Here is a 55,212-nt window from a genome sequence, read left to right on the forward strand (position 1 = left end):
CACCTGAGGGGCACCATGACAACTTGCGGGCGGCCGCAGGGTTATCCCGAATTTGCGCTACAGCAAAGAACGCGATCGCTCGCGGTTCTTCAATGGAGGTGCCGACAGACTCGGCTTTGAAGAAACCGAAAGAGGAGTAGCACATGAACGCGTTGCGCCCCACCTTGCTTGCCGCCGCCCTGATGTTCTCGATGGCGGGTGGCCTGGCTTCCGCCCAGAACGCAGACACGCTGCCGCGCGCCAAGGTCACGCTGGTCGCCCCGCCGTTGGTTCACCCGCATGAGCAGGTGGCCAAGTCGGGACCCAAGGTTGTCGAATTCACCATGACCATCGAAGAAAAGAAGATGGTCATCGACAGCAAGGGCACCACGCTGCAGGCCATGACATTCAACGGATCCATGCCCGGCCCCACGATGGTCGTGCACGAGGGCGATTACGTGGAATTGACCCTGGTCAATCCCAAGTCCAATGCGATGCCGCACAACGTCGACTTCCACGCCGCCACGGGCGCCTTGGGCGGCGCCAAGCTCACCAACGTGAACCCCGGCGAACAAGCCACCATGCGTTTCAAGGCCGACCGCGCCGGCACCTTCGTCTATCACTGCGCGCCGGAAGGCATGGTGCCGTGGCATGTGGTGTCCGGCATGAGCGGCACGATCATGGTGTTGCCGCGCGAAGGCCTGAAGGACCCGCAAGGCAAACCGCTCAAGTACGACCGCGTCTACACCATCGGCGAGTTCGACCTGTACATCCCCAAGGACGCCAACGGCAAGTACAAAGACTACGCGACCCTCGCTGAAAGTTATGGCGACACCGTGGAAGTCATGCGCAAGCTGACTCCGTCGCACATCGTCTTCAACGGCAAGGTTGGCGCCCTGACCGGCGACAACGCGCTTACCGCCAAGGTCGGCGAAACCGTGCTGCTGATCCATTCGCAAGCCAATCGCGACACGCGGCCCCACCTGATCGGCGGCCACGGCGACTGGGTCTGGGAAACCGGCAAGTTCAACAATCCGCCCGAAAAGGACCTGGAAACCTGGTTCATCCGTGGCGGTTCGGCGGGCGCGGCGCTGTACACGTTCAAGCAGCCGGGCGTGTATGCCTACCTGAACCACAACCTGATCGAAGCCTTCGAACTGGGCGCGGCCGGGCACATCAAGGTCGAGGGCAAGTGGAACGACGACCTGATGAAGCAGATCAAGGCGCCGGGCCCCATCCCGCAGTAATGCCCAGACGGCAGGGCGCGCGCCGCGCGTCCTGCCGGTTTGCTATCAACCCCACGCCTGGAATTGCTGCCATGCCTCTTATTGCTCGAATCGCCTTTGCCCTTGCGCTGACGGGACTGCCCGTCCAGCATGCCGCGGCCGACACGCTTGCCGCCGTCAATCCCGCCGGAGAAAAGCTCTACAAATCCGCCTGTGTGGTGTGTCATGCCAGCGGCGTGGCCAATGCCCCCAAGCTGGGCGACAAAAAAGCCTGGACGCCTTTTCTGGCGCAAGGCGCCGATGCGCTGATGGTCACCGTGCTGAAAGGCAAGGGCGCCATGCCGCCGCGCGGCGGCTCGGCGGCTGACGAGGCCACGCTGCGCGCCGCCGTGGAATACATGATGGCGGCAGCGAAGTAGCGCTCAATGGCTGGCGGCGCGCGCCGCTACAAGCGGCTGGCCGCCCGCCCTGCTACACGCGGCGGGCCAGCAAGGCCCACACGCCGGCGGCCGACATCAGCGCGCCGCCGCCCAGGTTGAAGCCGCGCTGCGCGCGCGGCGACACCAGCATCCGCCGGGCCGAGCCCGCAAAGATGGCGTAGGCCGCGGCATTGATGCCCGCGCAGGCCACAAAGGTGGCCGACAGCATCCACAACTGCCGCGTCACATCGCCCGCCGGATCGATGAACTGCGGCAGGAAGGCCACGAAGAAGATCATGCCCTTGGGGTTCAGCGCGGTCACCAGATACGTGTTGGCAAAGAGCTTCCAGCGCGAACCCACCGGCTTGGCGGCGGGCAGCGTGGCCGGCGACACGCCGGCGCGCAGCAGCCGGTAACCCAGATACAGCAGATACAGGCCGCCGACGGTCTTGACCACCGTGAACCAGAAGGCGGACGCGGCCAGCAGCGCGCCCAGGCCCAGCAGCGACAGCACCAGGGCGGTCGAATCGCCCAGCGCCACGGCCAGCACCAGCGGCAGGCGGGCGCGCTTGCCGTGGGTAAGCGAATAGCTGATCACGGTCAGGATGGTGGGGCCGGGCAGCATGACAAGCAGGGCCGACGCGCCCAGGAAGGCCAGCCAGGTTTCGAGAGACATGGAAGGAACTCCGCAAGAGGGACCGGCGCGTGGGGCCGGCTGCGGCCAATGTATCCCAACCGGGGCGGCCTGAGAACCAGGGCGGCCGGCATCCAAGACCCGGCAGTCCGCGACGCGGTGGTGTTAAATACAGCTTTCCCGGACAGTGAACGCCGGCCGCCAGGCCGCGCGAAGGAAACTCCATGGCATTTGACTTTGACCTGTTTGTGATCGGCGCGGGCTCGGGCGGCGTGCGCGCGGCCCGTTTTTCGGCCAGCTTTGGTGCGCGCGTGGCCGTGGCCGAAAGCCGCTACCTGGGCGGCACGTGTGTCAACGTGGGCTGCGTGCCCAAGAAGCTGCTGGTCTACGGTGCGCACTACAGCGAAGACTTCGAACAGGCGCATGGCTTTGGCTGGACCGCGGATGCGCCAAAGTTCGACTGGCCCACGCTGATCGCCAACAAGAACCGCGAGATCGAACGCCTGAACGGCATCTACCGCAATCTGCTGGTCAACAGCGGCGTGTCGCTGCTCGAAGGCCACGCGCGCATCGTCGACCCGAACACGGTCGACATCAACGGCAAGACATACAGCGCCGCGCACATCCTGGTCGCGACCGGCGGATGGCCGCAGGTGCCCGACATTCCGGGCAAGGAACACGCCATCACGTCCAACGAGGCCTTCTTCCTGAAAGACCTGCCGCGCCGCGTGCTGGTCGTGGGCGGCGGCTACATCGCCGTGGAATTTGCGTCCATCTTCAATGGCATGGGCGCGCAGACCATCCAGTCCTACCGCGGTCCGCTGTTCCTGCGCGGCTTTGACCTGGGCGTGCGCGAACACCTGCGCGACGAACTGGTCAAGAAGGGCATCGATCTGCGCATGAACACCGAGGTCGCCCGCATCGACAAGCGCGCGGACGGCTCGCTGGCCGCCACCTGCAAGGACGGCGCCGTCATCGAGACCGATTGCGTGTTCTACGCCACGGGCCGCCGTCCGATGCTGGACAACCTGGGGCTGGAGAACACCGGCGTGAAGCTGCGCGAGGACGGCTTCATTGACGTGGATGACGAATACCGCACCGCGGAACCTTCCATCCTGGCCATCGGCGACGTGATCGGCCGCGTGCCGCTTACCCCGGTGGCGCTGGCCGAAGGCATGGCCGTAGCGCGCCGGCTGTTCCGCCCGCAGGAGTATCGCAAGGTCGACTACAAGCTGATTCCCACCGCCGTGTTCAGCCTGCCGAACATCGGCACCGTGGGCCTGACCACCGAAGAGGCGCGTGACGCCGGGTACGAGCTGCGGCTTTTCGAAAGCCGCTTCCGGCCCATGAAGCTGACGCTGACCGAGTCGCAGGAACGCACGCTGATGAAGGTGATCGTCGACGCGCAGACCGATCGCGTGCTGGGCGTGCACATGGTGGGCCCGGAGGCCGGCGAGATCGTGCAGGGGCTTGCCGTGGCGCTGAAGGCGGGCGCAACCAAGGCCGTCTTCGACGACACCATCGGCATCCATCCCACGGCGGCCGAAGAGTTCGTCACGATGCGCACGCCCGTCGCGCAGTAAGACGCGCGAACGCCTGACGCTACAGGCGTTCGATCATGACGCGCGCCGCCGCCGGCGCGCGTTCTTTTGCCCCATTGATGAAGTACGCAAAGACGTCCTGAACCTTGGCAGCCTTGGCAAGTTTGGCAGGTTTGGCCGGCGCGCCGATGCGCGGCAGGTCGTCCGGATGGGCGCCGCGCGACCAGGCCTGCAGGCGCTCTGCCCAGGCGTCCAGCGCCTTGGGCGCATACCCGGCCTTGTACCGGGTGCTGGCGCGCATCAGCCGCGCGTAGACAAAGTCGCCCGTCCGGTCGGCAATGGCGGGAAACTCGTCGCTGTCGGTGTAGACGGTCGCTGCGCGATGGCGGCGCGCCAGGTCCAGATATTCCTCGCAGGCAAAGCTGGCATGACGCACGTCCAGCGCATGCCGCAAGGGCAGTCCGTCCACCTTGTCCGGCAGCAATTCCAGGAAGGCCCCGAAGTCCTTTGGATCGAACTGCTTGGTCGGGGCAAACTGCCACACGATGGGGCCGAGCTTCGCGCCCAATTCGGCGATGCCGCTTTTGATGAAGCGATTGATCGAGTCCCCCGCGCCCGACAGCTCGCGCCGGTTGGTGCAATAGCGCGACGCCTTGAGCGAGAACACAAAATCCTCGGGCGTTTCGTCGCGCCACTTGGCAAACGTGGCAGGCTTTTGCGTGCCGTAGTAGGTGCCGTTGATCTCGATGGCCGTGACCTGCCGGCTGGCGTATTCCAGTTCGCGCGCGTGCGGCAGGTCGTCGGGATAGAAGACGCCGCCGCGCCACGGCTCGAAGGTCCAGCCGCCGATGCCAACGCGGATCGCGGCGGCCCGGCCCGCCGGGGACGGATGACGTTTCGGCATGGACTGCGCTCCACAAAAGGGGTCGAGCGGTCCACTGTATCGCCGGCGCGACTAGCCGCCAACCCCATCGGAAAATTCCGCTGTTCCGGTACAGTTTTCGGCTAAGGTGTGCATTCACGATCCGACTTTTGTCCGGCGCACGCCGGCTTCCCATGCCCGACCTGACACATCTGCTGACTTTCGCCCTGGTAGCGCTGGGCATGGTGCTCACACCCGGCCCCAACATGATCTACCTGGTGTCCCGCTCCATCTCGCAAGGGCCGCAGGCTGGCCTGATTTCGCTGGGCGGCGTGGCGGTCGGGTTCATCTTCTACGTCGCCTGTGCGGCGTTCGGCATCACCGCCTTGCTGATGGCCGTGCCCTACGCCTACGACGCGCTGCGCATCGGCGGGGCGCTCTACCTGCTCTACATGGCGTGGCAGGCGATCCGCCCGGGCGGCCGGTCACCGTTTCAGGTGCATGACCTGCCCAAAAGCAGCCCGCGGCAATTGTTCACGATGGGTCTCCTGACCAATTTGCTCAATCCCAAGATCGCGGTCATGTACGTGTCGCTGCTACCGCAATTCATTCAGCCCGATCACGGCAGCGTCTTCACCCAGTCGCTGGCGCTGGGCATGACGCAGGTCGTGATCAGCCTGTCCGTGAACGCGCTGATCGCGATCATGGCGGGTTCCATTGCCGGTTTCCTGGCGGGCCGCCCGCTGTGGATGGTGGTGCAGCGCTGGCTGATGGGCACGGTGCTGGCCGGCCTGGCGGTGCGCATGCTTGTGGATACGCGACGCTGATGCCGGCCCAGGACGGATTTTTCGCGACGCTGGGCGGCATGCTCGGCGAGGGCCTGCGCGCCATCGTTGCAGGAATCAAATGGCTCTTGGGCGGCCTGGGCGGCGCGCTGGCGGACTTCTACGCCGGCCTGGCCGGCGCGATGGGCATGAGCCCGTCGATCTTCAATCTGGTGCTGCTGGCGCTGGGCCTCATGTTCCTGTGGGGCGCGGTCAAGGCGCTGCTGCGGCGCTCGATTCTGGGGTTCCTTTTCTGGCTGTTCATGACGCTGCTGGTGCTCGGTGGGCTGGTGGACTAGCGGGCCCGCGGCACCGCCTTTGCCACCGCTTGGGCAACCTCTCGCAACCGCCGCACCATCGCTGGAAAGCGTTCCGCGCCGGTGTTGCCATAGCCGATCACCAGACCATTGTCCTCGGGGCGCGGCGTGAGCGCGAACGAAGACAGCGCGCCGGGATTCATGCCCAGCTTGCGCGCTTCGGCCACGATGGCCGTATCCGCATATTCGGACGGCAGCCGCACGGTCAGATGCAATCCGCAGTGTCCGCCCAGCACCTCGTGTTCGATCCCCAGATGCTGCGCCAGCGCTTCGCGCAGCGCCGACTGGCGTTCGCGGTACAGGCGCCGCATGCGGCCCAGGTGGCGTGAGAACTGGCCGTTTTCGATGAAGGCCGCCATGGTGAGCTGCTCCAGCCGGTGGCCGCCGCGCTGCATCTCGATGATGGACGGCATGGCCTCGCGCGCGATGGCCTCGGGCAGCACCAGAAAGCCCAGGCGCAGGGCGGGGAACATGGTCTTGCTGAATGTGCCCACGTATAGCACCGGGGCGTCCGGCAGCAGGCCCTGCATGGCGGCGATCGGTTCGCCCTGATGGCGGAATTCGCTGTCGTAGTCGTCTTCGATGATCCACGCGTGCGCGCGCCGCGCGCGTTCCAGCAGGTCGAGCCGGCGCGTCAGCGACAGCACCGCGCCGGTGGGGTACTGATGCGACGGGGTCGTCTGGATCAGGCGGGGCGGCTGGCGCGCCCAGGCGCTTTCGGGGATCACGATGCCGTCGGCATCCACACGCATCGCCACGACATTCAGATCGCCCGCATGAAAGGCGGCCTTGGCGCCGCGATAGCCCGGGTCTTCCAGCCAGGCCGTGTCGCCGGGATTGGTCAGCAGTTGCACGCATAGCGCCAGCCCGCCTTGCGCGCCTTCCGTGATGACGATGCGCGAGGCGTCGCAATGCACGCCGCGCGATACGCGCAGGTATTGGGCGATGGCCTCGCGCAGCGCGGGTTCGCCGGCCGGATCGCCATAGCCCAGCGCGGCGGCGGGGGCGGCCTGCAGCGCGCGGTCCTGCGCGCGGCGCCAGGCATTCAGCGGGAATTGGGTCAGCGCGGGCGTGCCGGGCGTCATCGGCAGCGTGGCGTCCACGGCATGGCGTGTGGAGACGATGCGGGCCAGGCGCCGGGCGGTCGCCGGGGCCTGCGTGGGGCTGGGCACGGCCTGGCGGGCGGCGTGGCGGGCCGCGGCCGACAGCGGCGCCACGCGCGTGCCCTGGCGGTCGGCGATCACGTAGCCCTCGGCCGTCAGTTGCTCGTAGGCGATCAGCACCGTGTTGCGCGAGATGGCCAGGTCCTCGGACAGCGCGCGGGACGACGGCAGCTTGCCGCCTGCCGGAAGCTGGCCCGCCAGGATGGCCTGCTTGAGCCGCTGGATGAGCTGGCGCTGGCGCGGCAGCGAACCGGGGCCGCGTGCAAGCGGACTGGACAGCAGTGAAGCGTTGGCGGCGTCGCCCAAGGCAGATTCGGTCATGGCCCTATTAAATTCCCAGTTCGTGGCGCTTTTTATGATGCCACGGTTCCGATATCGTGAGGCCCTGGGTGTTGCGCCCGCCACCGTCGGCGGCGCGCCCTGAACCGATCGCCGAGGCACCGCCCGCATGCAACCGCGCACCAACGATTTCCAGCAACCCATCGGCCCGGCGCTGCCCGGCTGGACGACGCGTCCGCGTCCGCCGCTCACGCCCGCCGTCGGCCGCTATTGCCGTCTGGAGCCGCTGTCGGCCGAGCGCCACGCGGCAGACCTGTACCAGGCCTTCAGCCAGGCGCCCGACGACAGCGACTGGACCTACATGGGCGTCGGCCCCTTCGCGGACGAGGCCGCCTACCGGACGTTCGCCGAAGCCGCGCAGTCCAGCCCGGACCCCATGCATCACGCCATCATCGACCTGGCCACGGGCCGCGCCGTCGGCACGCTGGCGCTGATGCGCATCGACGCGCCCAATGGCGTCATCGAGGTCGGCTTCGTGTCCTATTCGCGGCAGCTCAAACGCACCCGAATTGCCACCGAAGCGCAGTTCCTGCTGATGCGCCGCGCCTTCGACGAACTGGGCTACCGCCGTTATGAATGGAAGTGCGACAGCCTGAATGCGCCGTCGCGCGCTGCCGCGCTGCGACTGGGCTTCACCTTTGAAGGGATCTTCCGGCAGGCCACCGTCTACAAGGGCCGTAGCCGCGACACGGCGTGGTTCTCGATCATCGACAGCGAATGGCCCGCGCGGCGCGCGGCGTACGAGCGCTGGCTCAGCCCGGACAACTTCGACGCCGATGGCAAGCAACGCCAGGGCCTGGCGGCGTTGATCGCGGCCGAAGCGGCCGACGGCGCGGGCAACGATGTGGCCGGCAATCGGCGGGGCAACGGCGCAGGAGACCCGGCCGCGTGCGCCTGATTCCGGTGGCACTGGCCCTTTTCTGGGGGCTGAACTGGCCGGCGGTGAAGATCATCCTGTCCATCTTCCCGCCGTTCACCTTGCGCGTGCTCGGCCTGGGCAGCGGCGCGCTGCTGCTATTGCTGCTGGCGGGCGCGAAGCGCTTGCCGCTGTTGCCGCCGCGCAGCGCGTGGCCCGGAATCGTGGTGGGCGGCGTCCTGGCTGTGGCTGTCTTCAACCTCGCCGTGGCCTGGGCGCAACTCAGCACCAGCACGTCACGCGCGGCGGTGCTGACCTTCACGATGCCGATGATGTCGGCGCTGCTTGCGTGGCTGGTGCTGGGCGAACGCCTGGATCGCCGACGGGGGCTGGCGCTGCTGCTGGGTGCTTGCGGGGTGGCGGTGCTGGCCTGGCCGGTGCTGCAGGCGGTGTTTGCCGGCAACGACGTGGCCGCTGCCAAGGGGCTGGTGTTTCCGCTGGTGGCGGCGTTCGGGTGGGCGGCCGGCACCGTGTATCTCAAGCGCTGGCCGGTCGCGGGCGACCGCATCGTCATCACGGCGTGGCAGCTTGTCGTCGGCGCCAGTTGCGCATTGGCCGGCGCGCTGATTGCCGGCGAGTCCTTCCCCACGCGCGGCTGGACCGCCAGCGTCGCGGGCGCGCTCTCGTTTCACATCATCCTGGGCACCGCGGTCGCGTACTGGCTGTGGTTCGTGCTGAGCGAACGCGTCAGCGCCACCGTCGCCGCGTTGACCACGCTGATGGTGCCGGTCGTGGGCGTGCTGGGCGCGATGGCGCTGGTGGGCGACCGGCCGGCCCCGGCGGACTGGTGGGGCTTCGCCTTCGTCATGGCCGGGGCTGGGCTGATCGTCCTGAACCTGGGTCAGCGGCGCGCCTGACCGGCGCCCTCGGGCGGCGACGGCATCCACGTGCCGTGCAGCCCGGCGGGCACGCGGCGCGGCAGTCGAACCTGCGCAATAGGGCCCGCTGCCAGGTCGCGGGCGTCCAGCACGATGAACCGGCCCCCGGTGTCGTTTTCCGCATGCACGAAGCTCAGGATGTAGCCGTCCGCTTCGCCCGCGCCGGCCGGGTCGGCCGCAAACACCGGTTCACAGGCGGTCTGCCCGGCGGGCAGCCGGAACACGGACTTTTCACCCGTCTGCAGGTCGTAGCGGGCAAAGGCTTCGAAGGCGCCGGGCTGGGGCGTTTCACCCGGACGCGGGTCGCGCAGGCCGGCATAGCAGAAGCGGGCGCGCCGCCCGAGCCACGCATCGTTGACCCGGCCGAACTCGCAGGGCTGATCGTCCAGCATCTGATCGTCCACGCGTCCGCTGTCCAGGTCGATGCGCAGACGGTGCATCTCCAGCCGCTTGCGCGCGTTGGGTCCGTAGCCGTCGTGCCAGGGCAGCACCGCCTCGATCACGTTGCCGTCCACGCAGGCATTGGCGATGTGCCAGTTGAAGAAGGGGGCGGCTTCGATCCACCGGATCTGCGCCGCGTCGTTGCAGTCGCGCGGCACGAGCAGCACGTGCGTGCCGCGTTGCGGCTCCCAGGCCGGCGCCGCGGGTCCGCGGCTGAAGTCGAACACCAGCGGGCAGACGAACGCGACCACGTGGGTGGCGGTCAGGCCGATGTCGTGGACCAGCGCCGGCCAGGGGGACGAGAAGGACACCTGGCGGTCCACCCGGCCGGTGGCGTCCAGCCGCATGTATTGCAGCGTGCCGGCCATGAGGTCGTAGTTGATCGCCAGCATTTCCCCGGTCAGCGGATCGACCTTGGGATGCGCCGAGAACGCGCCCGCGAGCTTGCCGTGGAACGTATTGGGACCCAGCGTGCCCAGCGCGTCGTTCACTTCGTAGGGGCATCCGCCTTCGTACAGCGCGTGGATCCGCCCGGCGTGACGCAGCACGTTGGTGTTGGCCAGGTTGGCTTGCGGGGGCGGGCCGAACGTCGGGTTGTAAATGCGGTGGCCCGCGTCCCGTTCTTCCTGAAGTTCGGCGGTCAGCACCCAGCGGTTGCGGTAACGCACGCGGCCGCTTTCCAGGTAGAGCGCGTGGATCATGCCCGTGCCGTCGTAGGGATAGGCGTAGCCCGGTCCCGGTTCGAATTGCGGGTTGGGGCCGTTGCGCATGAAGACGCCGGACAGGCCGGCGGGCAGGTCGCCTTCAATGGGCAGGTTCGCGTCGTCGCGTTCGTCAAAGACCGGCGCGAACGCACGGGTCAGGGCGGGGTTGTCGCTGTGCCAGGGTTGCATGAGGACTCCAGGCCGTGGCCGCGCGCCGGGAGGGGGGCGGCAAACGTCCGTTATATCCGCCCGGACCGCAGGGTGAAAGCCGAGTTAACCATGATGGCCGGTTCAACCATGAGGCCTGAGTCAACCATGAGACGCGCCGCCGCGCCGCCTGCGCAGCCGTTCCCGCACCATTTCCGCGCCGCTGACCAGCGTGATCCCGGCCAGCACCATCACCGCGCCGATCACGAATCCCGCATCCAGCGGCTCATCCAGGATCAGCACGCCAAAGCTCACGCCAAAGAGGGGTGTCATGAAGGACAGGATGGACAGGCGCGAGGCGAGATACCGGCGCAGCAGCCAGAACCAGACCAGATAACTGGACAGCGCCACCACCACCGACTGGAAGGCGACGCTCAGCACGGCGGCCTGGGTGTAGCGGATGCCGTGGTGGCCGGTCGCCACGGCGAAGGCCAGCAGCCCCACTGCGGCCACGGCCATCTGATAGAACAGCGTCTTGGCGGGGGCGGCCTCGGACAGCGCCGTCTTGCGGATCGCGACCGTGGTGGCGCCCCACAGCAACCCGGCCGCCAGCCCCATCGCGTCGCCCAGCAGTATGTTGCGGGCGCCCTCGTGGACGGCGGGTTCGCCGCCCTTGACCAGGAACGCGACCGCGATGCCGCAGAAGGCCAGCGCCACGCCTGCCCATTGCAGCGGTTTGAGGCGCTCTTCGGGCAGCAGCCAGTGCAAGCCGAGCGCCGCGAAGATGGGCGCGGTGTATAGAAACACCGCCATGTGCGAGGCCGTGGTGTAGACCAGACCCTGCGCGACGAACAGGAATTCGCCCGCGAACAGCAACCCCACGATCAGGCCGGGCAGGATGGTGCCGTCCGTGAACGCGCGCCCGCGCTCTGAACGCCACACCACCACCGCCAGTACCAGGGCCGCGAACGTCGAGCGCAGCCCGATCTGCATGATGGGGGCGATGTCATCGGCCACCAGCTTGATGGCAATCTGCTGAAAGCCCCAGCACACGCACAGCGCCAGCATGGCGCTTGTGGCCAGCGTGTCCAGGGGAAGGCGTTGCGGCCTTGCGGCGGCGACGCTCACGGCAGTTCGGCGGGGTAGCTGTCCAGCGCCAGCCCGATCTGCTGGCGCAGGTCCCATTCGGCCAGCGTGGATTGCACCGGTCCGTAGAAGGCGCCGTCGCGGGCGACGAACATGGCCGGCAGATGAAAGACCTCGTAGCGCTCGACCAGCCCGCGGTTGTCGCCGGCATCGATCCAGCAGATGCGCTCGACCGGCAGTTCAACGGCCGGAAGCTGCTCGCGCGCCACGCGGCAGGTGCCGCAGGTGCGGCTGTGAAAGACGATAAGCGATAGGCCGCGCGCGTCCAGCAGATAGCGGTCGGCGGTGCTGTCGTTGAGGGTTATCTGTTCCATGGTGTAGGGCTCTCAAGCGCCGCGCAGCACGCGATCCAGTTCCAGCACCGACTGATACAGCACGCGGGTGCCGTCCAGGAGTTGCGCCGGTTCGATCCATTCTTCGGGGCAGTGGCTGCGGCCGTTCAGGCAGGGGATGAAGATCATGCCGATGGGGCCGGTGGGCGCCATGTAGACGGCGTCGTGGCCGGCGCCGCTGGGCAGGCGCATCGACGCGTAGCCCAACTGGTCGGCGGCAGCCTTGACGGCGTCCATCACCAGGGGCGAACAGTCCGTGGGCTGCGCGCGGCTGAGCTGCGTGAAGCCGGCGGTCAGGCGCAGCGCCTTCAGGTCGTCCGCCACGCCGGCCATCAGGGTTTCCGGAAAGGCGTCCAGCACGGCGTTGCTGTCGCTGCGCATTTCCAGCGTCATCTCGACCCGGCCGGGCACCGCATTGGCCGCATTGGGCGTCATGGCCAGCCGGCCCACCGTGGCGACGACGTAATGCGGATTGCCGCTGGCGGCGCTGGCCTGGCGGTGGGCGGCGTCGATGATGCGGGCCGCACCCACCAGCGCGTCGCGCCGGATATCCATGGGCGTGGTGCCTGCGTGATCGGGTTGGCCCTCGACCACGATCTGCACGCGGCGGATGCCGACGATGTTGGTGACCACGCCGATCGGCAGGTTGCGGCTCTCGAGCACGGGGCCCTGTTCGATGTGCAGTTCGACGAAGGCGGCGGTCTCGCCCGCGCGGCGCAGCGGCGCATTCAGCGCCGCCGGATCGCCGCCGATGCGGGCGATGCCCTGCGCCAGCGTCTCGCCCTGCGGATTGCGCGCGGCCAGCATGTCGGCGCTGAGCTGGCCGCACAGCGCGCGGCTGCCCACGCAGGAAATGCCGTAGTCGCTGGGTTCTTCCGACAGGAAGTCGATGACCTCGAAGGGATGGTCGAGGGCGATGCCGTGTTCCTGCATCGTGTGCGCGACCTCGATGCCTGCCAGCACGCCGATGATGCCGTCGAAGCGGCCGCCGCTCATGACGGTGTCGCAGTGCGAGCCGGTGGCGATCGGCTTGCGCGCGGCGTCGCGCCCGGCGCGCGTGCCGACCAGATTGCCGCCCGCGTCCAGGCGCGTGGCCAGCCCCGCCGCTTCGAACTCGCTGCGCAGCCAGGCGCGCGCGTCATCGAACAGCGGCGAAAAGGCGCGGCGCGTCCAGGGCACGTCGGGCAGGGTGAATTTGGACAGGGTGTCGACGCGCGCCCAGAGGCGTTCGGCGTTCAGGGGAGGAAAGGCGGGCGGTGTGGCTTGCGGCATGAGACTTCCAGAAGATCGCCCTGGATTATGGCATCAATGCCATGGCCTCCATGCCGCCGCGCGCCGGGCCGCCGCCTACGTCGTTCTGCGCCAGGCTGGCTCGCGCTTTTCCAGGAAGGCGGTCACGCCTTCGCGCGCTTCCTCGGTGCTGCGGATGGCCGCGATGCGTTCGACCGAGTCGGCAATCAGGGCCCCATCCAGCGGCTGGCCCGCGAAGTCCCGCACCAGCCGCTTGCTGGCCTGCACGGCGCCCGGGCCATTGGCGCACAAGGTGCGGCAGAGCGCTTCGGCAGCCGCGAGCGCCAGCGCTGCGGGGACCACCTCGTGCACCAGCCCCAGCCGCAACGCGGTGGCGGCGTCAAAACGTTCGGCGGTCAGGAAATACCGGTTGGCCGCGCGTTCGCCCAGGGCGCGGATCACGTAGGGGCTGATGGTGGCGGGCAGCAGGCCCAGCCGGGTTTCGGACAGGCAGAAGTGCGCGCTGTCCGCCGCCACCGCGATGTCGCAGGCGGCCACCAGCCCCATGCCGCCCGCGTAGGCGTCGCCGTTGACGCAGGCAACGATGGGCTTGGAACAGGTCCAGACCGCGTGCAGCATGTCCGCGAGCCGCGTGGCGTCCTGGCGGTTGTCCGCGTCGGTCAGCGTGCCCATTTTGCGCATCCAGTTCAGGTCGCCGCCGGCGCAGAACGCCGTGCCCGCACCCGTCAACAGCAGGACCCGGACCTGGGCGTCGTCCACGGCCGTCTTGACCGCTGCCGTCAGCGCGGCGATCAGCGTCTCGTCGAACGCGTTGCGCATGTCCGGCCGGTTCAGCGTCAGGCGGGCGATTGGGCCGTCGAGGGCCAGGTCCAGCGGTGCGTTCGGCGTCATGCGCGGTCTCCAGTGTTATTGATGATGGCTCAATCGGCGTGACCATTTGTTTGGCTGATTCTATGGGTAAAAGCGTGATTTCGCGATACTTCGTTTGGATATATTGAGTTATCCTCAACAAAAAATTCGGAGACAGACATGAGCCAGCATCAGGACAGCGCGTCCGCCGGTCAGCGTTACGCATCGGTATTCCGGCCGGGATTGTTCGACGGCAAGACCGTCATGGTGACCGGCGGCGGCAGCGGCCTGGGCCGATGCACCGCGCATGAGCTGGCGGCGCTGGGGGCCGGTCTGGCGCTGGTGGGACGCAACCCCGACAAGCTGCGCGCCGTGGCCGAGGAAATCGCCGGCATCTACCCCGAAGCCGCCGGCCGCATCAGCCAGCATGCGTGCGACATCCGCGACGAGGCCGGCGTTCGCGGCGCCGTGGCCGATGCGCTGGCCGCGCACGGCGGGCTGGACGGCGTATTCAATTGCGCGGGCGGGCAGTTTCCCGCGCCGCTGGACAGGATCAGCCTGAACGGCTGGAATGCCGTGGTGCAGAACAACCTGCACGGGACGTTTCTGGTGTCGCGCGAGGTCTATACCCAGCACATGCGCCAGCACGGCGGCGCCATCGTCAACATGCTGGCCGACATCTGGGGCGGCATGCCGGGGATGGGCCATTCCGGCGCGGCGCGCGCGGGCGTGTGGAACCTGACCGAAACCGCCGCCTGCGAGTGGGCGCATGCCGGCGTGCGCGTGAACGCGGTGGCGCCGGGCTGGATCGCTTCCAGCGGCATGGACAGCTACGACGAACATTACCGCGGCGTGCTGCGCGAACTGAAGACCAAGGTCCCGCTGCAGCGTTTCGGCACCGAGGCCGAGCTGGCCGCCGCGGTCGTTTTCCTGCTGTCGCCCGCGGCGGCGTTCATCAATGGCAGCGTCATCCGGGTCGATGGCGGCGTGCCCAATGCGCGCCATTCCTGGAACCTGCAGCCCGCCGAGCGCGGCCAGGCCTACAACGGCTTTCCTCAGTACGTGCCGCCGTCGCTGTTTTCCGAAGATTGAAGGCGATGCAGCGCATTCTGGACTTCGCCCCGGAACTGCGCCAGCGCCAGCGCATCCTGGCGCGGCGGCTGCAAGGCCTGCCACAAAAAGCCCACCAGGTGGTCGGCGGTGGCCGCCACATCCACGCCCGTGCCGCGCAGCATCGCGTCCCACAGCACGTGTTCCATCGGCCCGTAGACCGCCGAGCGCAGCAGCCGCAGCGGCATGTCCTGGCGGATGTCGCCATCGGCCTGGCCTTGGGCCAGGATGCGCATCAGGGGCGCGGTGTAGCGGCGTTGCAGGCCGGCGTAGATCTCGCCAAAGTCGTCGTTGCGCGCGCGCCCTTCGGACAGGATGAACGCGCACAGGCCGGGACCCTCGGCCAGCAGATGGCGCAGGTGCGTATGGACCAGGTAATGCAGTTGGGCCCGCGTGCCGTGGATATGGGGCAGGTGGTCTTCCACCCGCGCGATGATTTCGTCGTACCAGTCGCTGATCACCCGTACGCAGAGTTCGCGCTTGCCGCCGAAGTAGGTAAAGACGGTGGCTTCCGAAACCCCCAGGCGCTGCGCGATCTCGGTGGTGGTGGCCGCCTGGAAGCCCGCTTCGGAGAACACCTGGCGCGCGACCCGCAGGATGTCGCGGATGCGTTGCTCGGACTTGGCGCTGGCCGGCGGGCGGCGCATCGGGACGGCTGGGCTATTTTCCATGCAGGCAAATGGCGAAAAAGGGGCGGGCGGCCTGCCTGGCTGTCCGCGCGAGCGCCTATTATTGAGCGAGGGTCAACGCCGTGGCAAGGCGGGATGCAACCCGCCGCCGCGGCTCCTTCATGGCAACAACCATAATCATCAAGAGACAACCATGCTGCATCGAGCAGAGTCCTACGCGCAAGTCTTGTCCACGTTCCAGTGGGAGGTGCCCGCGGCCTACAACATCGGCGTCGACGTGTGCGACAAATGGGCGGACGGCAGCGGCCGGCTGGCGCTGATCTATGAAAAGAGCGATGGGGCGCAGACGCGCTACACGTTCGACCAGATCAAGGCGCAGTCGAACCAGCTGGCCAACAGCCTGGCGCGCTACGGCATCCGCCGTGGCGACCGCGTGGCCATCTACCTGCCGCAGGCGCCTGAAACCGCCATCGCCCATGTCGCTGCCTACAAGATGGGCGCGGTGGCGGTGCCGCTATTCACGCTGTTTGGCGTGGACGCCATCCAGTACCGGCTGGCCAACAGCGGGGCGTCGGCGCTCATTACAGACGCCGAAGGCTGCCGCAAGCTGCTCGAGATCCGCGACAGCCTGCCGGATCTGAGAGTGATCTATTGCATCGACGGCGAGGCCGGGGGTATGGAAGACCCCGCGGCCGCCGTCAATGCGCTACCGTTCCAGCAAAGCCTGGCGCTGGAGGCTGACGCGTTCGACCCCGTGGCGACGGCGGCCGACGATCCGGCCGTCATCATCTACACCTCGGGCACCACCGGCAAGCCCAAGGGCGCGCTGCATGCGCACCGTGTGCTGCTGGGCCATCTGCCCGGCGTCGAGATGTCGCACGAGTTCTTTCCGGAAAACGCCGTCCTGATGTGGACGCCGGCCGACTGGGCATGGATCGGCGGGCTGCTGGACGTGCTGTTGCCGTCCTGGCACCACGGTGTGCCCGTGCTGGCGCGTCGGTTCGAGAAATTCGACGGCGCCTCAGCGCTAGAGCTCATGGCGCGCCACGGCGTCACGCACACTTTCCTGCCGCCCACCGCGCTCAAGATGATGCGCGGCTGCGAATGGCCCGAGCACGCCGGGCCGCGCGCGCTGCGTTCGGTGGCCAGCGGCGGCGAGTCGCTGGGCGCGGAACTCATCGATTGGGGCCGCCGCGTGCTGGGCGTGACCATCAACGAGTTCTACGGCCAGACCGAATGCAACATGATCGTGTCCTCGTGCTCGTCGCTGTTCGACCCTTGCCTGGGCGCCATCGGCCGCGCCGCGCCCGGTCACCGGGTCGCTATTGTGGATGACGCCGGGGCCGAGTTGGCCGATGGACAAGAGGGCAACATCGGCGTAATGCGCCCGGATCCGGTCATGTTCCTGGGGTACTGGAACAACCCGGCGGCGACGGCGGAAAAATTTGCCGGCGATTATCTTCTGACCGGCGATATCGGCGTGCGTGACGCGCAAGGTTTCATCCGGTTCGTGGGCCGCAACGACGACGTCATTACCAGCGCCGGCTACCGGATTGGTCCGGGTCCCATCGAAGACTGCCTGCTCGGGCATCCCGCCGTGCGCATGGCGGCGGTGGTGGGCATGCCCGATGCTGAACGCACGGAAATCGTGGTGGCGTACGTGGTGCTGAAAGAGGGAGTCGAAGGCGACGAGGCGCTGGTCAAGGCGCTGCAGGCGCATGTCCGCACCCGGCTGGCCGCCCATGAATATCCGCGCGCGATCCGGTTTGTAACCAGTTTGCCGACGACCGCGACGGGCAAGATTATCCGCCGGGAGTTGCGCGCCGGTTACCCGGGCTGAGCCGTCTCACCCAGTGACAATCTCCTCCATGTGGATGGGTTGACGGGTTGCCCGGCGCTGCAAGTATGATGGCGCAAACTGGATACGGCCCCACTCAATTGGGGCCGTATCACCTTTAGCCAAAGTATGGAGATAACCCCAATGAATAAGCCTTTGGACGGGGGACTGGCAGCCTTGAACGTGCCCGCGTACGTCAAGCACCGCGGACTGATCGACTGGGTTGCCAGTTTCGTCGCGCTGGCCAAGCCCGATCGCGTCGTGTGGTGCGATGGCTCGCAGGAAGAGTACGACCGCCTGTGCGAGCAGATGGTCCAGTCCGGCACCATGCGCCGGCTCAACCCCGCCAAGCGCCCCAATTCCTATCTGGCGTGGTCCGACCCGTCCGACGTGGCGCGGGTTGAAGACCGCACCTTCATCTGCTCGGACCGCGCCGAAGACGCCGGCCCCACCAACAACTGGGCCGACCCGGCCGAAATGCGCGACACGCTGAACGGCCTGTTCGACGGCGCCATGCGCGGCCGCACGCTGTACGTGGTGCCGTTCTCGATGGGCCCGCTGGGTTCGGACATCGCCCACATCGGCGTCGAACTGTCCGACAGCCCGTACGTGGCCGTGAACATGCGCATCATGACGCGCATGGGCAAGCAGGTGTATGACGTGCTGGGCACCGATGGCGACTTCGTGCCCTGCCTGCATTCGGTCGGCAAGCCGCTGGCCGAGGGCGAGGCCGACGTGGCCTGGCCGTGCAACCCCACCAAGTACATCGTGCACTTCCCCAAGACCCGCGAAATCTGGAGCTACGGCTCCGGCTACGGCGGCAACGCGCTGCTGGGCAAGAAGTGCTTTGCGCTGCGCATCGCATCCACGATGGGCCGCGACCAGGGCTGGCTGGCCGAACACATGCTGATCCTGGGCGTGACCTCGCCCAAGGGCCGCAAGTACCACGTCGCTGCCGCCTTCCCGTCGGCCTGCGGCAAGACCAACTTCGCCATGCTGATCCCGCCGCAAGGCATGGACGGCTGGAAGGTCACCACCATTGGCGACGACATCGCCTGGATCAAGCCCGGCCCGGACGGCCGCCTGCATGCCATCAACCCCGAGGCCGGCTACTTTGGCGTGGCCCCCGGCACCAGCGAGCAGACCAACTTCAACGCCATGGCCACGCTCAAGGCCAACGTCATCTTCACCAACGTCGCGCTGACCGACGACGGCGACGTCTGGTGGGAAGGCATGACCGACACGCCGCCGGCGCACCTGGTCGACTGGCAGGGCAAGGACTGGACGCCCGAGATCGCGCGCGAAACCGGCCGCAAGGCCGCGCACCCGAACGCGCGCTTCACCGCGCCCGCCTCGCAGTGCCCGTCCATCGACCCCGAGTGGGAAAACCCCAAGGGCGTGGTCATCGACGCGTTCATCTTCGGGGGCCGCCGCTCCACCACCGTGCCGCTCGTCACCGAAGCCCGCAACTGGGTCGAAGGCGTCTACATGGCCGCCACGATGGGCTCCGAGACCACCGCCGCGGCCGCCGGCCAGCAAGGCGTGGTGCGCCGCGACCCGTTCGCCATGCTGCCGTTCTGCGGCTACAACATGAGCGACTACTTCGGCCACTGGCTCAATCTGGGCAAGCAGCTCGAAGCCGCCGGCGCGACCCTGCCGCGCATCTATTGCGTGAACTGGTTCCGCAAGGGTCCGGACGGCAAGTTCGTCTGGCCGGGCTTTGGCGACAACATGCGTGTGCTGCGCTGGATGCTGGGCCGCATCGACGGCCAATCCAAGGGCGTGGACCAGGTGTTCGGCGTGTCGCCCAGCTACCAGGACATCGACTGGACCGGCCTGGAATTCAGCCCGGATAAGTTCGAGCAGGTGATGTCGGTGGACGAGAACGCCTGGCGCGAAGAGCTGGCGCTGCACCACGAGCTCTTCGGCCAGCTGTCGCAAGGCCTGCCCGACGAACTGCGCACCACCAAGACCGAGATCGAAGGCCGTCTGGCGGCCTGAGGCTGCTGGATCCTGTGGTCTGAACAAACCCGCCTGCTTTGCGCAGGCGGGTTTTTTTGCGTGCAGCGGGTTCAGCCCAGGGGTTTAAGCCGTCTTGCTGGCCGCGATCCCGTCCAGCGCCTTGGCCACGTCGTCCGGCAATTGCAGCGACGCGGCTGCCAGGTTTTCCCGCAGGTGTTTCGGGGAAGACGTCCCGGGAATCAGCAGGATGTTGGTCGATCGGCGCAGCAGCCAGGCCAGCGCCGTCTGCATCGGCGTCGCGCCGATCCGCGCCGCGGCGTCGTTCAGGATGGACGACTGCAACGGGCTGAAGCCGCCCAACGGAAAGAACGGTACATAGGGAATGCCTTCGCGCGCCAGGTCGTCGATCAGCGCGTCGTCGCCCCGGTGCGCGACGTTGTACTGGTTCTGCACGCACACGATCTCGCAGATGCCGCGGCCCTGCGCCACCTGCGCGGGCGTCACGTTGCTCAGCCCGATGTGCCGGATCAGCCCTTGCTGCTGCAGGCCGGCCAGCACGGACAGCGGTTCCTCGATGGAGCCTTCCGCCGGACCATGCACGTCGAACATGGCGCGCAGGTTGACCACGTCCAGCACGTCCCGTCCCAGGTTGCGCAGGTTGTCGTGCACCGCGCGGGTCAGCTGTTCGGCCGAGAACGCGGGATTCCACGACGCATCGTCGCCGCGCACCGCGCCCACCTTCGTCACGATCACCAGGTCATCGGAATAGGGGGCCAGTGCCTCGCGAATCAGCTGGTTGGTGATGTGCGGGCCGTAGAAATCGCTGGTGTCGATGTGGTTGACGCCCGCGGCCACGGCCTCGCGCAGGACGGCCAGCGCGGCGTCCCGATCCTTGGGCGGCCCAAAGACGCCGGGGCCGGCAAGCTGCATGGCACCGTAGCCAAGCCGATAAACCTGGCGCGAGCCGAGGGAGTAGGTGCCGCTGTCTGCGAGTTGAGTCATATCTGATCCTGTTTTCGATGAAAGGGGGGCATGGGCCAAACGATAGAACTTCCATCGCCGCCTGATAAGCCAATACAATCCGCACGGCTTGTACGGAAAAATGAACAATGGCGACCGACCTCGATGATCTCAACGCCTTCGTTGCGGTTGCGCGCGCGCAAGGCTTTCGCGAAGCGGCCCGCACGGGCGGCACCAGCGCCTCGCGGTTAAGCGACACCGTGCGCCGCCTTGAGGCGCAACTAGGGGTGCGGCTCTTTAACCGCACCACGCGCTCGGTCGCGCTGACGCAGGCCGGCCAGGAACTGCTGGCCCGGCTGGCGCCCGCGCTGACGGAAGTGGAGGCGGCGCTGGACGCCGTCAACGTCTTTCGCGACAAGCCCGCCGGCACGCTCAGGCTCAATGTTCCGCTCAGCGCCGCGCGGCTCGTGCTGCCCTCCATCGTGCCGGCCTTCCTGGCCGCCTATCCCGACATCCGCCTGGAAGTCGTGGCCGAAGAGAGCTTCGTCGACGTGCTGGCCGCCGGGTGCGACGCCGGCATCCGCTACGACGACCGGCTGGAACAGGACATGATCGCCGTGCCCATCGGCCCGCGCGTGCAGCGCTTTGCGGCCGGCGCTTCGCCCGCCTACCTGGACCGGCACGGACGGCCCGCCCATCCCGAAGCCCTGATGCAGCACGCCTGCCTGCGCGGCCGGTTTCCCAGCGGGTCGATGCCGCCGTGGGAGTTCGAGCGGGACGGGGAATCGGTGCGAATCGACGCCGCGGGTCCGCTGGTCGTGCAGATCGGTGGCGCGGTCGACCTGGCCGTGGATGCGGCCATCGCGGGCGCCGGGGTCATGTATCTGTTCGAAGACTGGCTGCGCCCGCACTTCGAAAGCGGCGCGCTGGAACCCGTGCTGGAGCCCTGGTGGCCGCAGTTCTCGGGACCGTTTCTGTATTACTCCGGCCGCCGGCTGGTGCCTTCGCCGCTCAAGGCGCTGATCGACTTCGTCAAGGCGCAGCCGATTACCTGAAAGGTGCGCTCGGTCTCGCCGGCCTGCGCCGTTTGATGCACAATCGCCCCATGCACCTGGATCCCGAAGACCTCGCCAAGATCACGTCCCTGACGCTCGCCCATTACGAAGAGAACGCCGATTCGTTCCAGGCCGGCACGCAGGACCACGACGTCAGCCAGAACATCGCCGCCTTGCTGCGCCATATCGACGGCGAGCCGCCCTTCGACATCCTGGATCTCGGGTGCGGACCGGGCCGTGACCTGAAGACGTTCCTGGCGATGGGACACCGGCCCGTCGGCCTGGACGGCACGCCGCGGTTTGTGCAAATGGCCCGCGCGGCAAGCGGTTGCGAGGTCTGGGAGCAGGATTTCCTGCAGCTCCAACTGCCCGCGGCGCGCTTTGACGGCATCTTCGCCAACGCCGTGCTGTTCCATGTGCCGGGCCAGGAACTGCCCCGCGTGCTGCGCGAGCTCCATGCCACGCTGCGCTCGCGCGGCGTGTTGTTCAGCTCCAATCCGCGGGGCGGCAATCAGGAAGGCTGGAATCGTGGGCGCTATGGCGCGTATCACGATCTTGAAGGCTGGCGGGCGCTGATGCAGGCCGCCGGCTTCGAGGAGCTGGAGCATTACTACCGGCCCGATGGGCTGCCGCGCGAGCAGCAGCCGTGGCTGGCGAGCGTCTGGCGGCGGCGCGATTAGCGCCGGCTTCACGCCGGTGCTGGAAATCCGCTTCCTTTCTTGACGTCTCTCTCATGGTTGCCTCCACGCTCGTCGGCATGCTGTGCGCACACCTGCTGTGCTTTTCCGGCATGTTTCTGCTTATCAGCCGTCGTCTGCCTGGCAACAGGATGGGGATGGACTTCTTTGCCGTCGGCAACCTGCTGCTGGCGGCCGCCTACGTTCTTCAACTCATCGAAGGCGGCCCCGCGTGGAGCCTCATGAGCGTCGTCAACCACTGCCTCACGCTGGCCGCCCCAATCGCCTATCTGCTGGGCGCCATGCGGTTCTTCGGGCATCAGGTCCGCTTGTGGCAGCCGCTGCTTGCGTTCTGTCTCGTTTACGGCATGGCGCAATGGTGGGTGCAATGGCAGATGGGCCCGGAAGCCCGCTACGCCATGCTTGCGGCGTCGGCCACGCTGCTTTTCTTTGCGATGTCGGTCACGGTGCTATGCGGCACACGAACCTTCGCCAAGGACTTGCGCGCGGAAATGGTCTTCTTCGCGTGCCTGATTGGCGGGATCTGCGTGCTGAACGCGTTGAAGTTCCTGAAAATCATGGAGGGCGGCCTGGATGCGCTGCACATGGACAGCCGCTTCCAGATGATTTTCTACATCTATATGTCCACCCTCGCCACGATCGTGCCGCCGTCGATTGTCTGGCTGGTGCTGCGCCGCTTGACGGACAGCCTGCGGAATATGGCGGCGCGGGATCCGATGACGGATCTGCTCAACAGGCGCGGGCTCTCGGATGCGCTCGTCCAGTATTTCAATGGGCGCAGTGCAAAGCCCGCGTATTTACTGGTGTTGGACGTCGATCACTTCAAGCGCATCAACGACACCTACGGCCACCAGGCCGGGGACGAGGTGATTTGCCATGTGGCGGGGTTGCTGCGTGCGGGCGTGCGCCGGGGGGATCTGACCGGCCGGATCGGGGGAGAGGAGTTTGTCGCCATTCTGCTCGAATCGGACGTGGCCGATGTGATGGTGCTGGCAGAGCGGCTGCGGGCCAGCATCGAGAGCCAGCCGATCCGTGTCACCGGCGCGAACGAGCGGCTGCGCTGCACCGTGACGATCGGCGTGTCGTCACGATTTGATGGGGCGGATGCGCTGGAGGAAGCGCTGCGCGAGGCCGATGCGGCGCTCTATCGCGGGAAGGCGGGCGGGCGGAACCGGGTGGAGGTGGCGAGTGCGTCCCGCCACGGGGCGGCCCCCGGCGTGGCGTTGGCAGGGGCGAATTTCTAAGGGTTTCGCCGTCGGCGCCGCCAACGCCCGCAAGGCAAGCGTCGGCGCCCGGCCTTCAATCATGCTTCATGCGACATCCACCACGATTTTGCCGCGTGCCGTTGCTTGGGTGATGGCGTCGTAGGCGGCTTCTGCGGAGCGCAGGTCGAACCGGCGGGGATCGAGATGGGGCACGAGCTTGCCCGCTTCAACCAGCCGTGTGGCCTCGCGCAGCATGTCGCCGTGGTGGGCGCGATGCTGGCCCGTGAGAAGCGGATACAGGGTGAAAATTCCGGAATACGTGGCCTCGCGGAACGATAGGGGCGCCAACGCATGCGTGCCCCATCCCAACGCGCTGACGACATGCCCAAAGTGCTTTACCGCCGTAAACGCAGCATCGAGCGATGGACCGCCGACGGTGTCAACGACGAGATCGAAGCCAGCGCCCTGCGTGAACGAATCCACATACGACTCCACCGTCTGTGACTGGTAGTCGATGGGCGTTGCGCCAAGGCGCGCAACAAGGTCGTGATCGCGCAATGCCGCCGTGGCAAAGACGTGGGCGCCCAGTGCGCGCGCCAGTTGCACCGATACATGGCCCACACCGCCCGCGCCGCCTTGCACCAGCACCGTCTGACCGGCCCGCAGGCGCGCGCGGTCGACGATGCCCGAATAGGACGTGATAAACGCAAGGGGCAGCGCCGCCGCTTCACGCATCGAGAGGTTTGCCGGCTTGATGGCAAGCAGATCCGCATCCACCGCCGCATATTGGGCCAGCGAACCCTGGATGCCACCCACGCCGCCGGTCATGCCATAGACCTCGTCACCAACGCGGAACGTGGTCACGCCGGGTCCCACCGCATCAACCACGCCGGCCATGTCGATGCCCAGCACCAATGGGAGCGGATGCTTTGCGTGTGCGGCGCTGCCCGCGCGAATCTTGGTATCCAGCGGATTCAGGCCGCTTGCGGCGATGCGCACGCGTACTTGGCCGCGGGCCGGCTGCGGCAGCGGGATTTCGGTCAACTCAAGCGGACCGTCATAACGATTGAGAACGAGCGCCTGCATGGTCATGATCAACTCCTTTCTGGTGTCTGGCCCGTCGAATGAGTGGGCCGATGCGTCATGATTGATCATGCTATAACGCATGTAAATCAACGTTTCTGCACAACTACCAAACAAAAATGAATGAGATGCGTCTGGACTGGGGCGACGTTCGCGTTTTTCTGGCGATTGCCCGCTGCGGCACGTTGGGGGCGGCGGCAAAGCAGGTGGGGCAGACCCAGCCCACCATGGGGCGCAGGTTGCGTGCGCTTGAAGAAGCGCTTGGGCACACGCTGTTCCAACGCACGAGCGAGGGCTTCGTCCTGACCGATGACGGCGCGGCCGTGCTGGCCTATGCCGAGCGCATGGAGGAAGAAGCGCTGGGCTTCACCCGCGCGCTGACCGGCAAGGAATCCCAACTTCGGGGGCTGCTGCGCGTCTCCTCGTCGGACTGGTTCGGCATACACATGCTTACGCCGGTGTTCGCGCGGTTTCTGGCGCAGCATCCGGGCATCTCGCTGGAACTGCTGACGGATTCGCGCCTGTACAACCTGGCGCGCCACGAGGCGGATCTGTTGTTCCGAATAACGCCGTTTGAGGAATCCGACGTCATCCAGCGCAAGCTGACGCGCATCGACTATGCGCTATACGGGCACGTCGACCTTGCGCCGCCGTCACCGGGCGACGGTGACGGCCATACGCTCATCAGCATGGACAGCGCATTCGGATCGATGCCAGACGTCGAATGGGTCAAGCAAATGTTGCCCCGCGCAAGGGTTGTGTTCGGCAGCAACAATCGTGGCGTCCAAGCCCGCATGTGTGCCGAGAAAGCAGGGTTTGCGGTGCTGCCGTGTCCGCTAGGCGACGCAACGCCGGGCATCCGGCGAATCGAGTTGGGCCAAGCGCCGCCGAGTCGCGATGTGTGGTTGGGCTATCACCGCGATCTGCGCCGTGTGGCGCGATTGCGCGCACTTCTGGACGTTACGATCAATGCATTCGCAAATTCGTGAGGCATGCTGAGGCAAAGCCGCGCAAGAATGCGCGGCTTTGCCCTTCACGATGCGGCAACCCTTACCCCATCTGCCCATACTTGCCGGCATTGAAGTCCTGGATCGCCTCGACGATCTCCGCTTGCGAGTTCATCACAAACGGCCCGTACCCGACCACGGGTTCATCGATCGGCTCTCCGCTCAAGATCAAAAACACCGCGTCGTTATTCGCTTCGACCGTGATGTCCTCGCCCTCTTTGGAGAACAGCGCCAATTGCGCATCCCGCGCGACGGATTCGCCGTTGACCAGCACTGTGCCGCGCAGCATGACGAGCATGCTGTTGCGGCCTGCGGCAACGGGGAAGGTTGCCGTCTTGCCCGCCGCCAGCTTCACGTCCCACACGTCCATCGGCGTGAAGGTCCGCGCCGGGCCTGTTTGGCCAGCGTAATTGCCTGCGATCACGCGTAGCGTGCCGGCGTCGTCGGGCAGGTCCACGACCGGGATGTCTGCGTTCAGAATGCCTTGGTAGCCGGCCGGCGCCTTCTTGTCCTTGGCGGGCAGGTTGACCCAGAGCTGCACCATTTCCAGTTTGCCGCCCGTGCGGGTGAAGGCGTGGGAATGGAATTCCTCGTGCAGGATGCCGGACGCCGCCGTCATCCATTGGACGTCGCCGGGGCCGATGACGCCGCCGTTGCCGGTGGAGTCGCGATGTTCGACTTCGCCGCTGTAGACGATGGTCACGGTCTCGAAGCCGCGGTGCGGGTGCTGGCCGACGCCGCGGGGCTGGCTGGCCGGACCGAATTCGGCGGGGCCGGCGTAGTCCAGCAGCAGGAACGGACTGGTGTCGCGGCCCTTGTCGTTGTACGAGAACATGGAGCGCACCGGAAATCCGTCGCCCACCCAGTGGGGACGGGGGCTGGCGTGCACGCCGAGGATCTTCTTCATCGTGAGGTTTCCTGTTGCGCGGCCCCTTCGGGGCCGTTCGTCATAGGGAAGAAGATAAGGGCGCAGCGGCATTCCCGGTAGTGCTCGTGATTGATAAGCACCGTTCCATGTGGCGAACGATCAATGCGGGCGAGGCGGGCGGGCCAGCGTCGCGGCGGGTATCCTTCCGGGCATGGACAAGATCAGGGACGACATCGCGGCGGCGCGGCGCGAGGCGGTGGTTACGGGATTTGCCCCGGTGGTGGGGGACGGCCCGCGCGTGCTGGTGCTGGGCTCCATGCCGGGCGTGGCGTCGCTGCGGCAGGCGCAGTATTACGCGCATCCGCGCAATGCATTCTGGCCGCTGGCGGCGCAGATCTTCGGGTTCGATGCCGGGCTGGGCTACGACGAGCGGCTGCAGGCACTGCGGGCGAACCGCGTGGCGCTGTGGGATGTGCTGCAGGCTTGCGAACGGCGGGGCAGTCTGGACGCCGATATCCGGGGCGACACGCTGGTGCCGAACGATTTCAACGCCTTCCTGGGCCGATATCCCTCGATCACGCGCATCTGTTTCAACGGCGCGAAGGCCGCAGCGATGTTCCGGCGCCATGCGTTGCCAAACCTGCCTGCGGCCGCCTCAATTCAGTTTTTTGAACTGCCTTCGACCAGCCCTGCGCACGCTTCGGCCAGCTTCGCGCAGAAACTCGCGGCGTGGGCACCGGCGCTGAAGCTTCCGTCCCCCAATTGACACTTATCAAGGCTCTATATAACTACAAGTGATAAGTTAATTTCCGTAACACCTAAACGTTTCGGAGTTTAACGATGCACACCCCCACCAGTCCCCCGGAAACACCGCTGCCGGGCAAGCGTGGCTTTCTGAAAGGGCTGCTCGGCCTGGGCGCCGCGGCCACCGTCATTCCCATTCACGCCGACGCCGCGCCCGGGCTCAATGGCCAGCCGCCGCGCCGGCCCGGCATGGCGGGCAAGCGCTACGGCATGGTTGTCGACATGCGCAAATGCATCGGCTGCCAGTCCTGTACGGTGAGCTGTTCGCTGGAAAACGTGCCGCCCATCGGGCAGTTCCGCACCACCGTCCTGCAGTACGAGGTCACGCCCGACGCGGGCGGCCCGTGTTCGATGGTCATGCTGCCGCGCCTGTGCAACCACTGCGACAAGCCGCCCTGTGTGCCGGTCTGCCCGGTGCAGGCGACCTTCCAGCGCGAAGACGGCATCGTGCTGGTCGACAACGCGCGCTGCGTGGGGTGCGGTTACTGCGTGCAGGCCTGTCCCTACGATGCGCGCTTCATCAATCACGAGACCCAGACGGCCGACAAGTGCACGTTCTGCGAGCACCGGCTGGAAGCCGGGTTGCTGCCGGCGTGCGTGGAAAGCTGCGTGGGCGGCGCCCGGGTGATCGGGGACATGAACGATCCGGACAGCGCCATTTCGCGCTTGCTGGCCGAACACAAGGCGGACATCAAGGTGCTCAAGCCCGAGATGAAGACCGATCCCCACGTTTTTTACATCGGCCTGCCCGATGCGTTCGTGCATCAGGTCGACGGCCAGGCCGGCGTGCGCCTGGCGGGCGGCCACTGAGCCAAGGAAGGGGACACTCATGCAAATCTCTGAATTGCTCACGCCGGTCTACGACGCCGCCTGGCTGCCTTGGGCCGTGCAGTATTTCTTTCTTATCGGCATCAGCGCCACCACCGCGCTGACCGCCGCCTTCGCGGCGTTTGGCCGCGCCGATTCCGACGCGCGCCGCCTGCTGCCGGCGGCGGTGACGGTGCTGCTGGTCAGCGCCATCGCCGCGCCGGTGTCGCTGTTGGCCGACCTGCACCAGCCCGGCCGCTTCTGGCACTTCTATGCGCACATCACGCCGTGGTCCTGGATGTGGCTGGGGGCATTGCTGCTGCCGGTCTTCGTGACGCTGGCGCTGCTGTTCTGCGCGGCGTGGTGGTGGGGCCGGATGGGGTGGCTGCGGGTGGTGGCGGCGGCGCTGGCGCTGTCGGCGCTGTCCATTCTGGTCTACACCGGCGCCGAGGTCATGGTGCTGCGTTCGCGGCCCTTGTGGCACACCGTGTTCCTGCCGGTGAACTTTGCGCTGACCGCCTGGCTGGGCGCGCTGGGCGCGATGTTCCTGGTGGGCCGTTGGCTGCCCGGCGGACTGCGCGTGCTGCCCGTGGCGATGCTGCGCCGGCTGAGCGTGACCGCGGTCGTGATGATGGCGATGGGCGCGGGGGCGTGGGCGTTGCTGGGCCTCTCGGGACTCGACGCGTCTTTCGAGGCGGCGCTGCGGCTTTTCGCGGACTTTCCGGTCTGGCGTTTGAGCCTGGCGGGCGCGGTGATCACGGCGTTCTGCATCGTCGCGCTGTTGCAGCGGCCGGCGCGCACGCTGGCCGCGCCCCTGCCGTCGGCCGTGTTGGCGCTGACCATGCTGGGCGCGGCGTGGATCTTCCGCTGGGTGGTCTTCATGAGCGTGCAGGGCGTGCCCAAGTACGGCGCGGGGCTGTACCTGTACGACATGCCCTGGGGCAGCGATGGGCTGCTGGGCATGGTGGGCGTGCTGGGGCTGTGCGTGGCGCTGATCACCGTCGTGACCTGGGCCCTGGACATCTACCCCGCGCGCGCACGCGCCGTGGCCGCCTGAGCGCGCGCCGAGACGAAAGCACATGGAAAAGAACGCAATGGACAAGCAACACAAAGACGACAAGCCCGGCGCCGCGGACGATGGCGCGGATCTGCCTCGCGACGAGGCCAGGCGCAAGCTGATGATGCGCGGCGGTCTCGCGGCCGGCGGCATGGCGGCGTTTGCCGCGGGCTACGGCGACACGGTGGTCAAGGCGGTCAAGGGGCTAGCGCAGGGCACGGCCGGCGTGCCGACGGCGCATGCCGTGCGCGGCAACTCGCTGCCGCCAGAGTTCCGCATCGACCCGCTGACCGGTGCGCTCAGCGCCCAGCCGGGGCAGACGGTCAGCCCGTCGAGCTGCCTGGGCTGCTGGACGCAATGCGGCGTGCGGTTGCGCGTGGACACGGCCGAGAACCGCATCCTGCGCGTCGCTGGCAATCCGTATCACCCGCTGGCCACAACACGGCCCGCGGCCATGGAGACGCCGGTGCGCGAGGTCTACGCGCAGCTAGGCGGCGACAGCGGCCTGGAAGGGCGCGCCACCTCGTGCGCGCGGGGCTCGGCCATGCTGGAGCAGATGGACAGCCCGTATCGCGTGCTGCAGCCCTTGAAGCGGGTGGGCAAGCGCGGCGAGGGCAAGTGGCAGACGATCAGCTTCGAGCAACTGGTCGAGGAAGTCTGTGAAGGCGGCGATCTGTTTGGCGAAGGCCACGTGGACGGCCTGCGCGCGATCTACGACCGCGAGACGCCGCTGGACCCCGATAATCCCGAATACGGCGCGAAGGTCAACCAGTTCCTGTTCACCGATGCCTCCAACGAAGGGCGCACGCCGCTGATCCAGCGCTTTGCGGGGCAGTCCTTCGGCACCGTCAACTTCAGCAATCACGGCTCGTACTGCGGGCAGAGTTTCCGGGTGGGGGCGGGCGCGGCGCTGGGCGACCTGAAGGGCATGCCGCACGGCAAGCCGGACTGGGACAACGCACGCTTCGGGCTCTTCATTGGCGCGGCGCCGGCGCAGGCGGGCAATCCCTTTCAACGCCAGGCCCGTCAGCTGGCCGAGGCGCGCGTGCGTCCGCAGGAAGCGGGATTCAGCTACGTGGTGGTGTCGCCCGTGCTGCCGGCCTCGTCCAGCCTGTCGGCGGGATCGGGCAATGAATGGGTGCCCGTCAATCCGGCCAGCGATCTGGCGCTGGCCATGGGGCTGATCCGCTGGATTCTGGACAACGAACGGTTCGACGCGCGCATGCTGGCGCAGCCGGGCCCCGCCGCCATGAAGGCGGCGGGCGAAGCGGCGTGGACCAACGCCACGCACCTGGTGGTGGCCGAACCGGGCCATCCGCGCCTGGGCGCCTTTTTGCGTGGCGCCGATATGGGCTGGGCGCGCCCGGCCGACGCGGACGAGAAATGGGAGGACGTGTACGTCGTGCGTCTTGCTGACGGCACGTTGGCGCCGCACACGACGGCCTCGCCGGCCGCGCTGTTTGTCGACGAGCCGGTCGCCGCGCCCGGGTTGGCCGGTACGCAAGGGGCGCTGCGGGTGCGGACCTCGCTGGACCTGCTGCGCGAAGAGGCGCGCCGCAAGACGCTGGACGAGTACGCCGCGCTCTGCGGCGTGCCGGCAGCGAAAATCGCGTCCCTGGCCGAGCGTTTCACCCGTCACGGCAAGCGCGCGGTGGCCGATGCGCACGGCGGCACCATGAGCGGCGCGGGCTTCTACACCGCCTACGCCATCGCCATGCTCAACACGCTGGTGGGCAACCTGAACGTGGAAGGCGGACTGGTACTGGATGCCGGGCCGTTTCCGCCTTACGGCGCGGGGCCGCGCTACAACATTGCCGGCTTCGCGAACAAGGCCACGCCCAAGGGCGTGTCGCTGTCGCGCAACCGCTTTCCGTACGAAAAATCCAGCGAATTCAAGCGCAAGAAGGCCGCGGGCCAGCCTGCCTATCCGGCAGCCGCGCCGTGGTATCCGGCGACGGGCGGCCTCAGTTCCGAGATGCTGGCTTCGGCGCTGGCGGGATATCCGTACCGTGCCAAGGTCTGGTTCAACCACATGAGTAACCCGGTCTACGGCATTGCCGGGTTCAAGCACGTGGCGCTGGAAAAGCTGAAGGACCCGCGCATCCTGCCGCTGGCGGTGTCGATCAACCCTTTCATCAACGAGACCAACGCGCTGGCCGATTACATCGTGCCGGACACGGTCACGTACGAAAGCTGGGGCGTGTCGGCGCCGTGGGCGGACGTGGTGGCCAAGGCCTCGACGGTGCGGTGGCCCACCGTGCAGCCGCGCGTGGCGCGCACGGCCACGAACGAGCCTGTTTGCCTGGAGACCTTCCTGATCGCGTGCGCCAAACGCCTGGCCATGCCGGGATTCGGCGAGGGCGCGATGTCAGACAAGGAGGGCGCCAAGTACGCGCTGGATACGCCCGAGGACTTCTTTCTGCGCGGCATGGCGAACATCGCGTTTGCCGCGGGACGGCCGGTGCCGCAGGCCAGCGACGACGACATGGCGCTGACCGGCGTCGACCGCTATCGCGATTTGCTGCAAGCCAAGCTCAAGCCGGCCGAATGGCGGCAGGTGGCCATGCTGATGAGCCGCGGCGGGCGATTCGACCGGATGGACGACGCCTGGACGCAAGAGGACGGCCAGACGCGCCGCACGCGCGTGGCGCACGCCAAGCCGCTGCACGTGTGGAGCGAAGAGCTGGCGGGCTTTCGTCATGCGATGACGGGCGAGCGGTACAGCGGCTGTCCCACCTGGTATCCGACGCGGCTGGCGGACGGTCGCGACATGCGCGATGCGTATCCGCGGCAGGAGTGGCCGTTCCTGCTGAGTTCGTTCAAGTCCAATCTGATGAGCTCGTTGTCGATTGGCGTGAACCGCCTGCGCCAGGTGCATCCACACAACCCGGTGTCGATCAACCGGCAGGACGGCGAGCGGCTGGGCATCCGCAACGGCGACACGGTGCGCATCGTCACGCCGGGCGGGTCGGTGACAGGGCCGGCGTTGCTGCGCGATGGCGTGCAGCCGGGCGCGGTGGGCATCGAGCACGGCTACGGCCACACCGAACTGGGCGCGCGCGTCCATGTCGTCGATGGCAAGCCAATGCCGCATGATCCGGCGCTGGCCGCGGGCGTCAACCTGAACGACCTGGGTTTTGGCGACGCGACGCGGGGCCAGCACGCCAACGTCTGGATCGATTGGGTGTCGGGCGCGGCGGTGCGGCAAGGCCTGCCTGCCCGGATCGAGCGGGTCTGACCGATGGGGGGCCGGCCCGCGTGCGTGGCGGTAAGCGTCAGGGCACGACGGTGTCGGCCACCAGCGCCAGGCCGTCCGCCCGAGGCCCGACATCCGTTAGCACGCCGTTCAGGTCTCCGGGCTGGGCGGCGGCGTTGCCCGAGCGGCTGACGCGAATCTCCACACGCACCTTGCCGGCCTTGGACAGCGTGGCGTCCGGCGACATGGCGGTGCTGTCGTCCAGCACGAAGGCCCGCGGCAGGTCCGCGGCCTGCATCTTCAGGATGGCGACGGGCATGCGCGATCCCGTCATGGGGCGCGCCAGGATGAAAACGGTGTCGGTCGGGCGGACCTGATCGCGCAGGGCGTCGGCGATCCGCGCCTGGCCGGCGAGCCGGGCGGTTGCGGTCGAAGCGCCGGCGGAAGGGGAGGGCGCCGCCACGCCGGATGCCGTTGGCCCCGGCGCCGTCGCCGGTTGGCCCGCGGCGGTGGATGCCGAATTGCCGGAAGGCGGCGCCGCGGCGGCTCCCCCGGCCGTGCCGCTTGCCGCCATGGCGCGCGCCTGGGCGATGTTCGTCTGGATCTGCCGCGCGGCCTCGGAGTCTGGGGGTAGCAGCGCGCGCAGCCGTTCCCAGTGCGTCAGCGCGTCGGCGGCGTCGCCGCGGCGCAGCGCCATCATGCCGGCCAGCGCCAGGGCCTTGGGCTGGTCGGGATCGGCCTGAAGCGCTTGCGCAACGGCGGCAATGGAGGCCTCGTCGGGCTGTCCCTGCCGTGCCGACAGCAGCGCGTCGGCCAGATCGGCCAGCACGGCGGGTTGGCCGGGCACTAACCGCAGCACTTCCTGATACGCGGCAACGGCGTCGTTGTACCGGCCCAGCGTTTCGTAGGAACGCGCCAGCATGTACCAGCCGTCGGCGTCATCGGGCGAGGCGCGCAGGCGCTGGGCCAGCGCGTTGATCGCTAGCGCCATGTCGTTGTCCGCCGCCTGCGCATGCGGCTCGGGCGCCTGCGACAAGGCGACGGTGGCGGCCGCGCGCGGATTGCCGAGCTGGCCGTACAGCAGCACCGCGGCCACCGGAACGGCCACCGTCAGCACGCAGGCCGCGGCCAGGCCGGCGCGCTGGCCTCCCAGCCGCGCGCGCGGATCGCGGCGCATCGCCAGATCCTGCAGCAGGTCGCGCTGCAGCTCTTCGTCGGCGCGGGCGTGCGCCTGCGGGGTGAGGGCCCCGTTGGCGAGATCGCGGCGCAGTTGTTCGCGCTGCGCAAGGTAGAAGGCGCGCACGCTGGCGTCCGACGCGGTCTCCGCGGCCGGCGTGCGGCGCAGCAGCGGCGGCACCAGGCAGAGCAGGGTGGCCAAGAGCAGGGCCAGGACAATGAGCCAGAGCGTGGTCATGAGCCGGAATCCAGGAAGCGGGCGGCGCGGGCGCGTTCGTCCGCGGTCAGCGGCGCGCGCACGCCGGCACGCCGCTTGAGTGTGCGCACCAGCACCAGAAAGCCCAGCGCCAGCAGCGCGAAGGGGCCCAGCCAGAGCAGCCAGGTGACCGGCTTGAACGGCGGGTCGTAGCGCACGAAGTCGCCGTAGCGGTCTTCGAAAAAGCGCATGATCTGCGCGTCGGTCTTGCCGTCGGCAAGCTGGCCGCGAATGAGGTTGCGCATGTCCTGCGCCAGCGGCGCATTGGATTCGGCCAGGGTCTGGTTCTGGCAGACCAGGCAGCGCAATCCATGCGCCAGCTTGTCGGCGCGCTGCTCCTGTTCGGCCGACAGCACGGCGGGGGGCGCGGCATTGGGCGCGGGCGCGGAAAGCAGGGCGGCGGGCAGCAGCACAAGGCTTAGCAGTAGCGGCAGAAGCAGACGATGCAGCGAAAGGTGACGCAGCGAAGAACGAAGCAGCGGGCAAGGCTGATAAGGCGCGGTGGTCATTGCAGCGCCTCGATGACAGGTTGCAGACGGGTGCGCCATAGCTCCGGCGTGATGAGGCCCAGGTGCTTGTAGCGGATGCGCCCGTCGCCGTCGATCACGAAGGTCTCGGGCACGCCGTAGACGCCATACTCGATGCCCACGCGCCCGTCGACGTCGCTGGCGGAGGCCAGGTAGGGGTTGCCATTGCGCGCCAGCCATTGGCGCGCCTCGTCAGGCTTGTCCTTGTAATTCAGCCCGTAAAGCGCAATGCCGTGGCGCTGCGCGGCGTCGCGCAGCACGGGCAGTTCGTCCTTGCAGGGGCCGCACCAGGACGCCCACACATTCAGCAGCCACACCTTGCCGCGCTGGGATTCCACATCCAGCGTCTTGCCGGGCTCCAGCAGGTCGGGCAGGCCGATGGCGGGCGCGGGTTTGTCGATCATCGCGGACGGCACCGCGCGTGGATCGCGCGACAGCCCTTTCGCCAGGAACACGGCCATCGTCAGAAAGATCGCAAGCGGCAGCAGATAGCGCAGCATCCTCAGCCCTCCCGCGCCGCGCGAGCGGTCTCGGGCAGGCCGGCCTGCGCTGCCCGCTGTGCCTCTGCCTTGCTCTGCGCTTGCTGCGCACGCCGGTAGCGGCCGTCGCCCGCCGCCAGCAGGCCGCCCAGCGCCATCAGGATGCAGCCGGTCCAGATCCAGGTCATGAAGGGCTTGACCTGGATGCGCACGGTCCAGGCGTTGCCGGCCACCGGTTCGCCCAGCGCCACGAAGAGGTCGCGGGTAAAGCCGCTGTCGATGTCGGCCTGGCTGAGCGCCATGTCCTGCACGGTGTAATGGCGCTTTTCGGGATACAGCGTCACCACCGGCTTGCCGTCCCGCACGACGTGGAATACCGCGCGTTGCGCGGTGTAGTTGGGGCCGGTGGCCGGGCCGATGCCGGCAAACGTGAACTGGTAGCCGCCGGCTTCCTGCGTGGCGCCCACGTCCACGCGCAGTTCGCGCTTGTCCTCGTAGCCGTTGGCAAGCGTGACGCCCGCGATGAAGATGCCCACGCCCACGTGCGCCAGCAGCATCCCGTACCAGGCGCGCGGCTGGCGCGTAAGCCGCCGCAGCACCTCGCCGTCGCCATCCATCAGGCGCTGGCGCGCGTGTGCCGCGGCGCTGGCGACAGACCAGGCGGCAAGCCACAGGCCCAGCACGATCATCGGCGAACCGAAGCGCGACGGCCCGGGCATTGCCAGCGGCACCAGCACCGCCGTCAGCACGCTGACCACGAAGGCCACGCGCAGGCGTTTGCCCAGATCGGGCACCTCGGCCTGTTTCCAGCGCGCGACGGGTCCGACCCCCATCAGGAAGATCGCGGGTGTCATCAGCGGCACGAACACGGCTTCGAAGTACGGCGGCCCGATGGAGATCTTGCCCCACTCCATCACGTCCAGCACGACGGGGTACAGCGTGCCCAGCAGCACCGAGCCCGCGGCGACCGTCAGCACGACGTTGTTGGACAGCAGCAGCGATTCACGCGACAGCAGCGAAAAGCCGCCGCCCAGCCCGACGGTGGGCGCGCGCCATGCGTACAGCGCAAGCGAGCCGCCCACGATCAGCGTCATGAACGCGAGGATGTACAGCCCCCGGCCCGGGTCCACCGCAAACGCGTGAACCGACGTCAGCACACCCGAACGGACCAGGAACGTGCCCAGGATGCTGAGCGAAAACGTGCAGATGGCCAGCAGCACGGTCCAGCTGCGGAACGCGCCGCGCCGCTCGGTCACGATCAGTGAATGGATCAGCGCCGTGCCCGCCAGCCACGGCATGAACGACGCGTTCTCGACCGGGTCCCAGAACCACCAGCCGCCCCAGCCGAGCACGTAGTAGGCCCACGCGCTGCCCAGCAGGATGCCGATGGTCAGGAACGTCCACGCGGCCAGCGTCCACGGCCGCACCCAGCGCGCCCACATCGCGTCCAGCTCGCCCGACAGGAGCGCCGCAATCGCAAAGGCGAACGCCACCGAGAACCCCACGTAACCCATGTACAGCATGGGCGGGTGCACGATCATGCCGGGGTCCTGCAGCAGCGGGTTCAGGTCGCGGCCCGCCATGGCGGGCGGGATCAGGCGCTCGAACGGATTGGACAGGAACAGCATGAACAGCAGGAAGCCCACGCTGATCCAGCCCATCACCGCCAGCACGCGGCCGACGAAGGGCAAGGGCAGCCGCTTGCTGCACAGCGCTACCGCCAGCGTCCACGCGGTCAGCAGATACAACCACAGCAGCAGCGACCCCTCGTGTCCGCCCCACACCGCCGCGAAGCGGTAGCCGGCCGGCAGGTCGGCGTGGGAATTCGCGGCCACATACAGCACCGAAAAATCGTTGTGCACGAACGACCACGCCAGGCAGGCGAAGGCCAGCGTCGTCAGGCCGAACTGGCCGATGGCGGCGGGCCTGGCCACACGCAATCCGGCCTGCCAGCCGGTGGCCGCGCCGATGAGCGGCAGGGTGCCTTGCGCCACCGCGACCAGCAACGCGAGGATCAGGCAGAAAAGACCGATTTCGGGGATCATCGCGCCTCCGCCTGAAGGGCCGGGCCGTAGCCCGATGCCGGTACGCCGGCCGCTGGTACGCCCGCCGCATCCTGCGCGCGCTGCTCCGCCTTCTTGATCGCGTCGGCGGCTTCGGGCGGCATGTAGTTTTCGTCGTGCTTGGCCAGCACCTCGGTCGCGCGGAATACGCCGTCCGTGCCCATCTTGCCGGCCACCACCACCCCTTTGCCCTCGCGGAACAGGTCGGGCAGGAGGCCCTGGTAGGTGACGGGCACGGCGTGGGCGGTGTCCGTCACCGCAAAGCGCAGCGTCAGGCCGTCGGCGTCGCGGCGCAGCGAGCCTTGTTCTACCAGACCGCCCACGCGGAAGCTGCCGCTGGCGGGCGCCTCGTGCGCCACCACCTGCGTCGGGCTGAAGAAGAACACCAGGTTCGATTGCAGCGCGTTGAGCACCAGCGCGGTGGCCAGGCCCAACAGGCCAAGGCCGCCCACGATGGCGAGCGCGCGGCGTTTGCGCGGGGTCATCGGCGCGGCCCTCCGGGGCGGCGCGCGCGGCGTGCGCGCCGCCACAGCGCCAGCACTTCCCACGCCATCAGCGCGATCGTGACGCCGTAGGCGCCCATCAGGTAGGGCCCGTGGCCCTGCAGCGAAAAAAACGTGTCCCAGTTCATGGCGTCTCCGACCGCGTGCCGCGTTGCACGCCGCCAGCTGCCGCGCCGTCCGGCGAACCGGCCGCCGGCGTGTCACCCGAAGGCACGGCGCCCGGCTCGCGCTCCGCAATGATTCCGCGCACGCGCGCCAGCGCGACCGCCGCGCTGTACAGCCAGAAGGCCGCCACCATCAGCAGCATGGCGGTCACCATGACGCGCGCCATGCTGGGGGCCGACGTCAGGTTGATCGAGGCGCCCTGGTGCAGCGTGCTCCACCATTGCACCGAGAAATAGATGATCGGCACGTTCACCACGCCCGCCAGCAGCAGGATGGCGCCGCCGCGGTCCGCGCGCTGCGTGTCGTCGGTGGCGGCCTGCAGGGCCATGAAGCCCAGGTACAGGAACAGCAGGATCAGTTCGGACGTGAGCCGGGCGTCCCACACCCACCACGTGCCCCAGGTCGGCTTGCCCCACAGCGCGCCGGTCCACAGCGTCAGGAAGGTAAAGAGCGCGCCCGTGGGCGCCAGCGCGCGCATCATCATGAACGACAGGCGCGTATTGAAGATGAGGCCCAGCGCCGCATAGCCCGCCATCACCAGATACAGGAACATCGACATCCAGGCTGCGGCCACGTGGATGAAGAGGATGCGGTAGACCTCGCCCTGCTGGCTGTCGATGGGCGCCACCACGAGGCCCGTGTACAGGCCGGCGGCGGCAAGCAGGGCGGCGCCCGCCGCGAAGAACGGAATCATCCGCCCGGCCAGCGGATAGAACAGCGCGGGCGACGCATAGCGCAGCCAGCTCGACCGCGCGGCGGCGGGGCGGGGAGCGTCGAAGGTGGAGGGATTGTGCATGGATAACCTCAGTCCAGCGCCACGCGCAGCGCCGCCGATGCGCCCCAGGGGCAGAGCAGGATCGCCAGGCAAAGGCCCGCGCCCAGCAGCGACAGCTGCGGCCCCGCGCCCAGCCCGGCGTGCGTGGCCGACACGGCGCCCGCGCCAAAGATCAGCACCGGCACATACAGCGGCAGCACCAGGAGCGGCAGCAGCGCGCCGCCGCGCAGTCCCAGCGTCAGCGCCGCGCCCAGGCCGCCCACCAGCGCCAGCGTCGGCGTGCCCAGCAGCAGGGACAGCACCAGGATGCCGATGGCGTGCGGCGGCAGGCCGAATTGCAACGCCAGCACCGGGCTGGCAAGAATCAGCGGCACGCAGGTGCTGAACCAATGCGCGCCCAGCTTCACGCCCACCAGCATGGGCAGCGGATGCGGCGACACCAGCAGCTGCTCCAGCGCGCCGTTGTCGTAGTCCTGCGCAAATGGGCGATTGAGGCTGAGCAGGATGCCCAAAAGCGCGCAGACCCACAGCACGCCGGGCCCGATTGCCAGGAGCAGCACGGGATCGGGTCCCACCGCCAGCGGGAATAGCGACCCCGTGACGATGAAGAACAGCGTCGCGCCCAGCGTGTCGGCCGGTCGACGCCAGGCCAGCCGGACTTCACGCAGCGCCAACTGAGACAACGTTGCCAGCATCCGCGTAGTCATCCATGTTCAGGGTTTGGGTGTGTTTGGCAGGGGTTGCCGGGCCGCGATGCGAGGCGACGACGGCCGCGCCGCCCGCCGCCAGATGGGCGGCAAGCGCCGCGCCCAACTGGTCCAGGCTGGCCGCGTCCAGGCCGGCGTCGGGTTCGTCCAGCAGCCACAGCGGCTTGGCGCCCAGCACCACGCCGGCCAGCGCCAGCCGGCGGCCCTGGCCTTGCGACAGGCGGGCGGCCGGCGTGTGCAGGCAGCCGCCCAGTCGCCACGTCTGCAGGCAGGCGGCGATCGCGTCGTCGCCCTGCGGCGTGCCTGCCACGTGCAGCGCACAGCGCAGGTTTTCCAATGCGGTCAGGTCGCCCGACAGGCCATTGCCGTGTCCCAGGTAGGCCGTGCGCGCAAAGTGCGCCGCCGGATCGCGGCGGATATCGCCGTCCCGGCCGGTGATGGCGCCGTCCAGCGGCCGCAATAGGCCCGCCAGCATCCGCAGCAGACTGGTCTTGCCGCTGCCGTTGGCGCCCTGCACATGCAGAAGCTGACCGGCATACAAGTCGAAATCCAGCGGCGCGGACCCTTCGGGCGTGCCGCGCCGGCTGACCAGGCCGCGCGCGCTCAGCATCGGCAGCGGCGCGTCAGCGGGCCGCATTGGCGACCTCTTTGGACGCCCTGGCCGGCGGCGTCGCTTCAGAGGTCTGGCCAGGCGGTATGTGCGGCAGCGTGTGGGCGATGCCCTTGTGGCAGTCGATGCAGGTCTTGGATCGGTCCGCCAGGTAGGTCGAGTGCATGTTTTGCGCGCGCACGCTCTGGCGGGTGAAATCCATGTACTCGTAGTTGTGGCAGTTGCGGCATTCCAGCGAATCGTTGGCCTTGAAACGCGCCCACTCGTGCTGCGCCAGCTCCAGCCGCTTGTCCACGAACTTCTCGCGCGTGTCGATGGTGCCGAAGATCTTGCCCCAGACTTCCTTGGACGCCTGCATCTTGCGGGCGATCTTGTCGGTCCAGTTGTGCGGCACGTGGCAGTCCGAGCACAGCGCCCGCACGCCCGAGCGGTTGGTGAAGTGGATCGTGCCCTTCAATTCGGCGTACACGTTGTCACGCATTTCATGGCAGCCGGTGCAGAACTTCTCGGTGTTCGTCAGCTCCATGGCGGTGTTGAACGCGCCCCAGAACAGGATGCCGCCGATGAATCCGCCCACGGTCAGAAAGCCCAGGCTGAAGTGCACGCTGGGCCGGCGGATGATGTTCCAGTAACGCTTGATGAGCTTGACCATGACGGGCTCCTGTCCCTCACTTCTTGTCGGGCGCCGGGGCGGAGAGGCGCTTGAGGATCACGTCGATGTCCTGGAAGTTGTTGGGGACCAGCGGCTTGGCCTCCGTCTGTGGAACGTGGCACTGCAGACAGAAGTAGCGGCGCGGCGACACTTCGGCCAGCACGTTGCTGTCACGGTCCATGTAGTGCGTCACGCTCAGCGGCACCGCCTGCGTCTGCTCGGTGTTGACGCGGGCGTGACAGGCCAGGCAGCGGTTGAAGTTCTTGTCGATCTGGTAGCCGTCGATCTTGTGCGGAATGGTCGGCGGCTGCATCGAGTACGTGCGCATGCGCCGCACGTCGCGGTTTTCAACCGGGGGCATCAGGGGCGGCGTGGCCGATTCGGTCAGCGGCGTCGGCCCCCGCATCGGATCGACCATCGGGTCGGGCGGCGCGGCCCACGCGTTGGAACCGATCAGAAAGACGATGGCGATCGAAGTGGCGCGAATGTTCATGAGCGTCTCCGTCGGCCGTCAAGCCTTGGTGATCTTGACCGCGCACTTCTTGAAGTCGGTCTGGAACGAGATCGGATCGGTGGCGTCGAGCGTGACCTTGTTGATCAGTTGGCCGGCGTCGAACCAGGGCACGAACACCAGGCCGCGCGGCGGCTTGTTGCGCCCGCGCGTCTCCACACGGGTCTGCATCTTGCCGCGCCGCGACGCGATCTCCACCAGTACGCCGCGCCGCAGCCCCATGGCCTGCGCGTCATCCGGGTGCATGAAGCAGACCGCGTCGGGGAAGGCGCGATACAACTCCGGCACGCGCCGCGTCATCGAGCCGGAGTGCCAGTGCTCCAGCACGCGGCCGGTGGACAGCCAGAAGGGATATTCCTCGTCCGGCACCTCGGGTGGCGGCTCGTAGGGCAGGGCATAGATGTTGGCCTTGCCGTCCGGGTTGCCATAAAAATTGAAGCCGGAGCCGACCTTCACGTACGGGTCCGCCTTCTCGCGGTACCGCCAGCGTGTCTCGACCCCGTCCACGACGGGCCAGCGCAGCCCGCGCACCTGGTGATAGGTGTCAAAGGGCGCCAGGTCGTGGCCATGGCCGCGGCCGAACTCGGCGTATTCCTCGAAGAGCCCCTTCTGCACGTAGAAGCCGAACGCCTTGGCCTCGTCGTTGGCGTACTCCGGGTCCAGCTCCGTGTTCGGAAACTTGTTGACCTTGCCGTTCTCGAACAGCACCTGAAAAAGCGTCTTGCCTCGAAGTTCGGGCTTTTTGGCCAGCAGGTCCGCGGGCCAGACCTCGTCGGTGGTGAAGCGCTTGGAGAACTCCATCAATTGCCACAGATCCGACCGCGCGCCGCTGGGCGCGTTGACCAACTGATGCCAGAACTGCGTGCGCCGCTCGGCGTTGCCGTAGGCGCCTTCCTTCTCGACCCACATCGCGGTGGGCAGAACCAGATCCGCCGAGATTGTCGTCACCGTCGGGTAGGCGTCGGACACCACGATGAAATTGGCGGGGTTACGGTAGCCGGGGTAGCCTTCGTTCAACATGTTGGCCGCGGCCTGCATGTTGTTGTTGACCATCACCCAGTAGGCGTTGATGGTGCCGTCCTTCAACATCCGGTTCTGCAAGACCGCGTGGGCGCCAACCTTTTCGGGGATGGTGCCGTCGGGCAGCCCCCAGACTTCTTCGGCGCGCGCACGGTGCTTGGGGTTGGTCACGACCAGATCCGCGGGCAGGCGGTGCGAGAACGTGCCCACCTCGCGCGCCGTGCCACAGGCCGACGGCTGGCCCGTCAGCGAAAACGGGCTGTTCCCCGGGGTGGAGATCTTGCCCGTCAGCAAATGGATGTTGTAGACCAGGTTGTTCGCCCACACGCCGCGGGTGTGCTGGTTAAAGCCCATGGTCCAGAACGACATGACGCGGATCTTCGGGTCGGCGTACAGCTCGGCCAGCGCTTCCAGATTCCGCGCCGGCACACCGGTCAGCTTGGCGGTGTATTCCAGGTCGTACTTGGAGACGAACTTCGCGTACTCATCGAAGGTGATCGGGCGCGACCCGCCGGCATTGTTGGCGTTCTTGGCGGCCTTTTGCAGCGGGTGCTCCGGACGCAGGCCATAACCGATGTCGGTATTGCCCTCCAGGAACCGGGTGTGCTCGTCGACGAACTCGCGGTTGACGCGCTTGGTCTTGATGATGTGGTTGGCGATGTAGTTCAGGATCGCCAGGTCGGTCTGCGGCGTGAACGTCAGCGACACGTCGGCCAGCTCATACGACCGGTTCTCGAAGGTGGACAGCACCACCACCTTGGTATTGGGCTTGCTCAGCCGCCTGTCGGTCACCCGCGTCCACAGGATGGGGTGCATTTCGGCCATGTTGGCGCCCCACAGCACGAAGGCGTCGGCGCTTTCAATGTCGTCATAACAGCCCATGGGCTCGTCGGCGCCAAAGGTGCGGATGAAGCCCACCGCCGCCGACGCCATGCAGTGGCGCGCGTTCGGATCGAGGTTGTTGGTGCGGAACCCCGCTTTCATCAGCTTGAGCGCGGCGTAGCCTTCCCAGATGGTCCATTGGCCCGAGCCGAACATGCCGACGGCTTCGGGGCCTTTGTCCTTGAGCACGCGCTTGAACTGTTCGGCCATGACGTCAAACGCCTGGTCCCACGAGACCGGGGCAAGTTCGCCATCCTTGGCGTACTTGCCGTCCTTCATGCGCAACAGCGGCGACGTCAGCCGGTCATTGCCGTACATGATCTTGGACAGGAAATAGCCCTTGACGCAGTTCAGGCCGCGATTGACTTCCGCGTTGAAGTCGCCGTGCGTCGCCACGACCTGGTTGTCCTTCACCGCGACGTTCACGCCGCAGCCGGTCCCGCAGAACCGACAGGGCGCCTTCGACCACTTCAGCTTGGCGGCTTCCGATTCGGTCACGATGTTCTGCGTGTAGCCCACGATGGGGATGCCGGCTACCGTGGCGGCAGCGGCGGCGGCAGATTGCTTGATGAACTCTCTACGAGCCATGGACATCGTCAATCTCCTCATTCATCGCGGCAAGCGTGTCGGAATGCTGATACACCAGCGCCGACGCCAGCACGCCATCCAGCCGCTGGATCTGCGCGATGCGCGCAAGCATGTCTTCGGTAGAGGGGGCTTCCAGCGTGACCACCAGCTTGCCGGTCTCGGAAGCGCCGTGGATTTCGCCGCCGTCGATCGCAAGGATCGCGCCGCGAACATCGGCCAGCCGGCGCGGGGCGGCATGCACCACCATGCTGGCGATGTGCAGCTCGGGCGCCGCGCTACAGGACGCGGGGGCGGGCCGATTGTCGGGGGAAGGGGGGAGGGCGCTTGTCATCAGCTTCCCGGGGGGCCTGCAAACATCTGGTAGATCCAGACCGCAAAACCGTACCCGGCCACGATGACTACTGCCAGCACCGGAGCCATGACTGCCGCCAGGAACAGGAAACTTCGGAATTCCTGGGCTTTTGTGTAGCCATCGGATTCGTCTTGCACACACCACCTCGCTGCAAAAACTTGTAGGGGTATTGCGTCAAACGTACTGATGCGAAAGTTTGTAGCAGATGAGTTTGCGCCGCGTCAATGTTGCAACACAGCGAAATATTCGAGAAGGTACCGCGGACTGTTTACGCTGCGATGACGGCAAAGACAGTCCGTGCAGATGCCAATGCAGATACCCGCGATGCCGCGTGCGGCCACGTGGGCCGACCGCGGCGCCGCCCGCCGCCGCGTCAGGCGACCGCGACGCGGCCCGCGGCTGCGTCAGCCGATCGCACCGTAAATGCGCCGGGCGTCCGCCGCCGTCGCCAGCGGCCGGCCCAATGCCCGCGCGCCTTGCGCGGCCTGCGCCACCAATGCCGCGTTGTCCGGGGCGATCGTCCCGTCGCGCAGCTTCAGGTTGTTTTCAAACCCCACGCGCATGTGACCGCCAAACGCGGCAGCCGTCGTGACGCAGGCGTTTTCCTCGGGGCCAAAGGCGCAGATGGCCCACGGCAGCGAATGATCGCAGGCGGCCAGAAAGGGCAGCAGGTCGTACGCCGACGACGTCTGCCCGGCGCTGTAGCGCCCCAGCACGAACAGCACCGACCACGCGCCGGGCGGCACGAGCCCGCGCGTGCGCAGCGACAGCCAGCGGCGCACGTCGGCCTCGTCGTACAGGATGATCTGCGTCATGATGCGGCGCTCGGCCAGCCACGCCAGGAAGGCGGCCAGTTCCGCTTCGGATATGCCCGGCACGGCAATTTCGCGCAGGCCGATGGAGACGGCTTCGGGCTGCAATTCGCGCACCATCGCGATCTGTTCCGCGGCCTGGTACACGCCCGCCGCTTCGCTGGTCACCTGCACCAGCAGTTCGTCGCCGACTGCCTTGTGCACCGCGGCAAGCGCGTCGCGATAGGCCTGGGCATCCAGCAGGTGGCTGCCGTCGGGCTTGCGCACGTGCATGTGCATCATGGCGGCGCCGGCGTCCAGGCAAGCCCGGGCCTCGCTGGCCAGGGCCTGCGCGGTCAACGGCACGGCAGGGTGGTCGGCGGCCTTCTTGTAGGCGCCATTGGGCGCGACGGTGATGATGACGGGCGAGTCGGCCAGCGCGGCGCGCGGCAGGGCGGGGGCCGGGGCGCTCATGGCTGGATCTCCGGCAGTTCGGGCGCAATCAGGTCCAGGCCCGCGCGCAGCAGCCTGTCGTAGCGCGCGCGTTCGGCGGCGATGGTCTCGGGCGTCCAGACATGGAAGCCTTCGCCGGCCTTCATGCCGTGGCGCCCGTCGGCGGCGCGTTCGGTCAGGCAGCGCGCCGGGTGGTCGGCGTTGCAGAAGGTGGGATACATCGTGGCGCCGGCCGCCGCGTGAACGTCGATGCCGGCGTGGTCGCGCTGCATGACGGGGCCAGCCGCCAGGAACCGGAAGCCGAAGCCGAAGCGCACGGCGGCGTCCACGTCCTCGGGCGACGCGATGCCGCGGTCGATGAGGTCAAAGGCTTCGCGCGACAGGGCGTGCTGCAGGCGGTTGGCCAGAAATCCGGGCAGATCCTGCTTCACCTTGACCGGCACGCTGCCGCAACGCCGCATGAACGCGATCAGCGTGTCGGCGCAGGCCTCGTCGCTGGCCTCGCCCAGCACCACTTCCACCAGCGGCACCAGGTGCGCGGGCATGAAAAAGTGCAGGCCCAGCATGCGGCCGCGCGTATCCAGCCCCTGGCTGATCGCACTGATCGGAAAGCTGGAACTGTTGCTGGCCAGGATGGCGTCCGGCCGCGTGCGCCGCGCCAGGTCCGCAAACAGGGCCTGCTTGATGTCCAGCCGCTCGGGGATGCACTCGATGACCAGATCCACGGTGGACCAATCCACCGCGTCCAGCGACGGCGCGGTGGCCAGCAGCGTCGCGTTCGCCTCGCGCCCGATAACCTTCAAGTTTTCCGCCACCCGCGCCGGCACGCCGGCCGCGCGCTCGGCATTCGATTCGATCACCGTCGTGCGGCAAGCCGCGCGCGTCAGCACGACGGCCACATCCGCGCCCATCGTGCCGCCGCCCACCACCACCGCATGCGCCGCGCCCGGATTGGGCAGCGCCTTCGCGTCCTTCTGCATGCTGTTCTCCTGATTCTGGAAACCCGTCTGGAGGCGAGTGTAGAGAAGTGCGGTTGATTGATGAATCAGAATTTTTGAATAGAATGATCGACCAATCAGATCAATAACGTCCGGGGACAAACCATGCAGATCAATCTCTCGATGCGCGACATCGACACCACGCTGGTGCTGGGCCGCACGCTCAATTTCCGGCAGGCCGCCGGGCAGCTGCATCTGTCGCAGTCGGCGTTATCCACGCAGATCCAGCGGATCGAGGAGGCGCTGGGCGTGCGCCTGTTCGACCGCACGACGCGCACCGTGCGGCTGACGGCCGCGGGCGAGGTCTTTCTGCAGCAGGCCGCGACCCTGCAGGCGGCGTTTCGCGACGCAATCGCCGCCGTGAGCGGCATTTCCAGCGCGGAAGAGGGCCAGGTGTCGGTCGCCGCGCTGCCGTCGCTGGCGGCGCGGCTGCTGCCGCGCGTGCTGATGACCTATCGCCAGGCGCACCCGCATGTCGCGCTGAAAGTGCGCGACACGCTGTCTGGCCCGGCCTTCGATCTGGTGCGCGCGGGTGAAGTGGATTTTGCCCTGACCGCCGCCGACCCGCAGCACGCCGACCTGCACTACGTGCCGCTGATGTCCGACAGCTTCATCCTGCTGATCCCCGAGGCGCATCCGCTTGCGCGCGCAAAGGGTCCGCTGCGCTGGGCCGACACGGCCGGCGCGGAACATGTGTCCATGGTCCACCCGAGCAGCGTGCGCCAATACACGGAATGGGCCTTCCTGCAGAACCGCATCCGCTTTGCGCCCGCCTTCGAGGCCGAGCACCTGACCACCATCGTGGCCATGGTGGAATGCGGCTTCGGCGTGGCCGCGCTGCCAGAGATCGCCGCCGGCGCGGTGGCGCAGACCGGCATCGTGCAGCGCCGCCTGACGGCGCCGGTGGCCGAGCGCTCGATTGGGTTGGTGACGGCGCGCAACCGCAGCCTGTCGCCGGCTGCCGTGGCGCTGGTGCAGACGTTGCGGGAGTACGTGGCGGCGCAGCCGCGATGAAAAAAGCCGGCCTCGTTGCGGAGGCCGGCTTTGCGGCAGGCAGCAGATTCGCGGCGCGGGGGCCGCGAATCCTTGCAGGCGTACGGATCAAAAATCAATCTGCGCCGACAACAAGAACGTGCGCGGCGCGGCCACCGTCGCGTACGAGCCGCTGGCCAGCCAGAAGTCCTTGTTGAACAGGTTTTCGATATTCGCGCGGAACACCACGGAGCGGCCCAGGATCTCGGTGTTGTAGCGCGCGCCGATGTCGTAGCGGGTCCACGAGGGCAGGGTCAGGGTGTTGGCCGCGTTGAAGTACATCGACGAGGTGTGGATCACGCGGGCGTTCAGGCTCAGGCCGCGCACCCAGGGGGTGTCCCAGTCCACGCCCAGGTTGAAGGTGTTCTTCGGCACGCCGTTGGCCTCGTTGCCGTCGTTCACGCCGCCCGCAGTGCGCTTGAGGGTGGCGTCGTAGAACGTGGCGCTGGCCATCATGCGCAGGCCGGGCATGGCTTCGCCGAAGGCCGACAACTCCAGGCCGCGGTTGCGCTGTTCCCCGTCGAAGCTGTAGATCCGCGTGTCGGGATCGGTCATCGAGTTGGGGCGCGTGATCTGGAACACCGAGGCGCTGGTGATGATCTTGCCCCAGTCGACCTTCACGCCCGCTTCGTATTGCTTGGATTTGTAGGGCGCAAACACCTGGCCGGCGTTGGCGGCCGTGGCGGGGGCGATGCCGCCGCGGGTCAGACCGGAGGTGAAGTTGCCATACAGCGAGACGTTGGAAATCGGCTTGAACACGATGCCCGCGACCGGGGAGATCGCGCTTTCGTCATAGGCGTTCAGGCGCGCGCCGGTGGCGGTGGAATAGTTGTCCAGCGCGACGCGCTGGTTGCGCAGGCCGCCGGTGATCAGCAGGGTGTCGTCGGCGAAGGACAGGGTGTCGGTCAGCGTGTAGCTGGTCAACTCGGTCTTGGACGCCTTTTGCGGCGCGCCACGGTAGGCCGTGACCGGGGGCAGCGGCGCGGGGCGGTAGATGCTGGACGGCACGCCCGGGCCCGAGGACGTGACGTAGGCGTTGCCGGACTCCTGGTCCAGGCGCGTGGCCGACAGGGTGACGGTGTGGCCGACGCCCCAGGTGTCGAAGCGGGCGCGCAGGCCGACGTCGCCCGTCCAGGTGCGCGAATACGAGTCGTAATAGGCGTTGGATACCGTGAAATTGCCTAGCGCATCGGCGGGGCCGGACGGGAAGGTCTGCTCGGCGGTGCCGTAGCGGTAGCCGGTGGCGCCGTAGACCATCAGGTGGTCGTTGATGTCGTACTCGAGGCGGGTGGCCACGGTCGAGTCGTTCAGCTTGAGCTTGGTGCCGGGATAGAAGTTGCGGTGGCCGGACGGCGGCGACGGCAGCGAGGTCACGTTCGACTGGAAGCCGATCTGGGGACGGAAATTGTCGATGTCTTCATGCTGGGTGTAGGCGTCCAGCGACCAGCGCAGCTTCGTGCCGCGGTAGTCGAGCGCCAGCGCGCCCACGCCTTGCTCCTGCTTGCCGTCGTCGATGTTGGTGTCGCCGTTGCTGTAGACGCCGTTGACGCGGATGCCCCATTCGTTGTTCTCGCCAAAGCGCCGGCCCATGTCGAGCTGGCCGCCCAGTTGCGATTTGCTCTGGTAGGTGGTGGTCAGGCGGGTCAGGGGTTCGTCGCCGGCGCGCTTGGTGACGATGTTGATGCCGCCGCCGATGCTGCCGCTGGGGCCGATGCCGTTCATCAGCGTACCGGGGCCCTTCAGGACTTCGACGCGCTCCATCATGGCTGCGGGCATGCGGCTGGCGGACGCCAGGCCGTACAGGCCGTTCAGGCCCACGTCGCCTGCCGCGACGGAAAAGCCGCGGATCTGGAATTCATCGGAGAAGCCGCCGCTGGACGTGGTGGTGCGCACCGAGGACTCGCTGATGACGATGTCGGCCAGCGTGCGGGCCTGCTGGTTCTCAATCATCTGCGCGGTGTAGTTGGTGGTGCTGAACGGCACGTCCATGACATCGCCCGTGCCCAGCACGCCCAGGCCGCCGCCGCGCGCCACCTGGCCGCCTGCAAAGGGCGCGGGCAGGGTGGGATCGGCGGCCGAAGCCGTCACCGTCACGGCGGGCAGTTGCGTCGTGGCGATGCCCGCGCCGGCAGGGCGGTCCAGCACATAGCTGCCATTGGACTGCGGCAGCACGCGGATGCCGGTGCCGGCCAGCAGGGCGTCCAGCCCGCCGCGCACGCCGTAGGCGCCACGCAGTCCGTTGCTTTGCAGGCCAGCCGTCACGTCGGGCCGGAACGACAGCACGATGCCGGCTTCACGCCCGAAGCGGCCCAGCGCATCCTCAAGCGTTCCCGCGGGAATGTCGTAGCTGCGCGTGGCGGCTGCCTGCGCGTGGGCAGCGGTGGGGACGGCCAGTGCGGGGGCCGCGAGCAGCGTGGCGGTGGCGATGCGGCCCGCCAGACGCGCCGTGGCTGCGCGGCGCAGGAAGCGGGAGGACTGGCGCTTGGGCGCCCGGACGTGATTCATGAACTGGCCTTTCAGAGAGGTGAGGTTGCTGTGTGCTCACCCTCCTTGACCCTTCGGATCGAAAAACGGATCAGCTTTTTTGTAACAGCGGTGACGGACGCGCCGTGTCGGGGCCGGCAATGAGGTGCAGGCGGCGGCCGCGCCAGCGCCGCGTCTCGGTTTCCACGCGGATGTCCAGCGTGGCGCTGAGCGCGGCCAGCACCTTGTCCACGTTGTTGACGGGAAAGGATCCGGACAGCAGCCGGTCCGCCACCGCGGGATCGCAACTCAGCGTATCGCGGCAATAGCGGCCTAGTTCGGCAATGAAATCGGCCAGGCGCATGCCGCGCGCCACGATGAAGCCGTCCTTCCAGGCGATCTGGTTGGTCTCGGCGGCGGCCGGTTGCGCGACGCCATGCGACGAGTAATGGGCGCGCAGTCCCGCCTGCAACGTCAGTCCGTGCGCGGCGTCGTCGCGCGGGCGGATTTGGACCGCGCCTTCGAACACGCTGACCTCGGTCGAGGTGTCCAGCAGCCGCACGGCGTATTCGGTGCCCAGCGCGCGCGCGGTGCCGTGCGCGGTCTCGACAAGAAAGGGCCGGTGGGGTACGCCTGTCTCTTGGGCGGTGGTGATCAGGATTTCGCCCGCGATGAGCGCCACGCGCCGCAAACCCGCGCTGTAGCGCACGTCGATGGCGCTGTCGGTGTTCAGCACCACACGGGTTCCGTCCGGCAGCGTCAGGCTGCGGTGTTCGCCGATGGCGGTGCGATGGTCTGACGTCCAAGTGCGCCACGGGGTGCTCTGCCCGACGCCCCAGGCCGCGCCGCTGGTGACCGCGAGGACGCTCACGGCCTTCAACGCGCGCCGGCGCTGGGCGCAGGCGGGGGCCGCCAGCGCAGCCTGCGCGATGGCCGAGTGTCCGGGACCAGCCAACGGCTGCAGGCGGCCTTGCACGGATTCGATGCGCAGCCACGCGCGCTCGTGGTCGGGGTGCGCGGCGCGCCAGGAGGTCCATGCCCGCACCGTTTCCGGCGCGACGGGGTCGTCTTGCAATTGCACCAGCCATTCCAGCGCGCGTTGCGCGACGGCGGGCGACACGGCAGCCGCATCGCGGGTAGCGCCGTACCAGGGCGAGGCGGACATGCGGCGGCTCATCCGGTAAAGGACAGATCGGCGAAGCAGCAGCGCTGCAAGGCCTTGACGAGATAGCGCTTGACCGTGGGGACCGAGATGCCCAGCGCGTCAGCCACCTGGGCGTGCGTGTGCCCGTCCAGCTGCGACAGCAGGAATGCCTGCCGCACGATGGCGGGCAGCCCGTCCAGCAGACGGTCCAGCTCCAGCAGCGTTTCCAGCACGATGGCCCGGTCCTCGGGCGACCAGTGCACCGCCTGAGGCGCCTGGGCCAGCGCCTCCAGATAGGCGCGCTCCAGTTTCTCGCGGCGCCAGTGGTTGGACACCAGGTGCTGGGCGACGGTGGTAAGGAACGCGCGCGGCTCGGTGAGCGTGGCCGGAATCCGGTCGCTGCTAAGCAGGCGGATGAAGGTGTCGTGCGCCAGGTCTTCGGCCTGATCGGCGTTGCCCAGGCGGCGGCGCAACCATCCTCTCAGCCAGGAGTGGTGATCGCTATAAAGCGTTTCGATGGAGGAGGGGAAGGCGCATCCCGGCGTACTCAAGATCCAACCTTTTGATCAAGCCGCCGGCGCCTCGCAGTCGGAGGCGGGACAACTGCTCATGCGAATTACGGGAAATAGTAATTGTTATTATTACCGATTCCGGGCAGGGCTTGTCAAATTGTTGCCGGGCGCGCGCGGCCGGGCGTTGCCGGCAGGCGTCAGATATGAGCGGCCGGATAGGTGGTTCTGAAACCGAGTGGCGGAATCGGTTTCAGAACCGGTGGGGCACTGGACTATTGCGGCATGGTGCCGGCGCCGAGCGCCGCGCAGTGGTCGTAGATGGCGCCCGGCCGGGTGAACCAGATCTTGTCGCGCTCGGGGTGTTCGACGATGTACTTCAGCGCACGGCGCAAGGCCCGCAGGCGGTAAGGCTGGCCGACGATCATGGTGTGCAGCGCGATGCCGCAGACCAGAGGCTGCCTGGCCGATTGCGCCAGCATTTCGTCGAACTGATCGATGATCATCTGTTCAAATTCCACGGCGGAATGGCGGCGCACCAGCATCTGCGGCGAGTCATTGATCTCCAGCGGATAGGGCACGGACATCAACGGGCCTTGTTGCGTGCTCATCCATACCGGTTGGTCGTCGGCCGGCCAATCCATGACGAATTTGTAGCCGGTTTCCACCAGCAGTTCCGGTGTCTGGTGGCTTTGCGACATCCATGGTCCCATCCAGCCGCGAACATCCTGGCCGGTGTGCGTCTTGATGGCATCGCGCACCTCCAGCAGCAGGCGGCGTTCGTCGGCCGGCCAGAGATGCCCTTGGGCTTCGGCATTGGTCCGGCCATGGCCGATGATCTCATCGCCACGCGCAAGCAGGCGTTCGGCGATCTGCGGCGCGTAGTCAAAGACCACGGTGTTGAGCAAATGGGCGGCCGGCAGCTCAAGCTCATCGAACAGATCCAGCAGGCGCCAGACGCCGACCCGGTTCCCATAATCTCGCCAGGCGAACGCGCGTACATCCGGCTGCGGCAGCTCGGCGCCAAGATTGTGTCCCCGGCCGGCGCCGAAGGCGAAATGCTCGATGTTCAGGCCCAGGTAAACCGCCAGGCGTTTGCCTTGCGGCCAGTTGTAGTTGCTGCGTTCTGGAATCGCGCTATAGGGATAGCGGTCGTGATACGGAAGAAGCATGATGGTGTCCTGTGTTAAACGCCTAGAAAGGCAGTCTGTACCTTGGGGTCTTCGAGCAGGGCATCAGAAGCGTCGTCATAGACTTTCTCGCCCAATTGCAGAATGGCGGTCCGGCTGGCGACGCGCATCGCCCAGTTGGCGTTCTGTTCCGCCAGCACAAAGCTCAGGCCTTCGCGAGCCTGGATCTCGAGCAGAATGTCGCCAATGCGCTCGACGACAATAGGCGCCAGCCCCAAAGAGGGCTCATCCAGAAGGAACAATCTTGGTCCGCTCATCAGCGCACGGCCGATGGCCAGCATTTGCTGTTCGCCACCGGACAGGCTACCCGCAGCCTGGCGGGCGCGTTCCTTCAGGCGCGGGAAATAGCCGTAGATCTCGGTCATGCGCTGCGTGGCGCGTTCACGGCCCCGGCCGAACGCGCCCATCTTCAGGTTTTCGGCCACCGTCAGCGACGGAAACACGCGCCGTCCCTCCGGCGAGAACCCAATGCCCAGCTTGACCACTTCCGAGGCCGGCAGTGTCTTGATGCTGCGGCCTTCCCAGAGAATTTCGCCCTGATATTGCCGCGCCAGGCCGGAAATGGCGCGCAAAGTGCTGCTTTTGCCGGCGCCGTTGGCGCCGATGAGCGCAACAGTTTCACCCGCGGCGATGGTCAGCGACAACCGGCGCGTGCCGACCACCTGGCCATAACGTACTTCCAGATCACGCAATTCCAGCAGTGACATTTCTCGTCCCCAGATAAGCTTCGACAACCCGGCTGTCGCGCAGCACGTCGGCCGGTTTGCCTCGGGTCAATTCCTGGCCGGCGGCAACCACCAGCAGGCGGTCGCACAGGCCGGCGATAAAGCGCATGTTGTGATCGATCACCATGACGGTGACCCCGGATTCGCGCACTTGCTGGATGACCTTGCGCACCTGGTCGGTTTCCTCGGCGCTAAGGCCGGCAACGGGTTCATCCAGCATCAATAGCCGAGGCCGAGCTGCCAGTGCAATGGCAATGCCGAGGATCTTCTGTAAGCCGTAGGGCAGACTGCCGGCGCTGGCATCGGCCACGGCGCGCAGATTCATGCTGCTGAGCAATTGTTCGACCAGCGCGTCGGACTCGGCCCGGCGCTGGCTGCTGCTGCCCATGCCGAACAGCGCCGGCAGCGCGCCGGGATAGCGCAGCAGATAACTGCCGCGCACCAGGTTTTCGCGCACGCTGGCTGCGCTGTAGACGGCTGTGGATTGAAAGGTGCGCACCAGCCCGCGTCCGCTGAGTCTGGAGGGCGCCCAGCCGGTCACTTTTTCGCCATCGAAGACGACCGTGCCGCGTGAGGGCATGATGACGCCGCTGATCAGGTTGACCAATGTGGTCTTGCCCGCGCCGTTGGGGCCGATGACGCCAAGAATTTCGCCAGCATAGACTTCGAAACTCACGCCATCGACCGCTTTCAGACCGCCGAAGCTGCGACCGATGTCTTGCACCTCAAGCAAGGTTTTCATGCCTGGCCTCCACGGCGGCGCGTGGCCAGCCAGCTGAACAGACCTGCCAAGCCCGAAGGGAAGGCGGCCATCACGACGATAAGGGCGATGCCGAACAGAATGCGCTGGACTTCGACATAGCCGCGCAGCAATTCGGGCAGGGCAACCAGAAAGACGGCGCCGATAATGGGGCCGATGGCGTTATACATGCCCCCCAGCACATTCATCACGACCAGATTGAGCGAATCGACCATGCCGAACGTGGTCGGGTCGATATACCGCATGAAGAACGCCAGCAGCCCGCCTTGTAGACCCGCCAGCGCGCAGCCCAGCACGAAAATGCCGACCTTGAGCGGCAACACGCGCACGCCCGCGCATTCGGTCAGACGCGGCGCCTCACGCACGGCATCGATGGCGCGGCCGGTTTCCGACATCAGCAACCGCACGCACAGCAGGGTGCATAGCGCCGCCGCGACCAGGGACACGTAGTACTGGGCCAGCGGTGAACTCCAGGCCGGGTTGAGCGGTGGCAGATTGGACAGGCCGTTGGCGCCGCCCGTCAGGCTTTCCCATTCGACCAGCACCAGACGGATGATCTCGCCCAGCAAGAAGGTCACCAGCACAAAATACTTGCCGGTCAGGCGCAGTAGCACCGGGCCGACCAGCAGGGCGAGCAAGCCGGCTGCGGCAGTACCCACGGCCAGGCCCATGGCGGGCGGCAGTTGCAGTTTCGTGACGGCCAGCGCGCAGCCATAGGCCCCGATGCCGATAAAGCCTGCGTGCGATAGCGAAATATGGCCGGTTCGGATGATGAGGTGCAGGCTCAAGGCGCCGATGATGTTGAGCAGAATCAGCGCGCCGATGGCGAGCAGGAAGGCGTTGTCGAACACCTGGGGCGCCAGGGCCAGCAGCGCCAGCACCAGCAGGCCGGCCAGACCGGCTGCCAGGCCGCGCGAGCGCCGGGGCCGTACGGGTCGCGCCAGGGGCATGGATAGTTGAGTCATGAGTGCGCGTCCTTCAGTGTTCGGGTTTGCCCAGCAGGCCCCAGGGGCGTATCACCAGCAGGGCGATGACGACCGCAAAGGAAACAAAGGTCGAGGTGGCCGAGCCGTAAAACGTGGCGAGGAAACTCTCGGCAAAGCCGAAAATCACACCGCCGAGCGCCGCGCCGGGGATGCTGCCCATGCCGCCCAGAATGACCACGATGAAGGCAACCATCAAAGGCCGCTCTCCCATGAAGGGCGAGAGTGCATAGGTCTGGGCGTAGATGGCCCCCGCGATGGCGGTCATGAAGACGGCCAGAAAGAATGCCAGCTGGTAGATGCGGCGCGTGTTCACCCCCTGCGCTTCGGCGATCTCGATGTCTTCGGCCGAGGCGCGCACCGCCAGGCCGTAGCGGCTGCTGCTCATGAAGGCCCAGAACGCCAGCAGTACGGCGATCGCGATGCCTATCACCATCAGCTTGTCGGCGGGAATCATGACCGGGCCCAGTTGCGCCATGGTGTCGAGCGCTGCGGGCACCGAACGCTCATAGACGTCCCAGACCAGCACGCTGGTGTAGACAATGGCGATGTCCAATCCCAGCAGGCCAATCATGCTCTGGAACATCTTTTGATAGAAACGGCGGTACACCAGCCATTCCAGGATCAGGCTTAGCGAGGCGACTGTCAGTGC

55 protein-coding genes (1 of these 55 cut by a window edge) are annotated in these 55,212 nt (G+C 67.4%); 19 read left to right on the forward strand and 36 right to left on the reverse strand.

Annotation, left to right across the window (positions count from 1 at the left end):
* Positions 1-143: 143 nt before the first annotated feature.
* Positions 144-1,226 carry a copper-containing nitrite reductase gene (nirK, locus tag H4P35_RS09655; RefSeq protein ID WP_062841822.1) on the forward strand — a complete coding sequence of 361 codons (1,083 nt, stop codon included), beginning with the start codon at positions 144-146 and terminating at the stop codon, positions 1,224-1,226.
* Between the two features lie 71 nt (positions 1,227-1,297).
* Positions 1,298-1,624 (forward strand): cytochrome c5 family protein, encoded by a 327-nt coding sequence (locus H4P35_RS09660; protein ID WP_338129372.1) that lies wholly within the window; start codon positions 1,298-1,300, stop codon positions 1,622-1,624.
* Between the two features lie 52 nt (positions 1,625-1,676).
* On the opposite strand, the gene H4P35_RS09665 is transcribed toward H4P35_RS09660, so the two are convergent.
* Entirely contained in the window at positions 1,677-2,300 is a 624-nt protein-coding gene (locus tag H4P35_RS09665) for a LysE family translocator (protein WP_108696702.1), read from the reverse strand.
* A 182-nt stretch (positions 2,301-2,482) separates the two neighbouring features.
* Between H4P35_RS09665 and gorA the strand changes: the two genes are divergently transcribed.
* Positions 2,483-3,841: a glutathione-disulfide reductase gene (gene gorA, locus H4P35_RS09670; protein WP_180100201.1), complete on the forward strand. Its 1,359-nt coding sequence runs from the start codon at positions 2,483-2,485 to the stop codon at positions 3,839-3,841.
* Positions 3,842-3,860: 19 nt separating this feature from the next.
* On the opposite strand, the gene H4P35_RS09675 is transcribed toward gorA, so the two are convergent.
* Positions 3,861-4,703 carry a DUF72 domain-containing protein gene (locus H4P35_RS09675; RefSeq protein WP_226848765.1) on the reverse strand — a complete coding sequence of 281 codons (843 nt, stop codon included), beginning with the start codon at positions 4,701-4,703 and terminating at the stop codon, positions 3,861-3,863.
* A gap of 152 nt (positions 4,704-4,855) precedes the next feature.
* Here H4P35_RS09675 and H4P35_RS09680 point away from each other — a divergent pair, with 152 nt between their 5' ends.
* Positions 4,856-5,488, forward strand: coding sequence for a LysE family translocator (locus H4P35_RS09680; RefSeq protein ID WP_056569853.1), 633 nt, complete (start codon positions 4,856-4,858; stop codon positions 5,486-5,488).
* Positions 5,488-5,784 (forward strand): hypothetical protein, encoded by a 297-nt coding sequence (locus tag H4P35_RS09685; RefSeq protein ID WP_056316115.1) that lies wholly within the window; start codon positions 5,488-5,490, stop codon positions 5,782-5,784. Before H4P35_RS09680 ends, H4P35_RS09685 begins: the two co-directional genes overlap by 1 nt.
* On the opposite strand, the gene H4P35_RS09690 is transcribed toward H4P35_RS09685, so the two are convergent.
* Positions 5,781-7,286, reverse strand: coding sequence for a PLP-dependent aminotransferase family protein (locus H4P35_RS09690; protein WP_226848767.1), 1,506 nt, complete (start codon positions 7,284-7,286; stop codon positions 5,781-5,783). The genes H4P35_RS09685 and H4P35_RS09690 overlap by 4 nt on opposite strands.
* A 127-nt stretch (positions 7,287-7,413) precedes the next feature.
* On the opposite strand from H4P35_RS09690, the gene H4P35_RS09695 reads away from it, so the two are divergent.
* Positions 7,414-8,202, forward strand: coding sequence for a GNAT family N-acetyltransferase (locus tag H4P35_RS09695; RefSeq protein WP_226848769.1), 789 nt, complete (start codon positions 7,414-7,416; stop codon positions 8,200-8,202).
* Positions 8,193-9,077, forward strand: coding sequence for a DMT family transporter (locus H4P35_RS09700; protein WP_056316119.1), 885 nt, complete (start codon positions 8,193-8,195; stop codon positions 9,075-9,077). The genes H4P35_RS09695 and H4P35_RS09700 overlap by 10 nt, the downstream gene beginning before the upstream one ends.
* On the opposite strand, the gene H4P35_RS09705 is transcribed toward H4P35_RS09700, so the two are convergent.
* The 5 genes from H4P35_RS09705 to H4P35_RS09725 all read right to left on the reverse strand — a co-directional run bounded on the left by H4P35_RS09705 (position 9,062) and on the right by H4P35_RS09725 (position 14,010).
* On the reverse strand, positions 9,062-10,432 hold the full coding sequence (locus H4P35_RS09705; protein ID WP_226848771.1) for a carotenoid oxygenase family protein: 1,371 nt from the start codon (positions 10,430-10,432) through the stop codon (positions 9,062-9,064). The genes H4P35_RS09700 and H4P35_RS09705 overlap by 16 nt on opposite strands.
* A 120-nt stretch (positions 10,433-10,552) precedes the next feature.
* Positions 10,553-11,458 (reverse strand): DMT family transporter, encoded by a 906-nt coding sequence (locus H4P35_RS09710; RefSeq protein ID WP_226849452.1) that lies wholly within the window; start codon positions 11,456-11,458, stop codon positions 10,553-10,555.
* 56 nt (positions 11,459-11,514) lie between these two features.
* On the reverse strand, positions 11,515-11,850 hold the full coding sequence (locus H4P35_RS09715) for a co-chaperone YbbN (RefSeq protein ID WP_175236172.1): 336 nt from the start codon (positions 11,848-11,850) through the stop codon (positions 11,515-11,517).
* Between the two features lie 12 nt (positions 11,851-11,862).
* Positions 11,863-13,140 carry a Zn-dependent hydrolase gene (locus tag H4P35_RS09720; RefSeq protein ID WP_056316125.1) on the reverse strand — a complete coding sequence of 426 codons (1,278 nt, stop codon included), beginning with the start codon at positions 13,138-13,140 and terminating at the stop codon, positions 11,863-11,865.
* 75 nt (positions 13,141-13,215) lie between these two features.
* Complete coding sequence (locus tag H4P35_RS09725; RefSeq protein WP_226848773.1) at positions 13,216-14,010, reverse strand: enoyl-CoA hydratase/isomerase family protein; 795 nt, start codon at positions 14,008-14,010, stop codon at positions 13,216-13,218.
* Between the two features lie 138 nt (positions 14,011-14,148).
* On the opposite strand from H4P35_RS09725, the gene H4P35_RS09730 reads away from it, so the two are divergent.
* Positions 14,149-15,060 (forward strand): SDR family oxidoreductase, encoded by a 912-nt coding sequence (locus tag H4P35_RS09730; RefSeq protein ID WP_226848775.1) that lies wholly within the window; start codon positions 14,149-14,151, stop codon positions 15,058-15,060.
* Here the strand turns inward: H4P35_RS09730 and H4P35_RS09735 are convergent.
* On the reverse strand, positions 15,024-15,749 hold the full coding sequence (locus H4P35_RS09735; protein WP_056316137.1) for a TetR/AcrR family transcriptional regulator: 726 nt from the start codon (positions 15,747-15,749) through the stop codon (positions 15,024-15,026). The two genes, H4P35_RS09730 and H4P35_RS09735, sit on opposite strands and share 37 nt — an antisense overlap.
* Positions 15,750-15,900: 151 nt before the next feature.
* Here H4P35_RS09735 and H4P35_RS09740 point away from each other — a divergent pair, with 151 nt between their 5' ends.
* Positions 15,901-17,547, forward strand: a complete 1,647-nt coding sequence (locus H4P35_RS09740; RefSeq protein ID WP_226848778.1) for an acyl-CoA synthetase — start codon at positions 15,901-15,903, stop codon at positions 17,545-17,547.
* A gap of 141 nt (positions 17,548-17,688) precedes the next feature.
* On the forward strand, positions 17,689-19,545 hold the full coding sequence (locus tag H4P35_RS09745; protein WP_056316142.1) for a phosphoenolpyruvate carboxykinase (GTP): 1,857 nt from the start codon (positions 17,689-17,691) through the stop codon (positions 19,543-19,545).
* Between the two features lie 84 nt (positions 19,546-19,629).
* On the opposite strand, the gene H4P35_RS09750 is transcribed toward H4P35_RS09745, so the two are convergent.
* On the reverse strand, positions 19,630-20,508 hold the full coding sequence (locus H4P35_RS09750) for an aldo/keto reductase family oxidoreductase (RefSeq protein WP_226848780.1): 879 nt from the start codon (positions 20,506-20,508) through the stop codon (positions 19,630-19,632).
* Positions 20,509-20,615: 107 nt separating this feature from the next.
* Between H4P35_RS09750 and H4P35_RS09755 the strand changes: the two genes are divergently transcribed.
* Genes H4P35_RS09755 through H4P35_RS09765 form a run of 3 tightly spaced genes read left to right on the forward strand, consistent with a single transcriptional unit; the run spans position 20,616 to position 23,463 of the window.
* Positions 20,616-21,521: a LysR family transcriptional regulator gene (locus H4P35_RS09755; RefSeq protein ID WP_226848783.1), complete on the forward strand. Its 906-nt coding sequence runs from the start codon at positions 20,616-20,618 to the stop codon at positions 21,519-21,521.
* Between the two features lie 50 nt (positions 21,522-21,571).
* Positions 21,572-22,201: a class I SAM-dependent methyltransferase gene (locus tag H4P35_RS09760; protein WP_226849453.1), complete on the forward strand. Its 630-nt coding sequence runs from the start codon at positions 21,572-21,574 to the stop codon at positions 22,199-22,201.
* Positions 22,202-22,254: 53 nt separating this feature from the next.
* A complete protein-coding gene (locus H4P35_RS09765; RefSeq protein WP_226848787.1) occupies positions 22,255-23,463 on the forward strand; it encodes a GGDEF domain-containing protein in 1,209 nt (402 codons plus the stop codon).
* Positions 23,464-23,529: 66 nt separating this feature from the next.
* On the opposite strand, the gene H4P35_RS09770 is transcribed toward H4P35_RS09765, so the two are convergent.
* Positions 23,530-24,516 carry a zinc-dependent alcohol dehydrogenase family protein gene (locus H4P35_RS09770; RefSeq protein WP_226848789.1) on the reverse strand — a complete coding sequence of 329 codons (987 nt, stop codon included), beginning with the start codon at positions 24,514-24,516 and terminating at the stop codon, positions 23,530-23,532.
* A 110-nt stretch (positions 24,517-24,626) separates the two neighbouring features.
* Between H4P35_RS09770 and H4P35_RS09775 the strand changes: the two genes are divergently transcribed.
* The gene (locus H4P35_RS09775; protein WP_226848791.1) at positions 24,627-25,496 is read left to right on the forward strand and encodes a LysR family transcriptional regulator; all 870 of its coding nucleotides are present in this window, start codon (positions 24,627-24,629) and stop codon (positions 25,494-25,496) included.
* Between the two features lie 61 nt (positions 25,497-25,557).
* Here H4P35_RS09775 and H4P35_RS09780 read toward each other — a convergent pair whose 3' ends face one another.
* Positions 25,558-26,421 carry a pirin family protein gene (locus tag H4P35_RS09780; RefSeq protein ID WP_226848793.1) on the reverse strand — a complete coding sequence of 288 codons (864 nt, stop codon included), beginning with the start codon at positions 26,419-26,421 and terminating at the stop codon, positions 25,558-25,560.
* A gap of 277 nt (positions 26,422-26,698) precedes the next feature.
* Between H4P35_RS09780 and H4P35_RS09785 the strand changes: the two genes are divergently transcribed.
* From H4P35_RS09785 to H4P35_RS09800, 4 genes are all read left to right on the forward strand, one after another.
* Positions 26,699-27,148, forward strand: coding sequence for a DNA-deoxyinosine glycosylase (locus H4P35_RS09785; RefSeq protein ID WP_255616287.1), 450 nt, complete (start codon positions 26,699-26,701; stop codon positions 27,146-27,148).
* Between the two features lie 74 nt (positions 27,149-27,222).
* Entirely contained in the window at positions 27,223-27,996 is a 774-nt protein-coding gene (gene dsrO, locus H4P35_RS09790; protein WP_056316165.1) for a sulfate reduction electron transfer complex DsrMKJOP subunit DsrO, read from the forward strand.
* A 19-nt stretch (positions 27,997-28,015) separates the two neighbouring features.
* Complete coding sequence (gene nrfD, locus H4P35_RS09795; protein ID WP_226848795.1) at positions 28,016-29,050, forward strand: NrfD/PsrC family molybdoenzyme membrane anchor subunit; 1,035 nt, start codon at positions 28,016-28,018, stop codon at positions 29,048-29,050.
* A gap of 37 nt (positions 29,051-29,087) precedes the next feature.
* A complete protein-coding gene (locus tag H4P35_RS09800; RefSeq protein ID WP_370638976.1) occupies positions 29,088-32,288 on the forward strand; it encodes a tetrathionate reductase subunit A in 3,201 nt (1,066 codons plus the stop codon).
* A gap of 37 nt (positions 32,289-32,325) precedes the next feature.
* Here H4P35_RS09800 and ccmI read toward each other — a convergent pair whose 3' ends face one another.
* The 16 genes from ccmI to H4P35_RS09880 all read right to left on the reverse strand — a co-directional run bounded on the left by ccmI (position 32,326) and on the right by H4P35_RS09880 (position 45,736).
* Positions 32,326-33,660: a c-type cytochrome biogenesis protein CcmI gene (gene ccmI, locus H4P35_RS09805; RefSeq protein ID WP_226848800.1), complete on the reverse strand. Its 1,335-nt coding sequence runs from the start codon at positions 33,658-33,660 to the stop codon at positions 32,326-32,328.
* Positions 33,657-34,187 (reverse strand): cytochrome c-type biogenesis protein, encoded by a 531-nt coding sequence (locus tag H4P35_RS09810; protein WP_226848803.1) that lies wholly within the window; start codon positions 34,185-34,187, stop codon positions 33,657-33,659. The genes ccmI and H4P35_RS09810 overlap by 4 nt, the downstream gene beginning before the upstream one ends.
* A complete protein-coding gene (locus H4P35_RS09815) occupies positions 34,184-34,705 on the reverse strand; it encodes a DsbE family thiol:disulfide interchange protein (protein WP_217617864.1) in 522 nt (173 codons plus the stop codon). The genes H4P35_RS09810 and H4P35_RS09815 overlap by 4 nt, the downstream gene beginning before the upstream one ends.
* 2 nt (positions 34,706-34,707) lie before the next feature.
* Positions 34,708-36,729, reverse strand: a complete 2,022-nt coding sequence (locus H4P35_RS09820) for a heme lyase CcmF/NrfE family subunit (RefSeq protein WP_226848806.1) — start codon at positions 36,727-36,729, stop codon at positions 34,708-34,710.
* Entirely contained in the window at positions 36,726-37,232 is a 507-nt protein-coding gene (gene ccmE / locus H4P35_RS09825; RefSeq protein WP_226848808.1) for a cytochrome c maturation protein CcmE, read from the reverse strand. Before ccmE ends, H4P35_RS09820 begins: the two co-directional genes overlap by 4 nt.
* Positions 37,229-37,378: a heme exporter protein CcmD gene (gene ccmD / locus H4P35_RS09830; RefSeq protein ID WP_056316183.1), complete on the reverse strand. Its 150-nt coding sequence runs from the start codon at positions 37,376-37,378 to the stop codon at positions 37,229-37,231. Before ccmD ends, ccmE begins: the two co-directional genes overlap by 4 nt.
* On the reverse strand, positions 37,375-38,211 hold the full coding sequence (gene ccmC, locus H4P35_RS09835; protein WP_226848810.1) for a heme ABC transporter permease CcmC: 837 nt from the start codon (positions 38,209-38,211) through the stop codon (positions 37,375-37,377). Before ccmC ends, ccmD begins: the two co-directional genes overlap by 4 nt.
* A gap of 8 nt (positions 38,212-38,219) precedes the next feature.
* On the reverse strand, positions 38,220-38,885 hold the full coding sequence (gene ccmB / locus H4P35_RS09840) for a heme exporter protein CcmB (protein WP_063954707.1): 666 nt from the start codon (positions 38,883-38,885) through the stop codon (positions 38,220-38,222).
* Entirely contained in the window at positions 38,851-39,534 is a 684-nt protein-coding gene (gene ccmA, locus H4P35_RS09845) for a heme ABC exporter ATP-binding protein CcmA (protein ID WP_226848812.1), read from the reverse strand. The genes ccmB and ccmA overlap by 35 nt, the downstream gene beginning before the upstream one ends.
* Positions 39,521-40,159 carry a cytochrome c3 family protein gene (locus tag H4P35_RS09850; protein ID WP_056316193.1) on the reverse strand — a complete coding sequence of 213 codons (639 nt, stop codon included), beginning with the start codon at positions 40,157-40,159 and terminating at the stop codon, positions 39,521-39,523. Before H4P35_RS09850 ends, ccmA begins: the two co-directional genes overlap by 14 nt.
* 16 nt (positions 40,160-40,175) lie before the next feature.
* Complete coding sequence (locus H4P35_RS09855) at positions 40,176-40,652, reverse strand: nitrate reductase cytochrome c-type subunit (RefSeq protein WP_062841791.1); 477 nt, start codon at positions 40,650-40,652, stop codon at positions 40,176-40,178.
* 18 nt (positions 40,653-40,670) lie between these two features.
* Positions 40,671-43,166, reverse strand: a complete 2,496-nt coding sequence (gene napA / locus H4P35_RS09860) for a periplasmic nitrate reductase subunit alpha (RefSeq protein WP_056316199.1) — start codon at positions 43,164-43,166, stop codon at positions 40,671-40,673.
* Positions 43,150-43,491 (reverse strand): chaperone NapD, encoded by a 342-nt coding sequence (locus H4P35_RS09865; RefSeq protein WP_056316202.1) that lies wholly within the window; start codon positions 43,489-43,491, stop codon positions 43,150-43,152. The genes napA and H4P35_RS09865 overlap by 17 nt, the downstream gene beginning before the upstream one ends.
* A complete protein-coding gene (gene napE / locus H4P35_RS09870) occupies positions 43,491-43,649 on the reverse strand; it encodes a periplasmic nitrate reductase, NapE protein (protein WP_056316205.1) in 159 nt (52 codons plus the stop codon). Before napE ends, H4P35_RS09865 begins: the two co-directional genes overlap by 1 nt.
* 267 nt (positions 43,650-43,916) lie before the next feature.
* Entirely contained in the window at positions 43,917-44,777 is an 861-nt protein-coding gene (locus H4P35_RS09875) for a 3-keto-5-aminohexanoate cleavage protein (protein WP_226848814.1), read from the reverse strand.
* Positions 44,774-45,736: a 3-hydroxyacyl-CoA dehydrogenase family protein gene (locus H4P35_RS09880; RefSeq protein WP_142049371.1), complete on the reverse strand. Its 963-nt coding sequence runs from the start codon at positions 45,734-45,736 to the stop codon at positions 44,774-44,776. Before H4P35_RS09880 ends, H4P35_RS09875 begins: the two co-directional genes overlap by 4 nt.
* Before the next feature lie 123 nt (positions 45,737-45,859).
* Here H4P35_RS09880 and H4P35_RS09885 point away from each other — a divergent pair, with 123 nt between their 5' ends.
* A complete protein-coding gene (locus tag H4P35_RS09885) occupies positions 45,860-46,768 on the forward strand; it encodes a LysR family transcriptional regulator (RefSeq protein WP_062840807.1) in 909 nt (302 codons plus the stop codon).
* A gap of 87 nt (positions 46,769-46,855) precedes the next feature.
* Here H4P35_RS09885 and H4P35_RS09890 read toward each other — a convergent pair whose 3' ends face one another.
* The 8 genes from H4P35_RS09890 to H4P35_RS09925 form a co-directional block, all read right to left on the reverse strand.
* Complete coding sequence (locus H4P35_RS09890; RefSeq protein ID WP_226848818.1) at positions 46,856-49,291, reverse strand: TonB-dependent receptor; 2,436 nt, start codon at positions 49,289-49,291, stop codon at positions 46,856-46,858.
* Between the two features lie 70 nt (positions 49,292-49,361).
* On the reverse strand, positions 49,362-50,414 hold the full coding sequence (locus H4P35_RS09895) for a FecR family protein (RefSeq protein WP_226848821.1): 1,053 nt from the start codon (positions 50,412-50,414) through the stop codon (positions 49,362-49,364).
* Between the two features lie 8 nt (positions 50,415-50,422).
* The gene (locus H4P35_RS09900) at positions 50,423-50,944 is read right to left on the reverse strand and encodes a sigma-70 family RNA polymerase sigma factor (RefSeq protein WP_175236134.1); all 522 of its coding nucleotides are present in this window, start codon (positions 50,942-50,944) and stop codon (positions 50,423-50,425) included.
* Positions 50,945-51,177: 233 nt separating this feature from the next.
* Complete coding sequence (locus H4P35_RS09905; RefSeq protein ID WP_226848823.1) at positions 51,178-52,074, reverse strand: polysaccharide deacetylase family protein; 897 nt, start codon at positions 52,072-52,074, stop codon at positions 51,178-51,180.
* 14 nt (positions 52,075-52,088) lie between these two features.
* Positions 52,089-52,799, reverse strand: a complete 711-nt coding sequence (locus tag H4P35_RS09910; protein ID WP_056316225.1) for an ABC transporter ATP-binding protein — start codon at positions 52,797-52,799, stop codon at positions 52,089-52,091.
* Complete coding sequence (locus H4P35_RS09915) at positions 52,777-53,559, reverse strand: ABC transporter ATP-binding protein (protein WP_056316228.1); 783 nt, start codon at positions 53,557-53,559, stop codon at positions 52,777-52,779. Before H4P35_RS09915 ends, H4P35_RS09910 begins: the two co-directional genes overlap by 23 nt.
* Positions 53,556-54,542 carry a branched-chain amino acid ABC transporter permease gene (locus H4P35_RS09920; protein ID WP_226848826.1) on the reverse strand — a complete coding sequence of 329 codons (987 nt, stop codon included), beginning with the start codon at positions 54,540-54,542 and terminating at the stop codon, positions 53,556-53,558. Before H4P35_RS09920 ends, H4P35_RS09915 begins: the two co-directional genes overlap by 4 nt.
* Positions 54,543-54,555: 13 nt before the next feature.
* Positions 54,556-55,212, reverse strand: the 3' portion of a protein-coding gene (locus H4P35_RS09925; RefSeq protein WP_226848828.1) for a branched-chain amino acid ABC transporter permease. 213 nt of this gene lie beyond the right edge of the window; 657 of the gene's 870 nt are visible here — the last part of the coding sequence; its start codon lies beyond the right edge, outside the window; its stop codon occupies positions 54,556-54,558.

This window comes from Achromobacter sp. 77 (assembly GCF_020541125.1).
Classification (GTDB): Bacteria; Pseudomonadota; Gammaproteobacteria; order Burkholderiales; family Burkholderiaceae_B; genus Achromobacter; species Achromobacter mucicolens.

Coding starts and splice junctions, on each gene's coding strand:
- nirK (WP_062841822.1), top strand. CDS start 144: ATGAACGCGTTGCGCCCCACCTTGCTTGCCGCCGCCCTGATGTTCTCG.
- H4P35_RS09660 (WP_338129372.1), top strand. CDS start 1,298: ATGCCTCTTATTGCTCGAATCGCCTTTGCCCTTGCGCTGACGGGACTG.
- H4P35_RS09665 (WP_108696702.1), bottom strand. CDS start 2,300: ATGTCTCTCGAAACCTGGCTGGCCTTCCTGGGCGCGTCGGCCCTGCTT.
- gorA (WP_180100201.1), top strand. CDS start 2,483: ATGGCATTTGACTTTGACCTGTTTGTGATCGGCGCGGGCTCGGGCGGC.
- H4P35_RS09675 (WP_226848765.1), bottom strand. CDS start 4,703: ATGCCGAAACGTCATCCGTCCCCGGCGGGCCGGGCCGCCGCGATCCGC.
- H4P35_RS09680 (WP_056569853.1), top strand. CDS start 4,856: ATGCCCGACCTGACACATCTGCTGACTTTCGCCCTGGTAGCGCTGGGC.
- H4P35_RS09685 (WP_056316115.1), top strand. CDS start 5,488: ATGCCGGCCCAGGACGGATTTTTCGCGACGCTGGGCGGCATGCTCGGC.
- H4P35_RS09690 (WP_226848767.1), bottom strand. CDS start 7,286: ATGACCGAATCTGCCTTGGGCGACGCCGCCAACGCTTCACTGCTGTCC.
- H4P35_RS09695 (WP_226848769.1), top strand. CDS start 7,414: ATGCAACCGCGCACCAACGATTTCCAGCAACCCATCGGCCCGGCGCTG.
- H4P35_RS09705 (WP_226848771.1), bottom strand. CDS start 10,432: ATGCAACCCTGGCACAGCGACAACCCCGCCCTGACCCGTGCGTTCGCG.
- H4P35_RS09710 (WP_226849452.1), bottom strand. CDS start 11,458: ATGCTGGCGCTGTGCGTGTGCTGGGGCTTTCAGCAGATTGCCATCAAG.
- H4P35_RS09715 (WP_175236172.1), bottom strand. CDS start 11,850: ATGGAACAGATAACCCTCAACGACAGCACCGCCGACCGCTATCTGCTG.
- H4P35_RS09720 (WP_056316125.1), bottom strand. CDS start 13,140: ATGCCGCAAGCCACACCGCCCGCCTTTCCTCCCCTGAACGCCGAACGC.
- H4P35_RS09725 (WP_226848773.1), bottom strand. CDS start 14,010: ATGACGCCGAACGCACCGCTGGACCTGGCCCTCGACGGCCCAATCGCC.
- H4P35_RS09730 (WP_226848775.1), top strand. CDS start 14,149: ATGAGCCAGCATCAGGACAGCGCGTCCGCCGGTCAGCGTTACGCATCG.
- H4P35_RS09735 (WP_056316137.1), bottom strand. CDS start 15,749: ATGGAAAATAGCCCAGCCGTCCCGATGCGCCGCCCGCCGGCCAGCGCC.
- H4P35_RS09740 (WP_226848778.1), top strand. CDS start 15,901: ATGCTGCATCGAGCAGAGTCCTACGCGCAAGTCTTGTCCACGTTCCAG.
- H4P35_RS09745 (WP_056316142.1), top strand. CDS start 17,689: ATGAATAAGCCTTTGGACGGGGGACTGGCAGCCTTGAACGTGCCCGCG.
- H4P35_RS09750 (WP_226848780.1), bottom strand. CDS start 20,508: ATGACTCAACTCGCAGACAGCGGCACCTACTCCCTCGGCTCGCGCCAG.
- H4P35_RS09755 (WP_226848783.1), top strand. CDS start 20,616: ATGGCGACCGACCTCGATGATCTCAACGCCTTCGTTGCGGTTGCGCGC.
- H4P35_RS09760 (WP_226849453.1), top strand. CDS start 21,572: ATGCACCTGGATCCCGAAGACCTCGCCAAGATCACGTCCCTGACGCTC.
- H4P35_RS09765 (WP_226848787.1), top strand. CDS start 22,255: ATGGTTGCCTCCACGCTCGTCGGCATGCTGTGCGCACACCTGCTGTGC.
- H4P35_RS09770 (WP_226848789.1), bottom strand. CDS start 24,516: ATGACCATGCAGGCGCTCGTTCTCAATCGTTATGACGGTCCGCTTGAG.
- H4P35_RS09775 (WP_226848791.1), top strand. CDS start 24,627: ATGAATGAGATGCGTCTGGACTGGGGCGACGTTCGCGTTTTTCTGGCG.
- H4P35_RS09780 (WP_226848793.1), bottom strand. CDS start 26,421: ATGAAGAAGATCCTCGGCGTGCACGCCAGCCCCCGTCCCCACTGGGTG.
- H4P35_RS09785 (WP_255616287.1), top strand. CDS start 26,699: ATGCCGGGCGTGGCGTCGCTGCGGCAGGCGCAGTATTACGCGCATCCG.
- dsrO (WP_056316165.1), top strand. CDS start 27,223: ATGCACACCCCCACCAGTCCCCCGGAAACACCGCTGCCGGGCAAGCGT.
- nrfD (WP_226848795.1), top strand. CDS start 28,016: ATGCAAATCTCTGAATTGCTCACGCCGGTCTACGACGCCGCCTGGCTG.
- H4P35_RS09800 (WP_370638976.1), top strand. CDS start 29,088: ATGGACAAGCAACACAAAGACGACAAGCCCGGCGCCGCGGACGATGGC.
- ccmI (WP_226848800.1), bottom strand. CDS start 33,660: ATGACCACGCTCTGGCTCATTGTCCTGGCCCTGCTCTTGGCCACCCTG.
- H4P35_RS09810 (WP_226848803.1), bottom strand. CDS start 34,187: ATGACCACCGCGCCTTATCAGCCTTGCCCGCTGCTTCGTTCTTCGCTG.
- H4P35_RS09815 (WP_217617864.1), bottom strand. CDS start 34,705: ATGCTGCGCTATCTGCTGCCGCTTGCGATCTTTCTGACGATGGCCGTG.
- H4P35_RS09820 (WP_226848806.1), bottom strand. CDS start 36,729: ATGATCCCCGAAATCGGTCTTTTCTGCCTGATCCTCGCGTTGCTGGTC.
- ccmE (WP_226848808.1), bottom strand. CDS start 37,232: ATGACCCCGCGCAAACGCCGCGCGCTCGCCATCGTGGGCGGCCTTGGC.
- ccmD (WP_056316183.1), bottom strand. CDS start 37,378: ATGAACTGGGACACGTTTTTTTCGCTGCAGGGCCACGGGCCCTACCTG.
- ccmC (WP_226848810.1), bottom strand. CDS start 38,211: ATGCACAATCCCTCCACCTTCGACGCTCCCCGCCCCGCCGCCGCGCGG.
- ccmB (WP_063954707.1), bottom strand. CDS start 38,885: ATGCTGGCAACGTTGTCTCAGTTGGCGCTGCGTGAAGTCCGGCTGGCC.
- ccmA (WP_226848812.1), bottom strand. CDS start 39,534: ATGCGGCCCGCTGACGCGCCGCTGCCGATGCTGAGCGCGCGCGGCCTG.
- H4P35_RS09850 (WP_056316193.1), bottom strand. CDS start 40,159: ATGGTCAAGCTCATCAAGCGTTACTGGAACATCATCCGCCGGCCCAGC.
- H4P35_RS09855 (WP_062841791.1), bottom strand. CDS start 40,652: ATGAACATTCGCGCCACTTCGATCGCCATCGTCTTTCTGATCGGTTCC.
- napA (WP_056316199.1), bottom strand. CDS start 43,166: ATGTCCATGGCTCGTAGAGAGTTCATCAAGCAATCTGCCGCCGCCGCT.
- H4P35_RS09865 (WP_056316202.1), bottom strand. CDS start 43,491: ATGACAAGCGCCCTCCCCCCTTCCCCCGACAATCGGCCCGCCCCCGCG.
- H4P35_RS09875 (WP_226848814.1), bottom strand. CDS start 44,777: ATGAGCGCCCCGGCCCCCGCCCTGCCGCGCGCCGCGCTGGCCGACTCG.
- H4P35_RS09880 (WP_142049371.1), bottom strand. CDS start 45,736: ATGCAGAAGGACGCGAAGGCGCTGCCCAATCCGGGCGCGGCGCATGCG.
- H4P35_RS09885 (WP_062840807.1), top strand. CDS start 45,860: ATGCAGATCAATCTCTCGATGCGCGACATCGACACCACGCTGGTGCTG.
- H4P35_RS09890 (WP_226848818.1), bottom strand. CDS start 49,291: ATGAATCACGTCCGGGCGCCCAAGCGCCAGTCCTCCCGCTTCCTGCGC.
- H4P35_RS09895 (WP_226848821.1), bottom strand. CDS start 50,414: ATGTCCGCCTCGCCCTGGTACGGCGCTACCCGCGATGCGGCTGCCGTG.
- H4P35_RS09905 (WP_226848823.1), bottom strand. CDS start 52,074: ATGCTTCTTCCGTATCACGACCGCTATCCCTATAGCGCGATTCCAGAA.
- H4P35_RS09910 (WP_056316225.1), bottom strand. CDS start 52,799: ATGTCACTGCTGGAATTGCGTGATCTGGAAGTACGTTATGGCCAGGTG.
- H4P35_RS09915 (WP_056316228.1), bottom strand. CDS start 53,559: ATGAAAACCTTGCTTGAGGTGCAAGACATCGGTCGCAGCTTCGGCGGT.
- H4P35_RS09920 (WP_226848826.1), bottom strand. CDS start 54,542: ATGACTCAACTATCCATGCCCCTGGCGCGACCCGTACGGCCCCGGCGC.